The sequence below is a fragment of the Streptomyces sp. A5-4 genome (assembly GCF_051131715.1).
Classification (GTDB): Bacteria; Actinomycetota; Actinomycetes; order Streptomycetales; family Streptomycetaceae; genus Streptomyces.
Genome location: NZ_CP178591.1, coordinates 1 through 56,795, shown reverse-complemented (window position 1 = coordinate 56,795; position 56,795 = coordinate 1). Strand labels below are relative to the sequence as shown.

At 68.9% G+C, this 56,795-nt stretch carries 47 protein-coding genes and 6 pseudogenes; 34 read left to right on the top strand and 19 right to left on the bottom strand.

Going from position 1 to position 56,795, the window contains the following annotated elements; translation table 11 throughout:
* The first annotated feature begins 16 nt into the window (after positions 1–16).
* From ACLLJJ_RS00265 to ACLLJJ_RS00225, 9 genes are all read left to right on the top strand, one after another.
* The gene (locus tag ACLLJJ_RS00265; RefSeq protein ID WP_434587166.1) at positions 17–1,096 is read left to right on the top strand and encodes a ParB/RepB/Spo0J family partition protein; all 1,080 of its coding nucleotides are present in this window, start codon (positions 17–19) and stop codon (positions 1,094–1,096) included.
* 439 nt (positions 1,097–1,535) lie between these two features.
* Entirely contained in the window at positions 1,536–2,564 is a 1,029-nt protein-coding gene (locus tag ACLLJJ_RS00260; protein WP_434587164.1) for an NAD(P)/FAD-dependent oxidoreductase, read from the top strand.
* Positions 2,561–2,860, top strand: a complete 300-nt coding sequence (locus ACLLJJ_RS00255) for a 2Fe-2S iron-sulfur cluster-binding protein (RefSeq protein WP_434587162.1) — start codon at positions 2,561–2,563, stop codon at positions 2,858–2,860. Before ACLLJJ_RS00260 ends, ACLLJJ_RS00255 begins: the two co-directional genes overlap by 4 nt.
* A 46-nt stretch (positions 2,861–2,906) precedes the next feature.
* Complete coding sequence (locus tag ACLLJJ_RS00250) at positions 2,907–3,677, top strand: hypothetical protein (protein WP_434587160.1); 771 nt, start codon at positions 2,907–2,909, stop codon at positions 3,675–3,677.
* Positions 3,678–3,742: 65 nt separating this feature from the next.
* Positions 3,743–5,167: an ATP-grasp domain-containing protein gene (locus ACLLJJ_RS00245; RefSeq protein WP_434587158.1), complete on the top strand. Its 1,425-nt coding sequence runs from the start codon at positions 3,743–3,745 to the stop codon at positions 5,165–5,167.
* On the top strand, positions 5,164–6,489 hold the full coding sequence (locus ACLLJJ_RS00240; RefSeq protein ID WP_434587156.1) for an ATP-grasp domain-containing protein: 1,326 nt from the start codon (positions 5,164–5,166) through the stop codon (positions 6,487–6,489). The genes ACLLJJ_RS00245 and ACLLJJ_RS00240 overlap by 4 nt, the downstream gene beginning before the upstream one ends.
* Complete coding sequence (locus ACLLJJ_RS00235) at positions 6,486–7,748, top strand: ATP-grasp domain-containing protein (RefSeq protein ID WP_434587154.1); 1,263 nt, start codon at positions 6,486–6,488, stop codon at positions 7,746–7,748. Before ACLLJJ_RS00240 ends, ACLLJJ_RS00235 begins: the two co-directional genes overlap by 4 nt.
* On the top strand, positions 7,745–8,644 hold the full coding sequence (locus ACLLJJ_RS00230; RefSeq protein ID WP_434587152.1) for an EamA family transporter: 900 nt from the start codon (positions 7,745–7,747) through the stop codon (positions 8,642–8,644). Before ACLLJJ_RS00235 ends, ACLLJJ_RS00230 begins: the two co-directional genes overlap by 4 nt.
* Positions 8,644–10,296, top strand: a complete 1,653-nt coding sequence (locus ACLLJJ_RS00225; protein WP_434587150.1) for a DUF885 domain-containing protein — start codon at positions 8,644–8,646, stop codon at positions 10,294–10,296. Before ACLLJJ_RS00230 ends, ACLLJJ_RS00225 begins: the two co-directional genes overlap by 1 nt.
* Positions 10,297–10,376: 80 nt before the next feature.
* On the opposite strand, the gene ACLLJJ_RS00220 is transcribed toward ACLLJJ_RS00225, so the two are convergent.
* A complete protein-coding gene (locus ACLLJJ_RS00220) occupies positions 10,377–10,835 on the bottom strand; it encodes a winged helix-turn-helix transcriptional regulator (protein WP_434587148.1) in 459 nt (152 codons plus the stop codon).
* An 87-nt stretch (positions 10,836–10,922) separates the two neighbouring features.
* On the opposite strand from ACLLJJ_RS00220, the gene ACLLJJ_RS00215 reads away from it, so the two are divergent.
* From ACLLJJ_RS00215 to ACLLJJ_RS00190, 6 genes and pseudogenes are all read left to right on the top strand, one after another.
* Positions 10,923–12,182 (top strand): MFS transporter, encoded by a 1,260-nt coding sequence (locus ACLLJJ_RS00215; RefSeq protein WP_434587146.1) that lies wholly within the window; start codon positions 10,923–10,925, stop codon positions 12,180–12,182.
* Between the two features lie 509 nt (positions 12,183–12,691).
* Positions 12,692–13,399, top strand: a pseudogene (locus ACLLJJ_RS00210) (DUF5753 domain-containing protein).
* A 97-nt stretch (positions 13,400–13,496) separates the two neighbouring features.
* Positions 13,497–13,679 (top strand): hypothetical protein, encoded by a 183-nt coding sequence (locus ACLLJJ_RS00205; protein WP_434587144.1) that lies wholly within the window; start codon positions 13,497–13,499, stop codon positions 13,677–13,679.
* 44 nt (positions 13,680–13,723) lie between these two features.
* Positions 13,724–14,119, top strand: coding sequence for a DUF6415 family natural product biosynthesis protein (locus tag ACLLJJ_RS00200; RefSeq protein ID WP_434587142.1), 396 nt, complete (start codon positions 13,724–13,726; stop codon positions 14,117–14,119).
* 367 nt (positions 14,120–14,486) lie between these two features.
* Positions 14,487–15,098, top strand: a complete 612-nt coding sequence (locus tag ACLLJJ_RS00195) for a hypothetical protein (protein WP_434587140.1) — start codon at positions 14,487–14,489, stop codon at positions 15,096–15,098.
* Between the two features lie 789 nt (positions 15,099–15,887).
* The gene (locus tag ACLLJJ_RS00190) at positions 15,888–16,814 is read left to right on the top strand and encodes a hypothetical protein (RefSeq protein WP_434587138.1); all 927 of its coding nucleotides are present in this window, start codon (positions 15,888–15,890) and stop codon (positions 16,812–16,814) included.
* Positions 16,815–17,099: 285 nt separating this feature from the next.
* Here ACLLJJ_RS00190 and ACLLJJ_RS00185 read toward each other — a convergent pair whose 3' ends face one another.
* Positions 17,100–17,465, bottom strand: coding sequence for a hypothetical protein (locus ACLLJJ_RS00185; RefSeq protein WP_434587136.1), 366 nt, complete (start codon positions 17,463–17,465; stop codon positions 17,100–17,102).
* A 570-nt stretch (positions 17,466–18,035) separates the two neighbouring features.
* Between ACLLJJ_RS00185 and ACLLJJ_RS00180 the strand changes: the two genes are divergently transcribed.
* Positions 18,036–18,659: a hypothetical protein gene (locus tag ACLLJJ_RS00180; protein WP_434587134.1), complete on the top strand. Its 624-nt coding sequence runs from the start codon at positions 18,036–18,038 to the stop codon at positions 18,657–18,659.
* A gap of 294 nt (positions 18,660–18,953) precedes the next feature.
* Here the strand turns inward: ACLLJJ_RS00180 and ACLLJJ_RS00175 are convergent, their stop codons facing one another.
* Complete coding sequence (locus tag ACLLJJ_RS00175) at positions 18,954–19,436, bottom strand: hypothetical protein (RefSeq protein WP_434587132.1); 483 nt, start codon at positions 19,434–19,436, stop codon at positions 18,954–18,956.
* A gap of 210 nt (positions 19,437–19,646) precedes the next feature.
* Between ACLLJJ_RS00175 and ACLLJJ_RS00170 the strand changes: the two genes are divergently transcribed.
* Both ACLLJJ_RS00170 and ACLLJJ_RS00165 read left to right on the top strand, forming a co-directional pair.
* Positions 19,647–21,107 (top strand): NF041680 family putative transposase, encoded by a 1,461-nt coding sequence (locus ACLLJJ_RS00170; protein ID WP_434587130.1) that lies wholly within the window; start codon positions 19,647–19,649, stop codon positions 21,105–21,107.
* Between the two features lie 145 nt (positions 21,108–21,252).
* Positions 21,253–22,005, top strand: coding sequence for an SDR family NAD(P)-dependent oxidoreductase (locus ACLLJJ_RS00165; protein WP_434587128.1), 753 nt, complete (start codon positions 21,253–21,255; stop codon positions 22,003–22,005).
* Between the two features lie 53 nt (positions 22,006–22,058).
* Here the strand turns inward: ACLLJJ_RS00165 and ACLLJJ_RS00160 are convergent.
* Positions 22,059–22,637: pseudogene (locus ACLLJJ_RS00160) on the bottom strand (transposase); the annotation flags it as partial.
* A 260-nt stretch (positions 22,638–22,897) separates the two neighbouring features.
* Here ACLLJJ_RS00160 and ACLLJJ_RS00155 point away from each other — a divergent pair.
* From ACLLJJ_RS00155 to ACLLJJ_RS00135, 5 genes and pseudogenes are all read left to right on the top strand, one after another.
* Positions 22,898–23,551, top strand: a complete 654-nt coding sequence (locus ACLLJJ_RS00155; protein ID WP_434587126.1) for a class I SAM-dependent methyltransferase — start codon at positions 22,898–22,900, stop codon at positions 23,549–23,551.
* Positions 23,552–23,951: 400 nt separating this feature from the next.
* Positions 23,952–24,517 (top strand): annotated as a pseudogene (locus ACLLJJ_RS00150) (telomere-associated protein Tap); the annotation flags it as partial.
* The gene (locus tag ACLLJJ_RS00145; protein WP_434587124.1) at positions 24,486–24,851 is read left to right on the top strand and encodes a group II intron maturase-specific domain-containing protein; all 366 of its coding nucleotides are present in this window, start codon (positions 24,486–24,488) and stop codon (positions 24,849–24,851) included. The pseudogene ACLLJJ_RS00150 and the gene ACLLJJ_RS00145, both read left to right, overlap by 32 nt.
* Positions 24,852–25,126: 275 nt before the next feature.
* Positions 25,127–25,432, top strand: a complete 306-nt coding sequence (locus ACLLJJ_RS00140) for a DUF6247 family protein (protein WP_434600250.1) — start codon at positions 25,127–25,129, stop codon at positions 25,430–25,432.
* Positions 25,429–25,689, top strand: a complete 261-nt coding sequence (locus ACLLJJ_RS00135) for a hypothetical protein (protein ID WP_434587122.1) — start codon at positions 25,429–25,431, stop codon at positions 25,687–25,689. The genes ACLLJJ_RS00140 and ACLLJJ_RS00135 overlap by 4 nt, the downstream gene beginning before the upstream one ends.
* On the opposite strand, the gene ACLLJJ_RS00130 is transcribed toward ACLLJJ_RS00135, so the two are convergent.
* Positions 25,629–26,024, bottom strand: coding sequence for a hypothetical protein (locus ACLLJJ_RS00130; protein ID WP_434587120.1), 396 nt, complete (start codon positions 26,022–26,024; stop codon positions 25,629–25,631). The two genes, ACLLJJ_RS00135 and ACLLJJ_RS00130, sit on opposite strands and share 61 nt — an antisense overlap.
* Before the next feature lie 1,303 nt (positions 26,025–27,327).
* Between ACLLJJ_RS00130 and ACLLJJ_RS00125 the strand changes: the two genes are divergently transcribed.
* Positions 27,328–28,391, top strand: a protein-coding gene (locus ACLLJJ_RS00125) for an IS630 family transposase (RefSeq protein WP_434587118.1) whose coding sequence is annotated in 2 segments (ribosomal slippage) — positions 27,328–27,775 and positions 27,775–28,391 — 1,065 coding nt in all. Because the reading frame shifts where the segments join, the coding sequence is not laid out codon by codon here.
* 696 nt (positions 28,392–29,087) lie between these two features.
* On the opposite strand, the gene ACLLJJ_RS00120 is transcribed toward ACLLJJ_RS00125, so the two are convergent.
* Both ACLLJJ_RS00120 and ACLLJJ_RS00115 read right to left on the bottom strand, forming a co-directional pair.
* On the bottom strand, positions 29,088–29,363 hold the full coding sequence (locus ACLLJJ_RS00120) for a chaplin (protein ID WP_434587116.1): 276 nt from the start codon (positions 29,361–29,363) through the stop codon (positions 29,088–29,090).
* Positions 29,364–29,525: 162 nt separating this feature from the next.
* Positions 29,526–29,942, bottom strand: a complete 417-nt coding sequence (locus ACLLJJ_RS00115) for an ATP-binding protein (protein ID WP_434587114.1) — start codon at positions 29,940–29,942, stop codon at positions 29,526–29,528.
* Positions 29,943–31,118: 1,176 nt separating this feature from the next.
* Here ACLLJJ_RS00115 and ACLLJJ_RS00110 point away from each other — a divergent pair.
* The 3 genes and pseudogenes from ACLLJJ_RS00110 to ACLLJJ_RS00100 all read left to right on the top strand — a co-directional run bounded on the left by ACLLJJ_RS00110 (position 31,119) and on the right by ACLLJJ_RS00100 (position 33,073).
* Entirely contained in the window at positions 31,119–31,457 is a 339-nt protein-coding gene (locus ACLLJJ_RS00110; protein ID WP_434587112.1) for a MerR family transcriptional regulator, read from the top strand.
* A gap of 539 nt (positions 31,458–31,996) precedes the next feature.
* A complete protein-coding gene (locus tag ACLLJJ_RS00105; protein ID WP_434587110.1) occupies positions 31,997–32,473 on the top strand; it encodes a hypothetical protein in 477 nt (158 codons plus the stop codon).
* A gap of 188 nt (positions 32,474–32,661) precedes the next feature.
* Positions 32,662–33,073: pseudogene (locus ACLLJJ_RS00100) on the top strand (DUF6415 family natural product biosynthesis protein).
* Between the two features lie 195 nt (positions 33,074–33,268).
* Here ACLLJJ_RS00100 and ACLLJJ_RS00095 read toward each other — a convergent pair.
* Positions 33,269–34,813: a M12 family metallo-peptidase gene (locus ACLLJJ_RS00095; RefSeq protein ID WP_434587108.1), complete on the bottom strand. Its 1,545-nt coding sequence runs from the start codon at positions 34,811–34,813 to the stop codon at positions 33,269–33,271.
* Positions 34,814–35,331: 518 nt separating this feature from the next.
* On the opposite strand from ACLLJJ_RS00095, the gene ACLLJJ_RS00090 reads away from it, so the two are divergent.
* Positions 35,332–36,090, top strand: a complete 759-nt coding sequence (locus ACLLJJ_RS00090; protein ID WP_434587107.1) for a hypothetical protein — start codon at positions 35,332–35,334, stop codon at positions 36,088–36,090.
* A gap of 187 nt (positions 36,091–36,277) precedes the next feature.
* Here the strand turns inward: ACLLJJ_RS00090 and ACLLJJ_RS00085 are convergent, their stop codons facing one another.
* The 4 genes from ACLLJJ_RS00085 to ACLLJJ_RS00070 form a co-directional block, all read right to left on the bottom strand.
* Complete coding sequence (locus ACLLJJ_RS00085) at positions 36,278–36,691, bottom strand: lasso peptide biosynthesis B2 protein (RefSeq protein ID WP_434587105.1); 414 nt, start codon at positions 36,689–36,691, stop codon at positions 36,278–36,280.
* Positions 36,688–36,945 (bottom strand): lasso peptide biosynthesis PqqD family chaperone, encoded by a 258-nt coding sequence (locus ACLLJJ_RS00080; protein ID WP_434587103.1) that lies wholly within the window; start codon positions 36,943–36,945, stop codon positions 36,688–36,690. Before ACLLJJ_RS00080 ends, ACLLJJ_RS00085 begins: the two co-directional genes overlap by 4 nt.
* A complete protein-coding gene (locus tag ACLLJJ_RS00075) occupies positions 36,926–38,731 on the bottom strand; it encodes an asparagine synthase-related protein (RefSeq protein WP_434587101.1) in 1,806 nt (601 codons plus the stop codon). The genes ACLLJJ_RS00080 and ACLLJJ_RS00075 overlap by 20 nt, the downstream gene beginning before the upstream one ends.
* 199 nt (positions 38,732–38,930) lie before the next feature.
* Entirely contained in the window at positions 38,931–39,071 is a 141-nt protein-coding gene (locus ACLLJJ_RS00070; protein ID WP_434587099.1) for a burhizin family lasso peptide precursor, read from the bottom strand.
* Positions 39,072–39,378: 307 nt separating this feature from the next.
* On the opposite strand from ACLLJJ_RS00070, the gene ACLLJJ_RS00065 reads away from it, so the two are divergent.
* Positions 39,379–40,647, top strand: coding sequence for an IS256 family transposase (locus ACLLJJ_RS00065; RefSeq protein ID WP_434600248.1), 1,269 nt, complete (start codon positions 39,379–39,381; stop codon positions 40,645–40,647).
* A gap of 152 nt (positions 40,648–40,799) precedes the next feature.
* Here ACLLJJ_RS00065 and ACLLJJ_RS00060 read toward each other — a convergent pair whose 3' ends face one another.
* Both ACLLJJ_RS00060 and ACLLJJ_RS00055 read right to left on the bottom strand, forming a co-directional pair.
* On the bottom strand, positions 40,800–41,570 hold the full coding sequence (locus ACLLJJ_RS00060) for a S1 family serine peptidase (RefSeq protein WP_434587097.1): 771 nt from the start codon (positions 41,568–41,570) through the stop codon (positions 40,800–40,802).
* 223 nt (positions 41,571–41,793) lie between these two features.
* Positions 41,794–43,326: pseudogene (locus ACLLJJ_RS00055) on the bottom strand (Helicase associated domain protein); the annotation flags it as partial.
* A 205-nt stretch (positions 43,327–43,531) separates the two neighbouring features.
* Here ACLLJJ_RS00055 and istA point away from each other — a divergent pair.
* Positions 43,532–45,073 carry an IS21 family transposase gene (gene istA / locus ACLLJJ_RS00050; RefSeq protein WP_283472000.1) on the top strand — a complete coding sequence of 514 codons (1,542 nt, stop codon included), beginning with the start codon at positions 43,532–43,534 and terminating at the stop codon, positions 45,071–45,073.
* Between the two features lie 75 nt (positions 45,074–45,148).
* Entirely contained in the window at positions 45,149–45,979 is an 831-nt protein-coding gene (gene istB / locus ACLLJJ_RS00045; RefSeq protein WP_267719259.1) for an IS21-like element helper ATPase IstB, read from the top strand.
* 101 nt (positions 45,980–46,080) lie between these two features.
* Here istB and ACLLJJ_RS00040 read toward each other — a convergent pair.
* Positions 46,081–47,220 (bottom strand): annotated as a pseudogene (locus ACLLJJ_RS00040) (DEAD/DEAH box helicase family protein); the annotation flags it as partial.
* A 322-nt stretch (positions 47,221–47,542) separates the two neighbouring features.
* Here ACLLJJ_RS00040 and ACLLJJ_RS00035 point away from each other — a divergent pair.
* The 3 genes from ACLLJJ_RS00035 (at position 47,543) to ACLLJJ_RS00025 (ending at position 51,238) form a co-directional block, all read left to right on the top strand.
* Positions 47,543–49,105, top strand: a complete 1,563-nt coding sequence (locus tag ACLLJJ_RS00035) for a Mu transposase C-terminal domain-containing protein (RefSeq protein WP_434600249.1) — start codon at positions 47,543–47,545, stop codon at positions 49,103–49,105.
* Complete coding sequence (locus tag ACLLJJ_RS00030; protein ID WP_434587094.1) at positions 49,102–49,917, top strand: AAA family ATPase; 816 nt, start codon at positions 49,102–49,104, stop codon at positions 49,915–49,917. The genes ACLLJJ_RS00035 and ACLLJJ_RS00030 overlap by 4 nt, the downstream gene beginning before the upstream one ends.
* 100 nt (positions 49,918–50,017) lie before the next feature.
* A complete protein-coding gene (locus ACLLJJ_RS00025) occupies positions 50,018–51,238 on the top strand; it encodes a hypothetical protein (RefSeq protein WP_434587092.1) in 1,221 nt (406 codons plus the stop codon).
* Between the two features lie 53 nt (positions 51,239–51,291).
* On the opposite strand, the gene ACLLJJ_RS00020 is transcribed toward ACLLJJ_RS00025, so the two are convergent.
* The 4 genes from ACLLJJ_RS00020 to ACLLJJ_RS00005 form a co-directional block, all read right to left on the bottom strand.
* On the bottom strand, positions 51,292–53,631 hold the full coding sequence (locus tag ACLLJJ_RS00020) for a Helicase associated domain protein (protein WP_434587090.1): 2,340 nt from the start codon (positions 53,629–53,631) through the stop codon (positions 51,292–51,294).
* 554 nt (positions 53,632–54,185) lie between these two features.
* The gene (locus ACLLJJ_RS00015; protein ID WP_434600248.1) at positions 54,186–55,454 is read right to left on the bottom strand and encodes an IS256 family transposase; all 1,269 of its coding nucleotides are present in this window, start codon (positions 55,452–55,454) and stop codon (positions 54,186–54,188) included.
* Positions 55,455–55,845: 391 nt separating this feature from the next.
* Positions 55,846–56,349, bottom strand: a complete 504-nt coding sequence (locus ACLLJJ_RS00010; protein ID WP_434587088.1) for a hypothetical protein — start codon at positions 56,347–56,349, stop codon at positions 55,846–55,848.
* Positions 56,350–56,378: 29 nt separating this feature from the next.
* The coding region (locus ACLLJJ_RS00005) for a hypothetical protein (RefSeq protein ID WP_434587087.1) at positions 56,379–56,795 on the bottom strand (417 nt) is incomplete at its 5' end.

The following is a 56,795-nucleotide window of genomic DNA, read 5'->3' as shown; positions in this document are numbered from 1 at the left end:
TGTTAAGGTGGGCTCCGTGTCCGAAACCGTGCCCTGCCGTGACCTGCGGCAGGGTTGTCATGTGCATGTGCATGCGCATGAAGGAGGAGGGATGGTGGGGGAGTTGAGGGGTGCTTTAGAGGCCGCGGTGCGTCATCTGGAGGCCGTACCTGGCGGCGAGTGCGCCGATGCCGAACTGGTGCCGGTCGCGTCATTGGTGGCGGGTGATTCACCGCGTCTGGGCGGGCTGAGCCGCGAGCACGTCGAGGTGCTGGCGCAGCGGGAGATCGAGCCGGTGCTGGTGCATCGCGACACCCTGCGTGTGGTCGACGGAATGCACCGCCTTCAGGCGGCCGGGCTGCGGGGGGAGGAGCTCATCGCGGTCCGTTATCTGGACGGGCCGCTCAGCGAGGTCTTTATCCACTCCGTGGCGGCCAACGTCTCTCATGGCCTGCCGCTGACACTCAAGGACAGAAAAGCCGCGGCCCGGCGGATCCTGGCCTCGCACCCGGACCTGTCGGACCGTGCGATTGCGCGCATCACCGCGCTGTCGCCCAAGACCGTTAGCGCGGTGCGGGGTGCTTCGACTGAGGAAGTCCCTCAGTCGAATGCCCGGGTCGGGGCGGACGGCCGCTCCCGTCCCCTGGATGCGGCGCGCCGCCGCGAGGCGGTACGCGCGCTGCTCGCCGAGCAACCCGCAGCCACGCTCAGCGAGATCGCTGCCCGTGCGGGAGTCTCGGTCAGTACCGCGTGTGAGATCCGCCAGCGAGTGCGGCGCGAGGAGCGCGGTGCTTCGCCGCCGCGCACAGGTGTTGCACGCGAGGCTGGGGACGTGAGCTGGGCGGGCGGCGCCGGGGCGCCGGCGGGCGCTCCGCGCGAGCAGCGCATCGAGACCCTGGCGAAGGACCCCTCGCTCAGGTTCACCGAATCCGGGCGCGCGCTGTTGCGCTGGCTGAACAAACAGGCACCCGACCTTGAAGCGGGGCAGCAGCTGATGGCCGCAGTGCCGGTGCACTGCGCCCACGCGGTCGCGGACCTGGCCAACACCTACGCGCGGGAATGGCAGCGGTTCGCCAGCGCACTGGACCAGGCCACCGGCGACGCGGTCGCGCAATAGAGCGCGCCGGGGCGCCGAGGGGCACGGCGTGACCTTCGGCGACGGCGCACTGGCCCGCCGCGGCCGCTGCCCCAAGCGGTTGGGGTGCCGACGGCAGCTCCTCGGCCCCCTGAGCGCCGCGGATGCCGGTGCGCCGGTCTATCGCAGGCCGAAAAGGCGGCGGTTTCCCAATTCGGCTCGAATAAGGACTCGGTGGAGTTCCGGATCCCTTTCTTGACGGCGCGACCAGAGCCCTGGATGATGAAATTGCACTCGGCGGTACATTTCCTCGAACGGGGAAAATCGCCGCTCTGTGTCTTTGTATCGGCATGCACATTCCAACGATACGAATAAAAGCTCCCCGGGGCATCGGCCGGGACCGGCCGCGAAATTGAGGTAGCCGAGCTATTTCGAGCGAACGTAGAAGGGCCCGGAGTTCAGGATGAATCAAGAATCCAGGATGAATCGAGCAGAGGCCCTCATGCAGACGACCGGAGACGGCGCCGGGACCAGCGCGGATGTGGCCGTCATCGGAGCGGGTCCGGCCGGGCTGTACGCGGCCTACTGCCTGGGATTTAGAGGGCTCTCCAGCGTGATTGTCGACGCGCTGGAGGAGCCGGGCGGCCAGATCGCGGCCCTGTACCCGGAAAAGAAGATCTATGACGTCGCCGGTCACGTGGCCGTGCGGGGCCGGGAGCTGACCGACCACCTGGTCGCCCAGGCCGCGCTGTTCGAGCCGCACTACCTGCTCGGCCGGAGCGCGGCGTCCCTGACCCGCGATGAGGGGGCGGTCTGGGAGATCGGGCTGGAGGACGGCGGGCGAGTGCGAGCCGGAGCTGTCGTGATCGCGGCCGGACTCGGCCGTTCGGTCCCCCGCACACTGCCCTGCCTCACCCCCTACCAGGGGCGCGGCGTGTCGCACCACGTACCGCGCCTCGAAAAGCACCGGGACATCGACGTGGTGATTCTGGGCGGCGGCGACAGCGCGGTCGACTGGGCCCTGGCCCTCGCGCCGATCGCCAAATCCGTCACCGTCGTCCACCGGCGCTCGGACTTTCGCGCCCATGAATACAGCGTCAAGCAGATGTACGCGGCCGATATTCGTGTACTGACAGATGCCCAGCTGATTTCCTGTACGGGCGAAGAATTCCTGGATGAAGTGCGCGTCCGGGCCGGCGATGAAGAATGTGCGCTGCCCGCGCAGGCCGTTGTTGCGGCCCTGGGATTCATTACCGGACTGGGCCCGATGACCGACTGGGGGCTCCAGGTGGAGAACCACCGGATCGCGGTCGACCGGGCGATGCGGACGAATCTGCCGCGCGTTTACGCGGTCGGCGACATCTGTACCTACACCGGTCGCGTCCCGCTCATCTCGGTGGGTTTCGGCGAGGCGGCGGCCGCGGCGAACCACGCGCTGGTCGAGCTGCGTCCCGGCTCCCGCCTAGCACCGGAGCACTCCACCGACCGCGAGACCGCGCTGCTGTCATGAACCTGAACAAACTGACCTTCCTTCCGACGGGAACCGAGGTCCTGCTGCCCGCGGGATCCCCCCTCACCGAAGTCGAGTACGAGAGCGAGCAGCGGCTCATCCCGTTCGGATGCCGCTCCGGATCGTGCGGCGCCTGCGTCGTCGAGGTTCTGGAGGGCTTCGGCTCCCTGGGTGAACCCGACGACGACGAGCTCGACTTCCTCGAAGACCTCGGCCGGACCGGCGGAAACCACCGTCTGGCCTGCCAGTGCCGGCTGCGGGGCGACGCGACCATCCGCGTCGCCGACGACATCTGAACCGCTCGTACCCCAACGTCCGAGCGTCCACCCGAAAGGTGACACCATGCCCAACCGCGTGACCAACCCGAACCGCGTGAGCAACGTCGGCTATGGGGATCGCACTCCGTTCCTCAATGCGGCCGCCTCGGTGAAGCTGCGTGCCGAGATCGACCTGCAGCTCGACGAGCAGGTCCTCGAGTGGTACGCCAACGTCCCCGAGGCCGCGCACCTCGAGGGCAAGAACGTCGATTCCGACTACTACAAGCGGAACCTGATCGAGACCGCTTGGCGCATCCGGCTGCTGCGTGTGGCAGAGGCCAAGGCGCTGGTGGAGATAGCCAAGACCAGCCCGGAAGCGGCGCAGGTGTGGGCCAACTACGAGCAGGAAGAGATGCTCCACGACGAACTGTTCATCACCGACCTGAAGAAGGTGGGCGTCTCGCGCGAGGAGTTCCTGGCCACCGAGCCCTACCTGTCGACCAAGCTGCTCACCGGCTACTTCTCCTACCTCCTGGATCACGAAGGCCCGCTCGGTGTGGTGGCGTACTCCTACCTCGTCGAATACGTGAACGTGAATCTGGAGCCCAGGAAGCTGGAGGCGCTCAAGGGCTCCGTCGGCGAGAGCAACATCGGTGGCCAGATCAACCACTCGCACACCGACATCAATGACGACCACCCCGGCGAGGTGTGGGCGGCAGTCCGACACTTGCTGCGCAGCGACGAGGACATCGCCTCGTTCAAGCGCTACCTGCGCGAGCACCAGTCGATCCTGGCGCAGTACTTCGCGGAGCTCCACCTGGACACCCTCGCCAAGGCTGAAAGCCAGCCGGCCTAACCCTGTCTGCTACAGGGGCGCGGCGCGATCGCGCCGCGCCCCTGCCCACCGGTGCGGAGGCCGGAATGAGCATGGAAAACGCCAAGGGAGTGCTGCTGCTCAGCCATGTCGGGTTCTCGTTCTTGGAGGACCTTGCCGCTGTGGTCACGGCGCGGGGGCTGAAGGTCTACGTACTGAGCTCGCTGCCGGAGCCTCATCACCAGCAATTGAGACCCGGTGCGCTGGCGGACCTCGCCGACGACGTCCAGGTCAGCGCCGGGCATGTGCTGAGCCCGCGCGACGTCGAGGACTACCTCGACCATCTGCAGGCCGCGGGCGCGCCGGTGCTGTGCTGCCTCACCGTCTGGGAGGGCTACCGGCACCTGATGGCGCTGGCCAACGCCCGTCAGGGGGTACCGGACCTGGAGGAGAAGCAGGTCCTGGAACTGCGCGACAAGCTGACGCTGCGCAACCGCCTGGCCGATGCCGGCCTCAGCCGGGTCCGGGCATCGGCGCTCACCCCCCGCACGCTCGCCGAACACCAACGCGAGGGCGGCCGCTACTTTGTGAAGCCGGTCAGCGGCATGGCTTCATTCGGAACGTTTCCCCTCACCGCCGACACGACCTGGGCGGGCCTGGAGCGCATCGCGGCCGAAGCCCGCGCCGACACGGTCTACGCCAGTGCCTTCATCACCAGTCCGGGCCCCGGCGGCCCTGTGGACCTGGGCGAGGGCCCGGACACGGCCGCGGATAACACCGTGCACCCGCAGACGGGCGCGGGGTCCGGGATGGAATTCCTCGTCGAAAACTACGTGTCCGGGCCGGAGTTCAGCTTCGAGGTGATCGTTGTTGACGGCGAGCCGCATGTGGTGGCCGTCCACGAGAAGTGCGAGATGACCGAGACCGCGGGCACCGTGCTCGAAAACGCCTGTGTCAGCCCGCCCACCGGCCTGTCGCAGGAAGAAGTGGCCGCCGGGATCAGTTGGGTGTCGAGCGTGCTGGACACCCTGGAACTCGGCTGGGGCTGTTTCCACATCGAGGCGCGGCACACCTCGTCCGGCTGGGATCTGATCGAGGTCAACCCGCGCGTCGGCGGCAGCCTGATCTCGCCCAGCGTGGCGGCTCTGACCGGCGGCCCCGGCCTGCTCGACCTCTGGCTGGACTCCCTGCTCAGCCCTGGCCGTCCGGCCGCGTTCCTGAAAAAGCTTACGCGCCTGTCGTTCACGGCGAACGGCACCACACCGAGCAGCAACGCGACGTTCTTCCGCGTCTTCTTCGCCGAACCCGGCACGATCCGCACGGTGGCGCTGAACGACGACCTCCCCCTCCAGCCGACCGTGTCCCAGATCATTCTCAAGCCCGGCGACGTCGTGGAGTCGACCTCACGCGAGGTGTTCCTCGGCCAGGTCCTGTGGCACATGGACCGGGCCGAGCGCGATGCGATCCTGCCCGAACTGCTGCCCGCATCCAAACGCGCGATCGAGATCGTGTACGAGACGGAGCGCCGATGACCGGGCCGATCCTCCTCATCGTCGACTACAACCTGAGCAGGATCGACGAGGTCCGCCACCTGCGCGACCACGCGCGCGAACGGCACGGCGCGACGGTGGCCCTCATCCGCGCCGACCCCACCGCGGCCGACCACTCCATCGCCGAGGAGGTGATCAACCTCGACCCGCTGCGCGACGACTTCAGCGAGATGGGCGAAAAACTGCTCGGCGAGAGGCGCGAGCACATCAGGGCGGGCATCGTCTTCTCCGACAACGCCGTACGCAGTGGGGCCGAACTCCTCGAACGGCTGGGCATGGCGGTCGACTCGCCCCAACTCGCCGAGGGCGCGTTCTCCAAATACCGCTACCGGCTCGACGAGACGCGCGTGGCCGACCTGCTGGCGGCGCAACGGATCATGGTGCCCGCCTTCGTCGAAATCGCCTCGCTCGACCAGCTGAGGCACTTCGCACGCGAGCATCCCGAGGGATTTGTCGTCAAGCCCACGGCGGAGGGCAACAACCGAGGCGTTGTCGTGGTGCGTCCCGGCGACGACCTGACGGCCGTCTTCGCCGAGGTCCTGCCCTATCTGGAGGGCGGGGTCATCTGCGAGGAGCTCATCCCCTACCGCCGGGAGTACTCCTTCGACGGGCTGGGCTCGCTGGCGTTCCTCACCGAGAAAATCAGCGCACGCGGCCGCTACCCCGTCGAGATCGCGCAGGTGCTGCCCGCCAGGGTGGAAGAGCACGAGCGCGCGACTCTGGAGCGGGCAGGACGGCAGGCGAACTGGCTGGTCGGCCAGTGCGACGGGCCGTTTCATAACGAGATCAAACTAAGCGACGACGGACTGCGCGCCGCGATCGTGGAGCCCAACCGGCGACCGGCCGGCATGAAGATCTGGTCGCTGGCCCGATGGGTCTACGGGATCGATCTGCATCACCGCTGGGTCGACACGGCCTTCGGCACGGCCGCCCCGGTGGGACGGCTGGTACCCGGCTGCTCGGCAGCCACGGTGATGCTCGGCGTCGGCAGCGACCGCCCGTTCTCCCCACACGACGTAGCCCCCGGCACCGACCCGTTCGCGGACGCCGTGCAGGCCACCGCCGAACGCTGCGGCCTGGCGCCCGGAGAGCTGACCGTCACGGAGTTCTCCTGGCTGTCGATCGAGCGCCGTGACCTGCACGCCGTCGCCCGCGACAACGCGGACTTCGCCGCGCAGGGCTGCATCGTCCTGCGCGGTGAGCGTGTCCCCATCCGCTCGGTCGTCCACACGCTGCGCGAGGCCTGGTCCGATGCCCTGGACCGTGCCCTGGCCCTTCCCACTCCCGTCAGGAAAGCCCGATGAAGATCCTCATCCTGCACCGCGTGCCCTACTTCAAGATCGAATATCACCGGGGCATCTCCCACGACCTGCACGACGTCACCTATTTCGGCACCGACCCGGCGCTGGCCACCCTGCCACCCGAACTGCGCTGCGAGCGGGTGAGCCGGCCCGGCAAGCGCTCAGCCTTCGAGGAGGCCAGGGACTGGCTGACCCAGCGCCCCCGCGACTTCGACCGGGTCATCTCTGCGTCGGAGTACGAACTGCTCGACGCCGCCCGACTGCGCGAACACCTGGGCGCCCCGGGCGCACCGGTGCACCAGGTCGCACTCGCCCGCGACAAGGTCCTGATGAAGCAGGCGGTCGAGGAGGCCGGCCTTTCGGTGCCGCGCTTCCTTCCACTGCCGCGCTTCCTCGACCTGGACGGCCGGGCGCCCTGGCACGGCCGGACCGTCCTCAAGCCGCACCGCGGCGCGTCCAGCGAGGACGTGCTCGTGTTCGACACCCCGCTCCAGGCGGCCACGGCGATCATTGAGGGCCGTACCGGCGTCGCCCGGCTCGACACCGGCAGCGACCTGCTGGACTTCGAGGTCGAGGAATTCGTCTCCGGGCCGATCCGGCACTTCGACGGTCTGGTGCAGGACGGCACACTCCTGGTCCTCAGCGCGAGCGAGTACGTGGGCACCTGCCTGCAGTACGCCCAGGGCCTGCCGATGGGATCGTTCCAGATCGGGTTCTCCCACGAGACCCGTGCCTGGGTGTCGCGCGCCCTGGCCGCCGTACGGATCGAGGACGGCAGCTTCCACCTGGAGGCGATCGTCCACCAGGGAGAGCTGGTCTTCCTCGAGGTCGGCAACCGGGTCGGCGGAGCCGACGTGGTGGCGACCGTCGAGATGGCCACCGGCGTCCACCTGCCGTCGTACGAACTGCGCGTCCTGCTCGGCGAGCCCGTCGCCGCAGCGCTCCCCGAGCCGCCCACCGGCCGGCACCGCTACGGCTGGTTCGTCCACCCCGGTCACCACCTGGCCGGACAGGAGTTCCAGGGCCTCGACGGCGCCGTGGCCTTCCGGGCCAGCCCGCACGCGGCCACCTGGAACGAACTGCCCATCGGCGCGGCGCTGCCCGACCACATCACCTACCAGGCCGGGGAAACGGTCCTGGCCGGCATCGTGGTGAGCGAGAGCGCTGAGGAAACCCGCGACTGGCTCATCGACCTGTTCGACTCCCTCTCGGTCCGCACCCGCCCGGCCGCCCTCACCACTGCGCAGCAGGTCTCGGCATGAAGAAACAGCACATCCTGCTCGCGGTGCTCGTTACCGCGATCTGGGGCCTCAACTTCTCGGTCATCAAGATCGGGCTGCAGAGCGTCGACCCGCTCATCCTGGCCGGGATCAGGTTCACGCTCTGCGCGCTGCCCGCCGTGTTCTTCCTGAAACGGCCACAGGTGCCGTGGCGCTACACCATCGGTTACGGGCTGGTGTTCGGCGTCGGGCTGTGGGGCGTGGTCAACCTTGGCATCAAGGCCGGAGTGTCATCGGGGATCGCCTCCCTGGTACTGCAGTTCAGCGCGTTCTTGACCATCGTGCTCGGGGCTGTGGTCTTCCGCGAGTCGCTGTCGCGGTTTCAGTACCTGGGGATCGCGGTCGCACTGGCCGGCCTGTTCTCGATCACGTTCATCACCGACGGCACGGTGACGATGGCCGGAGTCGTGCTGGTGCTGCTGGGCGCGGTCTCGTGGAGCGTCGCCAACATAATCCTCAAGAAAGCCGCGCCCAAGGAGATGCTGGCCTTCATGGTGTGGTCGAGCCTGTTCGCGCCGATCCCGCTGTTCCTGCTGGACCTGGTCGTGAACGGCACAACGGGCTATGCCGAGTTGCAGCACCAGATCGGGTGGCCGGCGATCTGGTCCATCCTCTTCCAGGCATACCCGAACACCGTGCTGGGCTACGCCGTGTGGAACTGGCTGCTGCGCGAGTACCCGGTGTCGACCGTCGCGCCGCTGTCCCTGCTCGTTCCGGTCTTCGGCGTGCTGAGCTCGGTACTTATCTTCAACGAGCCGCTGTCACCGCTCAAGCTAGTGGCCGGAGCATCAATCGTCAGCGGACTGGTCATCGGCCTGTACGGCCAACGGCTGGCCAAGTCCCGGACCGCGGTCCCGCTCACGCCGGTGGGTCGCTGATGAGCGCCGTGAATGACTTCGCGAACCGGTACGTGGACGAGCTGGCCGTACTCGATCCGTGCCAGGCCGCGGTGATGGGCATCGCCGGGCAGGAGGAGCGGCTGACTGACCTCGGCCCGCAGGCGGTGCAGGCACGGACACAGCTGGCGCGCCGCACGCTGGCGGCGATCGGCCACACGCCGGTGGCAGGGGACGCGGAGCGCGTCGCGGCGGCGGTGCTGCGCGAGCGGCTCGCCACCGAGGTGGCGCTGGCCGACGCGGGCGCGTACGACACGCTGCTGGACACCCTGGACGGGCCGATCCAGCGGCTGCGGGGCGCGGTGGGGCTGCTGGACCGGGGCGGCGAGACCGTGTGGGAGGCGTTGCTGGGGCGGCTGCGGGCCGTCCCAGCAACGCTGGCGGGGCTGCGCGAGAGCCTGGAGGCCGCGCGGCGCACCTCTCGCGTCGCGCCCTACCGGCAGGTGACCCGCAACGCCCGGGAGTGCCTGAACATGCGCCCGTACCTGGCGGGGCTGCCCGCAGGGCACGGCGACGGTGTACTGCGAGGCGCTCTGGAGGAGGCCGCGGCGGCTGCCAACGAGGCGCTGAGCGCATGCGCGGCGTACCTGTCGCAGGAGCTTGCGGCGGATGCGCCGGAGCTGGACGCGCAGGGCAGCGACCGCTACCAGCTGGGGGTACGAGAGTTTCTCGGCACCGAGCTGGATCTGGAGGAGACCTACGCGTGGGGCTGGGACGAACTGGCCCGAATACGGCGGGAGATGGGCCGGGCGGCGGCGCGGATCGCGCCCGGCGAGCCGGTGGCGGCGGTACTGGCGGCGCTCGACAGCGATCCCCGGCACCAGGTGAGGGGCGCGGTGGCATTCCGCGACTGGATCCAGGAGCTCGCCGACGGCGCCATCGCCGACCTCGACGGGACGCACTTCGCGATCCCCGCGCCGCTGCGGCGGATCGACTGCCGGATTGCCACCACCGAAGGGCCCGCTTCCTATCTGGCTCCCAGCGAAGACCTCTCGCGTCCCGGGACGGTCTGGTGGCCGTTGTCCAACCCCGACGCGCCGATCCCGACATGGACCGTGCCGAGCACGATGTTCCACGAGGGCGTCCCGGGCCATCATCTGCAGCTGGGTGTGACGACACTCAACACCGCCACCCTCAACCGGTTCCAGCGCCTGTCGAGCGAGCTGCACCTGGGGCACTGCGAGGGGTGGGGCCTGTACGCGGAGCGGCTGATGGACGAGTTGGGGTACTTCGCCGATCCGGCGCATCGGCTGGGCATGCTGGCCGGCGGGCAGCAGCTGCGCGCCGCGCGCATCGTGCTGGACATCGGGCTCCACCTGCAGCTCCCGATCCCCGCGGGCACCGGGTTCCACGAGGGAAAGCGGTGGACGCCGCAGCTGGGCCGGGCGTTTCTCACCGAGTACTGCGGGCTGGGCCCGCCGGGATTCGTCGAGTTCGAGATCGACCGGTACCTGGGACGCCCCGGGCAGGCCCTCGCCTACAAGCTGGGGGAGAAGGTGTGGCTGGAGGCGCGGGAGGCGGCACGCCGACGCGACGGCACCGCGTTCGACCTCAAGCAGTTTCACCAGCACGCCCTGGACCTGGGGCCCATGGGCCTGGACCTGCTGCGCACGGAACTGACCCGGAGAAACTGACCGGGGCCTCCCCGGCGCGTCGAGCGCAATAGCGCGCCGGGGGAGGCGGGGCGGTGTGAGGTCCGAAGGCGCCGGGGCGTCTAGCGGGCTTTTTCCACGTGCGTGGTGTCGGTGCCCAGAGGGGTGCCGTCGGCGCCGGTCGGCGCGATTTCCGGCACCGGGGTGCCGTGCTGGTCGACGAGCGTGGAGTGAATCTCGCCGGGGTCGAAGGCATGTCTTTCTCCCCACTGCCGCAAGGTGAGGATGACGGGGAACAGGGCGCGGCCGGCGTCGGTGAGCACGTACTCCTGTCGACGGCCCGAGGGCGCGGTGCGCTGGCTGAGCAGCCCATGGGCAGTCAGCTTGCGCAGGCGGTCGGTGAGGATGTTGCGGGCGATGCCGGTCCGGCGCTGGAACTCGGTGAACGAGCGTGCCCCGTCCATCGCGTCGCGGACGACGAGAAGGCTCCACCTGTCGCCGACGAGGTCGAGGGTGCGGGCGACGGGACACTCGGGATCGGTCCAGTCGAGGTTCGGGGCCTGTGCGGTGGTGCGTGTCATAACACCTCCCAATGAGTTGCGGATTGAAACCATCATGCCGTACGGTCGAATCAGTTGCAATTGGCTACCGATTGGGGTTGGGGCGCAATGAACATATGGCGGCGGTTACTGCTCGCCGTGGTATGCGGTGTCGCTGTGGCGAGCATCTATGCCGCGCAGCCGGTTCTGGAGCCGATGGGGCGTGATCTAGGAGTCCCGGCAGAACTCACCGGGTGGATCGTCGCAACCGGCCAGTTCGGCTACCTGGCCGGTTTGCTCCTGCTGGTGCCGCTCGGCGATGTGGTCGACAGACGTCGACTCATCGCCGCGCATCTGGCGATCACCGCAGTGGCCATGATCCTGACGGCCTCGGCGTCAGTCGCATGGGTGGCGTTCGCCGGGCTCGCGGCGGCCGGGGTGTTCGCGGTAGTGGTGCAGACCACGGTGGCCTACGCCGCCTCGATCTCGCCGCCCGCCGAACGCGGACGCAACATAGGGGTGGTCACCTCGGGCGTGGTGGTCGGCATCCTGGGCGCGCGGGTCGTCACCGGCGCACTCGCCGATGTGTGGGGCTGGCGGAGCGTCTATGTCGTGCTCGCGGTGCTGTCACTGGGGCTCGCGGCCCTGGTCCTGGCGGTACTTCCGTCAGAGGAACGCTCCCGCTCCACCGCGAGCTACAAGCAGGTCGTCGGCTCACTCGGCGGACTGTTCAAACAGCGCTCCTTCCTGACGCGCGGGCTCATCGCGTTCTTCCTGTTCGCCTCGTTCGGAACCCTGTGGAGCGGACTGTCCCTGCCGCTGGCAGGTACACCGTGGCAACTGAGCGAGAGCCAGATCGGACTGTTCGGCGTCGTCGGACTCGCCGGAGCACTCGGCGCGGCGCGCGCCGGACGATGGGCGGACGAAGGACGGGCGGCACCGGTCACCGGTTTCGCGCTCACCCTTCTCATCCTGTCGTGGGCAGCGATCGCGCAGCTGCCGTGGTCGCTGTGGTTCCTCATCATCGGGATCGTGCTTCTCGACTTCGCGGTCCAGGCCGTGCACGTGAGCAACCAGCACGTGCTCACCGCCGTGCATCCGGACCGGGTCAGCAGCGTCCTGGGCGGCTACATGGTCTTCTACTCGCTCGGCTCCGCCCTCGGCGCAGCCGCGACCACCGCCGTCTTCACCACCCACGGCTGGGCGGGCTCCAGTCTCCTCGGGGCCGGTTTCGCGGCCTGTGCGCTGGCCGTCTGGGCGATTGACAGGCGAGTACCCCGCACGAGCGCGGACCTCCCCGCCGGGGAAGCGGGTACGCATCAGCCGCGAGAGGGAACACCAGGCGCAGCGCAGCCCGACCAAGTGATGGACAGCCCCAAGGTCGGCTGAGCACTCCCTGGCCTCTCCAGCGCGGGCCCGGTTCGGCCGACCGTCAGGTGTCACGCCTTTTCTCGGCCGCCCCAACCAAGTGGTACGTACTCAGTGGGCTCCGGCCCGGTCCCCGGTGGAACCCCCGCTGCCGGGGACCGGACCGGAGCCCACTGCGCAACTCCCGGCCTGCGAACAGCGCCGCGGAAGACACTCCTCGTACCCGGCTCGCGGCGACCCCCCGCCGCCCAGCACGGCGGATCCACCCGCATTTGGGAACGGCTCCTCGCCCAAGCCCCCTGCGAATGGTGCCATCCGCCGTCGGCCGCGGCTTCGATGGGGAAGTGCCCGCGGGCGCGGACGGCCTTGCGTATCCGCGCATTGACGGACACGCTGCCCCGCCGCCGGGCCTCCACCCTCGCCCTGCCGGGCAACGATTTCTGACTCATCGACGACCAGGTCGTGCGGTGGAACATCTTCTCCGGTGACGGCGAGCCCGGTGCGGCTGGCACCCCGCGAAGACCACCCGGATCCAAAAGGGCGGGCCCTGCCCTCGGACGCGGACATCCGCACCTGGTGCGCGGCGTGCGGCGCCGACGACCAGGCCGACGACCTTATCGCCACCGCTCGTGCCGTCGACTCGATGTGTATGGAGTGGCGCCGCCTGCACCAGGGTGGCATGCGCCAGGTCCAGCAGGACCGGTACGACCTGCACGAGCAGACCCGCGTCTGCCGCGTCTACCTCTCCAACGTCCCGCCGGGATTCCTCCAGACTCCAGGGTTCGCGACCGCCCTCATGAACCAGATCACCCGCTTCCAGGGCACCCCCGACGACGTCGCCGAAGCGGTCGCCGCCCGGGTCGCACGCTCCCGGTTCCTTTACGAGGGCAGGGCACCGCTACGTCGTCCTCATGGAGGAATCCGTCCTGCGCTTCCGCACCGCCGACCCCGAAGCCATGCGCGGCCAGCTGCGCCCCCTGCTGACTGTGATGCCGCTGGCGTCCCTCTCTCTGGGGATCATCCCGTTCACCGCGCAGCGCACCGTGTGGCCGTTGGAGGCGTTCTATGTCCACGACGACAACACGGCCGTGGTGGAGACGCTGGCGGCGGAGATCAAGGTGACGCAGCCGCGCGAGATCGCCGACTACATGAAGGCGTTCACCGGCCTCGCGGAGATGGCCGTGTACGGCGACGCGGCCCGCGCGCTCATCCGGTCCGCGATCGACGCCCTGGAGTGAACCCTCCGCAATTACCCGCAACCTTGTTGAGGACCGTCCCCAACGCTGCGTAGCGTCGAAGTCACCGACGGACCACCAGCCGGAGAGGCGGGGCTCCATGCGTACACACCCGGACAGCACCGCCCCGGCCCCGGAGGGCCGCGGCCTCCAGTCGCCTGTCTACGGCGTTCCCTCCCCGGCCCTGCTGGCCCGCGCGGACCGGGGCCTTGCCCGGTTCCTCGGTCAGCACGGCGAGGACCAGGACGACGGGGCCGACGGCGGCGAGGACACCCAGCGGTGACCGCCGGCCACCCGCGCGAAGACGCCCCAGCAGTCAGGCCCGCCATGCACACCAGCACGCACACCGTCCTGTACGACCCCGACGGGCTGATCGAGGCGGAGCTCCCGCTCGACCGCGAACCGTACGAGTGCCTCGTCAAGGCCGTCCTCGCCTGGTCCGGCGAGGGCACGGTCACGACCCGCGACTACGAACAGATCGCCCTCCAGCTCACCGGCCACGCCCGCGCCATCGCCGCCGACGTCCGACGCCGTGCGAACCAGCTGCCCAAGGACAGCGGGCCCAAGGCACTCGCCGACGTCGTCCTGCGCGAAGCGGAAGGCCGGCTGTCCAAGGCGATCGAGGGCACCGTGCACTGCGCCCAGAACCGAGCCCGCCTCGTCCGCGCGCTCTACGCACGCCTGGACCGCCTAGGAGCTGCGCCCGCCACCCAGGCCGTCTGACCTCCCGGCGCGGGGGGCGAGCCGCCGCCGGGTCAGCGAGCGGAGCCCTTAGCGGCGCGCGCAGGAACCGGCCCAGCCTCCGACCTCGCTGGAGGCTCACCCCCTTCCCCTTGCTGCTGTCACGTCATGACCGCTGCCACGGTGTTCTTTAACGCGACCGCGCGAAGGTGTGTTCTTCGGCAGCGGGCGGCACACCGCGGAGATGGGGCGTCGGGTGCAGGATTAGGGATTTAAGGCCGTAGTTTGATGATTCAGTCTATTTAAAGACATTTGATCATTCTTTGGGGTGCGTAGGGTGTCGCGCTTCCCTAGCGTGAGGGCTGTCGGTCGGGGAATCTCTCCGTCCGCACAACCGAAGGACAGTCTTATGCGCTCTGTGCGCGCGACAGCCACGGCCCGGACCTTCCTGATTACCGCGGTGGCCGTAGCCGGCCTGACCGTCGCTCCCTTCCTCGCTTCCGCGCAGCCCGGTGCGGGCGGTGCCCGGGCTCTGAGCGCCGCAGGGGCTCCGGGAGCCAACGGCGCCAACGGTGTGGGGACCTCTGGTGGTCTCGGCGGTCTCGGCGGCACCGGTGGTGCCGCGGGTGCCAACGGCAACGGGGGCAACGGAGGCGCTGGTGGCAACGCCACCGGCCTCGGGAGCGTCGGCGGGGGCGGGGGCACGGGCGGTGCGGGCGGTGCCGAGGGCGACGGCGGGGCCGGAGGGCTGGGCGGTGACGCCGCGCTCGGTGGTACCGGCGGCAAGGGCGGTGTGGGTGGTGCGGGTAATGCCGGGGCCGGTATCGCCGGCGGTAAGGGCGGTAACGGCGGCGCCTCCAAGCTCGCGGCCGGCCGCACGGGCGGCGCGGGCGGCGCCGGGGGCGCGGCCAGTCCGGTGTGTCCGGGCAAGCCCGGTGGCAACGGCACTGCCGCCACGAAGACCGCGGACGGCACCACCGGTGCCACCGGAGCCGCCGGCAAGACCACTCTCCCCTGCTGAACCCTTGCGGTGAGCGGTTCCCCGCGGCAGGACAGCAAGCAGGACAACCGCCCGGCCGAGATTCCTTGAATTCCACAGGCCGGGCGCTTGTCCGTACCGGGCCGGACGCCGCAGACACAGAACAGAGGGAGGGCCCCGACAGAACACGGTTCGTGGACTGGTGCTTGTGGGGTGCCGATGATCCGACTCGGTATCTCCATCGCGATTTCGTACGAGATGCAGAGGCCTTTGATTTTCCGCTGACCACGGGTGGCCGAAAATGTCGAAAATCTTGGCATTCGGCCATCTCGGCTCAAGCAAGGAGAAGGCGAGCAATCGGCGCGGTGTGCCGCCGCTGCGCAGCCCGTCTGCCCCGGCGCTGCGCCGGCGCGCTCATCGGGCCTTGTGCGCCGGGTGGCCTGGAGTGACTTCCGGCTGCCGCAATCTGACAGAACCCCCAGCTCGGCGGCTGTAGGTCACAAAATGTGGGACATGGTGGCCGCTCATCGGCGCTTGGCGGTCAAACCAACGACCCTAAGGGAAACATTTTGTTCGGGGGAGTTCTCCTCCCGCAGATGCAGTGCCGCCCCCTCGGGTAAATATTGATGAAGATTGCACTCCTCCTACCATTACAAATATCGGGACATGCGTGTCCCATGTAACTGCGCGGAATTTCACGGACTGCCTTGGCGAACGCCGTGCATGCGGCACGGAAAAGTGTTCGAGGGGAATTATTCTTTTCTCGGTGCCGTGTCAACCTGGTTTCGCGCTTCGGATCGGCCCTCGCTTCACCTGAGCCAGAGGAACCCTGTGAACAGGAAACAGACCACCGCTCTCCTCGCCCTCCCGACCCTCTTCGCCGGGGCCGCACTTTTCCTCGGTGCTCCTGCCGGCGCGTCGGCCCTGGCCTGCACCGCGGGCACCGCGGGCGTCGCGGGTGCCAACGGCACCGCTGCCCACCCTGCCGGGTTTCCCGGGACCGCGGGCGGTCCCGCGACCGGGACTGGGGACTGTGCCGGCGGTGCGGGCGGTCCGGGCGGTAGTGGTGTGCTGGGCGGGGCCGGTGGTGCGGGCGGCAACGGCGGGCTCGGGCTGGGCGGCGGCTCCGGTGGGGCGGGTGCCATCGGCGGCAAGGCCGGCCCCAATGGTGCGGCGGGTGGCAACGGTGGCACGGGTGCCGCTGGCGGCCTCGATGGTGCGGGCGGTGCGGGCGGTGCGGGCGGTGCGGGTACCAAGGGCGGTGCGGGCGGCGCCGGTGGTTCCGGTGGTAACTCCGGCGCCAACGCCGGAGCGGGCGGGGCGGGCGGCCTCGGTGGCGCCGGGGGATCCACCGGCGGCGCGGGCGGTAACGCCGGTAACGGCGGCATCGGCCACGGTGGCGGCGCGGGTGGTAACGGCGGCGCCGGCGGCATCAACAGCTCCGGTAACGGCGGCAAGGGCGGAAAGGCCGGAAACGGCGGCAACGGCAGCACCGGCGGTGCCTTCCCGGGCGGCGCCGCGGGCATCGGCGGGGCCGGGGGCCTGAGCTCCGGAGGCATCCTCAACTCCGGCGGCAACGGTGGCAACGGTGGCAACGGCGGTGCCAAGTCAGGCGCCAGTGCCGATGGTGCCTGCGGTATCGGTGGCGCCGGCGGCAACGCCACCGGGGGCCTGCTCTTCCAGGGCGGCACCGGCGGCATCGGCGGGACCTTCGGCGGGGGCAGCCCCTGCGCGAACGGAGCCGACGGAACACCGTGACCTGCCATAGCCGGGTGCCCCACGACATCGCGCCGCAAGGACACCTGGTCCACTCACACTCAAGGGCGTGACGACCGCACCCTGCTTCCCGCCATGAGAGCCGGTTCACCGGCTCTCATGGCGGGCGTGTACCCGGGCTGGCATCCGCGGCAAAGCAAACCGTTGCCGGCTGCGGGAACGGATGAGTGTGGGGAGCCACCCCGCAGCGCATCCGAGCGCACGCGGCGGGGCCAATCTCATACGGAGCGTCGCGTGATGCGCTGCGGGGTGGCTCCTGGGGGAGCGTCAGCGTGTGGGGAGCGGCGGGACAGGAGCGGGCACTACGCAGCCGGCTGCGGCGGCTGCGGTTTTGAGGGCGGCGGCGGCCGCGTCGTTGGCCGTCTTCTGGGCCTTGAGGGCTTCCGCTGCCGTGGCTTGGGCTGCGGCTGGGTTGGCGGCGATGACCAGGGCGGCGGCCATGCTGGCCGCCGCAGCGACGTTGGCGGCCGCGAGGGCTGCGGCCTTGGTGGCCGCGTCCTGGAGCAGACCCACGCAGGCTGCGGCATCGGGGGGAACGGGGTCGGCGGCGGCCGGCGGCGCGGTCAACAACCCGCCGCTGACTACCAGGACCGAAGCGGCCAGGGACGTAGCGACTGAACGACGAAGCTTCATGCGATGAACTCCTCACACATAAGGGGACGTACCCACACCGGGCAGAACCAGAGCCGGATCGGAGCCTTGTTGGGTGGGCCCACCACCACGCGGCAGGCGATGGCTACTTGCCCTACGGCAGGCCACGGTCGGCCCCACCAGAGCCGACCACACGCGCACCCCTTCCGCACGCTCACGCAGGCCGAATGAGATTCGGCCATATGACGAGGACTCAAAAGACGAACATCCTGCGCACGTTCGGCCGGCCGGCCCCGGCTCTGGGCAAGTTTCCGCTTTCCTGGGTCGCAGATGCGGCCGCACGACGAGGCATCGGTCGAGATCCCCCGGCAGCCCCCCTTGCAGAGCAGGGGCCAGATTCGAGCTGGCTACCGCTTGGCCGTAGCGGAGCGTGCTCAGTCGGCTAGACGGCGAACTTCTCGGAGCGGGCAATTAAAGCCAGAATCTATTGAATCTCTCTATTTCCAGACATTTAATCATCTGGTGCTGCGCGGGTGGGGCCATCGCCGCCTACGTTGATGGGTGTGCCGGCCGGGGAGTATCTCCGGGCGCACAAACCGAAAGGCGTACCTCATGCGCATCCTGCGCACCAACGCTCTTGCCCGGACCTTTCTGATCAGCGCGATCGCCGTGGCCGGCCTCGCCGCCCCCACCCTGGCTTCCGCGGCGGCCCACCCCGACGCGAGCAGTTCCCGGACCTCCATCAGCTTGGGCGCCCTTGGCGTCCCCGGTGGTAACGGCGCCAACGGTGTGGGGAGCAACGGCGGCCTCGGCGGCCTGGGCGGTACCGGTGGAGCGGCCGGTGCGAACGGCAACGGTGGTATCGGTGGCGGCGGTGGCAACGGCGACGGCATCGGAAGCACCGGCGGAGCCGGTGGTGCGGGCGGCGCGGGCGGGGCCAACGGCGACGGCGGCGCGGGCGGCGCGGGGGGTGCTGCCAACCAGGGCGGCACCGGCGGCAAGGGCGGTGTGGGCGGCGTAGGTGACGCCGGTACCGGCATCACCGGCGGCCAGGGTGGCCAGGGCGGTGCCTCCACGGCCGGCGGCACCCACAAGGGCGGCACCGGTGGCGCTGGCGGCGCGGCAAGCCCGGTGTGTCCCGGCCAGCCCGGCGGCGACGGCACCGCCGCCACGCTGACCGCGGACGGCATCACCGGTTCCACCGGCGCTGCCGGACACGCCACCCTCCCCTGCTGAACAGTGCACGGGGCGTAGCAGGCCTCAGCTTGAGATTTAACCCAGCGAATTCGAACACCTCTGACCGGCGGTTTCAGGCGTGATCAACGCACCCGAGACAGGTTCGAATCGGGCGAAAATGCCCGTCTGACCCGGCGGCAGGTTCTGTTCGATCGGCGAGGTTAAATCTCAAGCTCAGCTTGTTCTTTATCTTCCGCGCCCCGTCGCAACGGTCGTTGCCTCTTCTCTCGGGACTTGTGGAGTTCGCTGCCAGACTAGGTGTCGTCGCTCGCGGTGAGCATGGGACGGACTGCATCAACCGGCGTTGTCGTCTATCGGCTTCCGTGCTCCGGCAATCCGGGCCAGGTGCCGGTAGAGGGGCGACGCTGTCCCAGCGACGAAGAGCGCGAACAGGGTGAACGGCAGCAACCCGAGGGGCCGGAGCAGGTAGTCCGGGTGTTGTGAGATCTGCGGCCAGTTGACGTAGTAGTTGGCGGACACGTCCACGGTCATGACCGCGCACGCCACAATCACGGCGAATGGCCGAAGTCGTGCCAGCAGAACGGCCGCCAGAGGGTCGAGCAGGACCAGAGCGACGAAGTAGACCCGGATGGGAGCTGGTGCAGGAGAGGCATAGCTGTTGTGACCACCACTTGCCAGATCCACGAGGTGCATGGCGGTTCCCCAGAGGAAACAGATGAGGTACACCGTCACAACGAACAGCACCCGTCGCGGCAGGCGACTCGGTCGCCCTTCCCCGTCCTGGGCAAGCGGACCTGTCGATGCCTGCTGCTTCATGCCGCCCCCAGTTGGTTGGCGGCACCCTACTTCACCTGTCTCAGCGCCCTTCGGGAAAACCTGCCAGCCCGGCATGTCCACCACACATCGGACGAGACGGGCCGTTCCAGCTTCGAACGGCATCTCGAACTGGACCGCTCACCTGGGTATTCGCCGGACGTGGGGGCGGCCTTCGTCTGATCATGTGATCCGACCAAGGTGCACGTGACCATGACGAAGGCCGTGAGGGTGAGTCTGCTGGCTGATGCTGTCCGGAGGGAAGCGTTCGCAGAAGCGTCACGCTTCCGGGGTGAGTTCTACGAGTGTCTGACCGCCCGGCGCGACGCGTTGTTCGAGCTGGTGGACGCGGTGCTGTGTGCGGACGGTGCGGTGAAGTCCCCGGTGGACTTGACGTTGTTGCCCGAGCACCGTCGTGGGCACGGAGCGATGTACGGCGGCCTGAACCACGGCCGGATCGACACCGAACGGCTGCGGGCCGCGCTGGCCGGACTGCCGCTGCCGCGCTTCGACGGCGGGCGCCTGGTCCTAGCGGTCGATGTGTCACCGTGGCTCCGCTCGGACGCGCCGTGCTCGGCGGACCGTCTGTTCTGCCACGTCTACGGCCGCGCGAAGACGGCCTCGCAGTTCATTCCGGGCTGGCCCTACTCCTTCGTCGCCGTGCTGGAGCCGGGCGCCACGTCATGGACCGCGATCCTGGACGCAGTCCGGCTCGGACCAGCGGACGACGCGACAGCAATCACCGCCGCCCAGCTCCGAGGAGTGGTCGAGCAGCTCATCACCGCAGGCCAGTGGCGGGCCGGGGACCCGGCCATCGTGATCGTGAGTGATGCCGGCTACGACGTCACACGCCTGGCCTGGGCCCTGCGCGATCTGCCGGTCGAGCTGGTCGGCCGAGTCCGCTCCGACCGCGTGATGCGCCTGCCGAAACCACCGAGAATGCACGGCGTCAACGGTCGGCCGCCCAAGCACGGCCCGGAATTCCGCTTCACCAAGCCGGAGACCTGGCCCGAGCCCGCGATCACCACAGTCACGCACACCACCAACTACGGCAAGGCCGAAACCCAGGCCTGGGACCGGGTCCATCCCAGGCTCACCCACCGTTCCTCCTGGCTCGACCATGATGGCGAACTACCTTTGGTAGAGGGAACGTTGATGCGCTTGAAGGTCGAGCATCTATCGAAGGAACGGGATGCTCCGCCGGTGTGGTTATGGTCCTCCAAGACCGACGCCACCCCCGACGACGTGGACCGCTTCTGGCAGGTGTTTCTCCGCCGCTTCGACTTGGAGCACACCTTCCGCTTCGCGAAACAAACCCTCGGCTGGACCACGCCGAAACTCCGCACTCCCGAGGCCGCTGACCGCTGGACCTGGCTCCTGATCGTCGCTCACACCCAGCTCCGGCTCGCTCGCCCCCTCGCCGCGGACCTCCGCCGGCCCTGGGAGAAACCCGCCATCTCCGACCGGCTCACCCCGGCCCGGGTCCGCCGGGGGTTCAGGAACATCCGCGCTCACCTCGCCTGCCCGGCCCGTGTTCCCAAACCCCGAGGCGTCGGCCCCGGTCGGCCACCCGGCGCGAAGAACAAACACCGGGCACCCCGCTACGACGTCGGCAAGACCGTCAAACGCCCCGAGACCCTCAAGGCCATCGGCAAGCCTGGAAGATCTTGGTAGATAAAGACCAAGCTCAGTGCCTGTTTCAGAACCCCAAACGCCGCAAATCGCCTGGATGGGACGTCCCGACGTTGAGACCAGTCTCTGGTGGCAACGGGTATGCGAGGATCCGGTGGTGGACAACTTCGCTAACCCTCTCGCTGGCATGAACACCTTGGTGATCGGGGGAGGAGGCCAAGGTATCGGGCACGCGATCTCGCGGGCATTCGCTGTGGCTGGTGCTGCTGTAGCCATCGCGGACATCGATCCGGAGCGAGCGCGTGATGCGGTTCATGAGTTGACAAAGGCCGGTGCACGCGCCATTCCGCTGGTCGGTGATGTCCGTTCCCGGCAGGATGTCGATGGGTTCGTTGCCCACGCCGCCGCCGAGTTCGGCACGCTCGACACCCTCGTGACCGTTGTCGGAGGGCAGGTTGCATTTGTGCCTGCCGTGCGGCTGCACGAGATGAGTGACGACGACTGGGACCTGGTCTACGAGATGAACCTGCGGTATGTGGCGCGCGCAGCCCGTGCTGCCATCCGTACGTTCCTGGCCCAGGGGAACGGGGGATCCATAGTCAGCGTCGGCTCGATCACCGGAGCGATGGGCGCACCCATGCAGGCAGGCTACGGTGCCGCCAAAGCCGGACTCGGGAGCCTCGCTAAGACCGTCGCCGCAGAATATGCTGGCGACGGCATTCGTATGAACGTCGTTGCGTGCGGAGCGATCGCGACGTCGGTGGCGAACTCCGCGGAGGACGCCGAGGGAGCGGCTGAGATTCCGATGGGCCGGTTCGGCGTCCCCGGCGACGCAGCTGCTGCGGCCGTCTACCTGGCCTCGCCACTCTCGTCTTATGTGACGGGCCAAAGTCTCGTAGTCGATGGAGGCGTCACGATACGGGGCCCGTTCCCGAATTAGGTGTGCGCCGAGTTGAGATCACCGGTTTGGCTGTCCCGGTCGGGCCGAAACGAACGCGTTGAAAACGTCTGCCAGCAGCGGTCCACATCGTCGGAGGCGACGCCGGTCTTCGAGGACCATAACCACACGGGCGGAGCATCACGTTCCTTGGAGAGGTGCTCGACTTTGAGGCGGACCAAGGTGCCTTCGACGATGGGGAGTTCACCGTCGTGCTCCAGCCAGGCCGAGCGGTGGGTAAGCCGCGGGTGGACCCGGTCCCAGGCCTGAGCCTGCGCCTTGCCGTAGTTCATCGTGTCGGTGGCCGTGGTGAGTGCCGGTTCGGGCCAGGTCTCGGGTTGGGCGAAGCGGAACTCCGGCCCGTGCTTGGGCGGATGTCCGCCCTTGGGGCTGTAGAGGGGTGGCGGCTTCGGCAGCCGCATCACGCGGTCGCCGCGGATCCGGCCGACCAGCTCGACCGGGAGATCGCGCAGGACCCAGGCAAGGCGGGTGACGTCGTAGCCGGCGTCCATGACGATCGTGATGTCCGGGTCTCCGGCCGTCCACTGGCCGGCCGTGATCAGCCGCTCCGCCACGGCGCGGAGCTGGGCGGCGGTGACCGCGGTCGCATCGTCGGTGGGCCCGAGCCGGACCATGTGGCTTTGTAGGTGTTCGTTGACTCCGCCTGTAGGCGGGTTCTGACTCCACGCGGCGGCCGGAGGGCCTCGTTTGGTAGGTGAGAAGTGACTCCACTTCGGGCGGCACCGCCCGAAGGCGGAGGCCCCGTTCGTGGGTTCTGCGGAGCCCGGTCTTGGGGACCAACGGGAGAGTGGAAATCGATCATGGATAGCTGAGGGTCCGGTTGCAGGTGGCATGGCAGGGGGGTGTTGTCAGTGGCGCCTGAAAGGATCAGGGGATGACGAACATCGCTGCCATTGCCGGGTACTGGGACGCCGCTGCTGAGCGCTTCGACGAGGAGCCGGACCACGGACTGCGGGACCTGGAGACCCGCGACGCGTGGGCGAACCTCCTGAATTCCTGGCTGCCGTCCCGGCTGGCGGATGTGCTGGACGTCGGCTGCGGGACCGGGTCGCTGTCCCTGCTGGCGGCTGGGGCCGGACACTGCGTCACCGGCGTGGACCTCTCCCCGCGGATGGTCGAGCGCGCCCGGGCGAAGCTGACGGCCGCCGGACTGGCGGGGCGTTTCCTCGTGGGCGACGCCGCCGCCCCGCCCACCGGCGATCAGCGGTTCGACGTCCTCATCTCCCGCCATCTGATGTGGACCCTGCCCGATCCGCACACCGCACTCGCCGACTGGATCAGCCGCGTCCGCCCCGGCGGCACTCTGATCCTGGTTGAGGGCCGGTGGGGCGAGGCCACACAGAGCGCAACGCCGTACGTCGCGGGTGCCGGAACACTGCCCTGGGCAGGCGGCATCGGCGCCACCGATCTCGCCGTCGCGGTGCGCCCTCTCGTCACCGACCTGCGCGTCGAACCCCTCGACGCCCAGACGGCCCTGTGGGGCCGTACGGTGAACGACGAGCGCTACGCCGTGATCGCCACGGTCTGACCGTCGGCGGTCGTCACCGCAGCTGACGACCCGGCGACCAGTATCGATCTCATCGATTCTGGCTGTTCCGTTGGTTCCCAGGGCTGGGGCCGGGGCCGTAGAGAGTGGTTGGTCTGCGGTCGGGGATCAACTGACGGTCTTCTGTGCTGCGGCCTGTTGCGCGGCGCGTCCAGGTCGTCCCGCAGGATCTGGTCGATCGTCGCCTTGAACGGATCCAGGCGCGAGGCCCGGGCCGGAAGCTGCTTCCACGGCGCCGGCCACACCGACTCCAACGCCATCGAAACCGTCCGGCGACCCACCCCGTACTTCGCCGATAAAGCCCTGCTGGACAGCCCTTCGACCCGAGCGTCATGGCGTATCGACGCGTACAACTCGACCTTCGAAACGGGCACTTGGGCCCGGCAAGGACGCCGACCCGCTGATCGTGCTCACCGCGTCGGCCGCCGTGAAGCTGGGGCTCCCCGAGCGCCTGGAGGACCGCAGGGGCCTGCGCCTGGAAGAGGACCACCCGGTCGTCAAGCAGGTCCTCAAGGCGAAATGGCAGCTCACCCAGCGCGGTTTCGGCCCGTGGGCCCGCATCTACCGCAAGGCCACCGGCGCCCAGCGCCAGTGCGTGCAGCTCGCGATCCTGCCCTGGGACGCCCTCGACACCCGCTCCTGGCCCGGCGTGGCCGACATGGACCCGGCCGACATCGCCCAGGTCCTCGGCACCTACGCCCAGCGAGTCAGCACCCCACGCGGCAGCACCGCCGTGTCCGGCCTGGAGCTGATGACCGCGCTGCGACCGCCGACCCGCCCGGTGCGCGATGAGGAGACCGGCAACTGGGTGAGCGGCCACAACCCCGGCTCACGGTCGGCCTGTCGGCCCCGGATCACTTCGTCACCCCGAAGTTCAACCCGAAGATCCCCGGCTCGTGGCTGGTCGACCTCTCCCATGTGGAGATCGACCCGCGCCTGCCTTCGCCGTTACGTCTACACCTATCCGTCGAAGAAGGCGTTGGCCTCGATCACGGACAAGGTGCGGGCGGCTACCAACAAGAGAGGTCAGCGAACCCTCGCCGACCTGCTTCGTCAGCTCAACTCGATGATGCTGGGATGGTGTAACTACTTCCGGTTCGGGTCGTCCACAGCCACGTTCCACTACCTTGACGCCTTCACCTGGCGTCGGGTCACCTTGTGGCTGAGGAAACAGCATCCCGGGATCGACTGGAGGACTCTGCGACGCCGCTATCTGACCGGCGAGCCCGGTTGGCGGCCCGAAGAGGACGGGGGATCACGCTGTTCGTCCCCCAGCGGGTGAAGGTCACCCGGTATCGATGGCGGGGCTACAGCATTCCGACACCGTGGACGAGAACCGCGACGGTCTGAGCCGCGCGGTCCCAAGGGAGTCTGTGGAGCGCCGGATGCGCTGAGAGGTGCATGTCCGGTGCGGAGGGCGGGCTGGGGAAACGGGCTGGTCACAAGGCCAGTACCGCGCCCCGGTCCGACCCCTACTTCTCCGCCGGTCACCGCATGTCCGCTTCCACGGCCACCCGGCGCGCGTACCGTGAGGTGACGACCCGCCGGGAGGACCAGATGAGCGCGCAGCCCGACCACGCACCCCTCACGCCGAACGCCCCCGCACCCGGGGCGCCGGCCGAACTCCTCGCCCAGCTGCGCGCCGACCAGCGCGCCGCACAGTGGGTGCCGGCCTTCGAGCAGCAGTGGGCGACCGCCCTCGAGGAATCCCGCCGCACCTTCTCCCTCGGCGGGCTGTACGAGGTCGTCCAGGAGTGGCAGGGCCTCATCGCCTCCGCCCCGGCGGTCGACGCGTTCGTCGCCTCCGGCTACGACGACAGCGACTTCATCGACATGGCGGAGCTCCGGGGCAGGCGCCGGTGACCGGACAGCCGTACGCGGTCCGCTTCTCCGCCCCGGCCGCCAAGGTCCTCGACGCCCTGCCCGAGCACGCGGAAGACACCGTGTGGGACGTCCTGGACGCCGCCGCGGCCGACCCCTGGGGGCTCCGGCAGTTCAACACCGACGACCCCGAGGGCGAGGACATCCGCCACGCCTCCGTCGGCCAGCTCTCCCTCACCTACTGGGTGAACCGGCCCCTGCGCCGCTTGTCCGTCCTCACCATCACCTGGCTCGGATAGCCACCCAGTGACAACGGCCCGGCCCCGGCATCGCACCTGTCGGGGCGCAGCCGGCTGGCGGCGATGGCCGGCGAGGCCAGTGGTGTGGAGAGAATCCCGAGGAGTGCGTTCAGGCCCTTGACCTTGTTGTAGCCGTATCCGGCGCCCTGTTTCGCATAGCCGTAGGTCCGCCGAATCGTGTCGTCCAGGTCGACGTAGGCGACCGTCTCCACCCTCAGGAGCAGCGGGGTGTGCGCGGCCAGCGCGGGCAGGAAACGGCGGGCGACGGCGGCCAGTTGCCTCACGTGCCCGTGGGTGAACGTGCGCAGGAAGCTGCCCAGCGGCATCGAGGACATGGACCGGCTGCGGCACGGCGCGATGGACCGCCCCTTCGGCGGGATGCGGGCACCCTCCACCAGTTATCACGCACCAATTCGCAAGTCAGATCTGATGGATTTGAGATTTGAGGTATCTTTGAGCTTCGGAATCGGGGTGGTGAAGCATTGCCCGAAATTGTTCAGAACGTCGTGAATATTCCCTGCGATTATTTGGCTGCCGTTGTAGCGCCGGAGTTCCGGTCAAGGTATCTTTTTCTTGTCGGCGAGCTCAGCTGCTCACGCGAGGTGATTCGAGGGTCGCCTCGAGCGATCGTGCACAGCCATTCATGGATCAAAAATCCTGCAGGGAGATTAAGTTTCCCGTCGAACAGCTGTGGACGTTACGACCTTCAAAAGTAGAAATTTGCGGAGCGACGCTCCGCAACAGCTGTAAGAGTTTGCCATGCGGATACATTCGCCATTGAATCAACTCGGGGGTTTTCTATGTCCAAGAAATGGATTGCCAGAGCGGCAGCGGTCCTGACCGTTCCCGCCTTTGTGGTAGGCGCCAGTAGTCCAGCTTTTGCCACGGACCAGTCTGTCACAGTGACCGTTTTCGGAAATCTCTCCGGCGGGTTGCACTTCTACGACGACGGAGATGACTGGCGTCTTAGCGATTACCGTGCCGACGGCAAGGGCGTGCGGGCGTTTATACAGGTAAGAGCCACTGATAAGTGGTACGACTGGGACGGAGGCTCCTGGTACAACGGCAAGGGTGCAGGCACCAGTGTCTACAAAACGGATGGAGATCTTCTCAGTATCAATAATTACAGGGCGCGGGTATGCACGATGGGTAGCGCGGCAGATACAGTACCGGATACGTGCTCTGCCTGGATGTACGTTTCGGAGTAATAGCCGAATCCAAGGTACGGTGCCCTGCCTCGATACTGGGTAGAATTCCAGGAGTCGGTGCAACACTGCGGTTGGTTGATCAGACCGCAAGCAGATTGGACAGGCGCTCGGCTGGGGTTTCCCGGCCGAGCGTCTTGTGTTGGCTGCTGATGAGTTAGGCGGCGACCGCGTCGAGGTCAGCGCGGGGTATGACCGGCGAGGTCGGTCGACTGCGCGGGGGCGCCCAACGCGCACACCTCTTTCGGACCTTGGGCCTGCCATGATCCTTACGTTGTTCGGTTCGATGCAGTCCAGGGACTGGAGTTCGCGGATCGTCGATGTCGACTGCGATCTCGAATCCTGAGGTCGAACTAAAGGTATCTGAACTTGATTGGGTGATGTCGGGGCCATTCGCCTGACAGCGACCCGGCGGCTTCGGTAGTCCTGGGTTGTGAGGTACGCGCAGGGCGGCGGGTTGACCGACGCTGAGAGGGCCGTGCGGGAGCGGATCCGGCTGTTGGCCGTGGAACGCTTCGAGGGCGGGGAGAAGAACCGGGAGATCGCGGGCGCGCTACGGGTGTCCGAGCGGTCGGTGGAACGCTGGCGCCGGCTGTGGCGTGAGGGCGGTGGGTCCGGGGTCCTGTCGAAGGGCTCGCCGGGACGGCCGAGGCTGAGTGACAGGCAAATCGCCAGGCTGGAGGGCGAGTTGGAGCGCGGGCCGCTGGCGCATGGCTGGGATGACCAGCGATGGACACTGGCTCGGGTGAAAACGCTGATCGGCCGCCTGTTCCACGTCACCTACACCGTGGAGGGGACATGGCGGCTGCTCAAACGCCACGGCTGGTCCTGGCAGCAGCCGGCCCGCCGGGCGATCGAGCGTGACGACGCGGCCGTCGAGTTGTGGAAGAAGGAGGTCTGGCCGCGGGTAAAAGCGCCGCGGCGGCTCGCGGGGCCTGGATCGTCTTCGAGGACGAGGCCGGGCAATCGATGAGACCGCCGCGCGCCAGGACATGGGGCCGGGTGGGCCAGACCCCCGAGGTCCGCGTCCGTGGCCGGGGCTCCGGCCGAGTCTCCATGGCCGGTATGACCTGCTACAGGCAGGGCAAGCGGTCCCGGATGTTCTACAGCTTCCACGTCTACCGCGGCCGCAAGAACGAGAAGAAGGGCTTCGCCTGGGAGGACTTCCGCGACCTGATAGTCCGGGCACACATCCAGCTCGGCGGGCCGATCGTCCTGGTCTGGGACAACCTGCGCGCTCACCTCATGCCGCAGATGAGGGCGTTCATCGAAGCGAACGAGGACTGGCTGACCGTCTTCCAGCTCCCCTCATACGCTCCCGACCTCAACCCCCAGGAGGGCGTCTGGTCGCTGGTCAAACGGACCATCGGCAACCTCGCCGCCGCGAACCTCGACCAACTGGCCCGAGCCGTGAAGCGAAGCCTCAAGCAGATCCAGTACCGACCGCACCTGGTCGACGGATGCCTCGCCGGCACCGGCCTGATCATGGAAAACTGATGCCGATCAGGCCGACATCACGAGTTCAAGTTCAGTCGTTACTGAAGGACGGCTTGCGCTGGGAATGGCAGTCCAGGGCCGTGGCGTAGCAGGCCTCAGTGCCTGGCACTGACCCGCGCCACCTTCCGCCCGGGCCGCGAACCCTGAGCGAGCTGTACAACACGCCCCGCACCGGGCGCGGTGCGGGGCCCCGCGCACCTGCGGATCCCTGCCGCTGACTGCGATGTGTCGGCCGGCCCTGCACCGCCGCTGGCGGGCCGGGCCCGTGGGGGGAAGGGGCGCGGAGCCGCCCTTTTTGAGTCGCGTCTTGGCGGTTGTGACCTGCGCGATGACCGGTGGGCCGGGGTGGCTGGGCGGATCGCCGGTCGGGTCACGCTCGCGACGCCGTATTCACCCGGTGGGCGGTTCCGGTGTTCAGAGCCGGGTGCCTTGAAGGGCGCGGCGGTCGCCGGTGAGGGTGTAGCGGCGTACGGCAAAGATGGTTTCTACGTCGCAGCCGACGTCGTCCGCGTACCTGGCGAGGATTCTATGGAAGAGCCCCCGCACAACTGCTCGACCACACGAAGCGCTACCGCTGTGTCTGACGCTGCGTCTGGCGGGCCAGGATCGGGCCCCGCCAAGGATTCGTTCGCCCGTGGACGCGACTGCGGCCTCCCCCGGGCGTGAGGGGGAGGCCGCAGGGTTCGGGGGTGAGGATCAGCCGCCGTAGCCGCCGTGGTGGTTCTCGTGGCTCGAGCTGTTCACGCAGGTGTTGCCGAACGCGGGGTTGAGCAGGCCGATCACGTTCACGGTGTTGCCGCAGATGTTGACCGGGATGTGGATGGGCACCTGGACGAGGTTGCCTGAAAGGACACCGGGAGAGTGTGCGGCGACACCCTGGGCTCCGGCGTCAGCGGCTGCCATGCCGGCTCCGCCGGCCATGATGGCAGCAGTGCCGGCGATGGCGGTGGCTGCCTTGGCGATACGCGACATCAGTTCTCCTTGCGAGATGAAAGGTCGGTCGCAGGACGTGCGGCCTGCGCGTCCCTTCAACGCGGGAACAAGCAAGGGGTAACGGATCGACGCCGAAGTCATCGCGCCGCGGGTTTCCGGGACTGGGCTGCCTGCGGTTGCGCGAGGTGGGTCCGGTTGCTGTCAGCGGGGGAGTTGGGCGTGGATGGTTTTGCCGTAGCCGGGGCCGGGGGTGATGGTCAGGCGCTCTGTTAGGCGGCGGATCATGTGCCAGCCGAATCCGCCGCTGCCGCCGCCCAGGTCGGGGGTGCGCTCGCGGGGGTGTGCCGGGCTGGGGTCGCTGACTGCGGCGGTCATTGTGCCGGGGTCGGTGGAGAGTTTCAGGGTGTAGTGGCCGCCGCCGTGGCGCAGGGCGTTGGTGACGAGTTCGGAGACGACTAGGACGAGAGTGTCCGCCGTGTCCGGGCCGGGCGCCGGGGTGAGGCGGTCGGTGAAGGCGCGGGCGGCCTGGCGGGCCCGACTGATGCCGGCCGGACTGTCGCCCCGGACCACGGTCGGTACGGGGGGCGTCGAGGTAAGGCTGATCGTCGTGCTGTTCATACGCGTACACCCCACCTGTGATCGGTTGCGCCGCTTGTGCCGTGACACCCCACCTGCCCGATCCGACGCCCCCTCACACCTCCGGATGGGGGGTGCGCCGTTGCAGTTTTCACGCGTCGCGGACCGCAGGACTTCACTGTCAGTCCTCACAGGAAACCTGTCACGGCGGAAGTAGACATCCGCGCGTCGCTGTGGTTATTGTTTTCCCCGTAGCCAAGAGAGACCGCAGGGCCTGGCAGGGAGAACTGCCGGGCAAGCAGTACCGCAGTACACGTAGTTGCAGTGCGCAGGACGGTGCGGTGGTGGAGTTTCGAAGCCAGAGCGGTTGCAGGACGGTGACGGGACTGGCGACCGGACCGGGTGGCCCGCAGTGATCAGGGGCCTCCGTGAGCAGTACGGCAGTACCCAGGTGCAGTCGGCAGTACCAGTGGTCCCTCGGTAAATGGCGTCAGGCTGCGGCGCGCGTACCGGGAAGTTCGGCAGTGGGGTTCCAAGCCAGAGCAGATGCAGGACGGGCGACGGGGCTGGCTGCCGGAGAGTGGCGCTCGAACAGGTCACGAGCAGTTCGCATTACCAGCAGTACAGAGTGCGCAGTACCTCGGTGAAAGTTGCCGGGAGGTTCGGCAGTGGGGTTCCAAGCCAGAGCAGATGCAGGACGGGCGACGGGGCTGGCTGCCGGAGAGTGGCGCTCGAACAGGTCACGAGCAGTTCGCATTACCAGCAGTACAGAGTGCGCAGTACCTCGGTGAAAGTTGCCGGGAGGTTCGGCAGTGGGGTTCCAAGCCAGAGCAGACGCAGGACGGGCGACGGGGCTGGCTGCCGAAGAGCGGTGCTGTGACAGGCCGCGGAGCAGTTCGCAGGATCGTAGTACCAGCAAGAGCAGTACCAGTAGTTGTATGTGAGTTGATCCCTGAGGGAAGAACGGAGGGATTGAGCGCCATCGTGATCGCCCGGGTGAAAGTTTTGGGCCCGGGTACCGCAGGACATCGTTCGTGAGGTGGTCTCCGGTCAAGCAACCGCGATCCCCGCAACCACCGGACCTCTTCCTGGTAGGTATGCGGAAACACAGAGTCGGCGTAGTCAGTGAAGGCCGGCTGATGGTGTAGCAGTTCCTTCGGGGCCCGGGTGCCATTGGCACCCGGGCCCCTCCAACGCGTGTTCCACAGGAAGGTACAGATGACAGCAGACGACTCCTTCGGCCGTCTCGATGACGACGACTATCCCGCTTACACCATGGGACGGGCCGCCGACATGCTCGGCACCACGCCCGCCTTCCTGCGTGCTATCGGCGAAGCCCGTGTCATCACGCCATTGCGCTCCCCGGGCGGACACCGCCGTTACTCCCGCTATCAGCTGAAGATCGCGGGTCGTGTCCGTGAGCTCGTCGACCGGGGGGCCACGGTGGAAGCGGCCTGCCGCATCGTCATTCTTGAGGACCAGCTCGGTGAAGCCATGCGTATCAACGGAGAACTCCGCGGCTCGCCCTCCACGTCACGGCCCCGGGCTGACGCCTGACAGGCCAGTCCCCGGCCCATCGGACCCCCACAGGTCCGGGTTTTCGGTCCCGCTCGCACGTGCGAGGCCGCCTTGACCGTTTCCGCCCCCCCCGAGGTGAATGGATCACTCGACCGACATCGGTGGGTGGATCAGCACCCCGCCCACGGTGGGGACACAGCGCGTGCCCCGGGCAGGCCCTCGACCGCCCCGTGGCGGGCCGCGTCGGTCATGGCACGGCAGCAGCGAACGGCTCGGTGTACTACCAGGCCGGGGTGGACCTGGCCGGGGAAGCGCCGGCCGGACCGATCGGCCGTAGACCGGGCCGCCAAGGGGGCTCGGATTCCGCTGCCCATGGATCCCGCTCCCAAGGTCCGTGGCTGGGCCCGCGTTCTGCAGCCCGAAGCCGTGCATACCTAGAAGTTTGGCGAGCTTCGCGTCGCTGGTGGCACTCGCAGCCTCGCTGATCAGGTGTGCGTAGGCCCTGCGATTTCCTATTCATCGTTTCGCAACTCCCTTAACCTGGGCACCACTTGACGTGTCTCACCCAAGGAGGAGCTTTGAAGCGACTGAGCGGGTACCCCACCTCGACTACCCCGTTCAACGGCATCATGCCGAACAAGGACTCCCGGGTCACTGCCACGAGTCGCTCAGGGCCCGGTTGGAGCTGGATGGCGGTGTTCAGCCCATGGTCGGGCTCGGGTCCTTCCGCCAGGTTCCGGTGGGAGGTGTTTCCCGAGCCCCAGGGCGCCCGCACTGATCTTCAGCAGCTCCTTGATGAAGGCGATGTCGCCCCGCGAAACGGCAATGCTGCCAAGGCCCTGCGGAATAGCGGTGTTAGCGACGGCCAACAGCTGATTCTGGTCTGCGACGACTGGGCGTTCGTGGTGTACAGCGTCGGGCCGGGCGAGAGCGGGGCACTGGCGGGCACCCGGTTCTACAACGAGTGGGTGGCCATGATGCAGGAGAACCCAAGCACGAGGCTGAACATTCAAGGCGAGGTCATGGATGGCCAGCCGATGCTCATGTGGCCGTGACTGGGCCGTGGTGAGCCAGGTTTCGGGGCGCCTTCGGGACGCGTGGCTGACGAGGAGTCTGTGTCCTGTGGCAGAACCTCGGCGCCTTGCTGGCGTCGGCAGTTCGGGCAGGCCGCCGACGGCGGCGAGGACACCCAGCGGTGACCGCCGGCCACCCGCGCGATGACGCCCCAGCAGTCAGGCCCGCCATGCACACCAGCACCCACACCGTCCTGTACGACCCCGACGGGCTGATCGAGGCGGAGCTCCCGCTCGATCGCGAACCGTACGAGTGCCTCGTCAAGGCCGTCCTCGCCTGGTCCGGCGAGGGCACGGTCACGACCCGCGACTACGAGCAGATCGCCCTCCAGCTCACCGGCCACGCCCGCGCCATCGCCGCCGACGTCCGACGCCGTGCGAACCAGCTGCCCAAGGACAGCGGGCCCAAGGCACTCGCCGACGTCGTCCTGCGCGAAGCGGAAGGCCGGCTGTCCAAGGCGATCGAGGGCACCGTGCACTGCGTCCAGAACCGCGCCCGCCTGGGTCCGTGCCCTCTACGAGCGGCTGGACCGGCTGGAGGCCGCGCCCGCCCTGGAGAGTGGAGCACCGACCGTCGGCTGACCCGCGCTCCGTATCTGCGGGTGCCGTGAAGCCCCTAGTCAGGCATCGGTGCACGGAGTTGTGCTGTTGCCACGTCAACTCCCGCCGGGCACGGACGATCTACGCGATCCCGGAACTTGCAACCGCCCTGCTTCCGGGACGGGCGGAGGTGGTGCGGGGGCTCGGTCGCCAGGCTCCCCGCACCATGGTGTGAGGCTAGTTGCGGGTGAAGACGGCCTTGAGGGTGTGGGCGCGGTCCATGGTCACAGTGACCTGAGTGCCGGTGATGTTGTAGCGGTTGCCGTCGAATTCCCACGCGGCGACGCGTTGGCCGGGCGCGGTGATGGCGTTGACGGCGACGGTGGTGCCGGCCCGGTAGGGGCCGTAGGTCGCGGGCCGGATCTCTCCGCCGGAGCTCTGGGAGAGTGTCAGAGCATGCCGGACGATGCTGGCTTTGAGGTTGCGGTAGCCGCTAACGACGGGGGTGGTGAGGCGGGCGACGGCGGCGTTGTTGTTGTACTGGTTACCGAGGGGCTCGCCGTTGACGAGGTTCTCGGTGTTGGAGTACTGGTTGACGGCGGTGCATGGTCCTCCGCAGGCCGTGGAGTAGGCCATGAGGGTGTGGAAGTCACGGTTGGGTGTGACGAACCCGGTGCTGTAAGGCGTGGTCAGCAGGTGTTCGTACCCTTGGCCTCCGCTCTGGTCGTCGAGGGTGGTCCGGTCGTGGAACATGGCCAGGTTGTGGCCGACCTCGTGGCCGAAGTTGTACCAGGCGGTGATCGACTGGACGTCGACGACGGAGAAGGCCTCGTTGTCGCTGTGCTCACTGATCGGCATCGGAAGGCTGGCACGCCCGGAGGAGCCGTCGGGGATGTCGGTGATCACGGAGACGAGATCGACTCCGTACTGCTCACGCAGCTGCCCGGCGCGTGTCCCGAGCTGGGGCTCGCGGGGGTTGGAGATCATCGGGAGGACGGTCGCGGCCTGCTGGTCGCCGTAGTAGGCGGTGTTGTAGGTGCCGACGATGTCGACGCTTGCCTGGACGTTGCTGTCGGCGAAAGCCTGGTTGATGTAGGACTGGGCCAGCTTGATGCGGGCGTCCATGGCCTGCTCTCCGCCGATCCGGCGGGCCGCGGCCGGCGTGTACCCGACGATCATGTCGATGATGACCGGGCCGGGGGCTGCCGCACGCTTCTTGAGGCGTTCGAGAGCGTCGCGCATGGTCTTCGGATCCGGCGCGCTGCGCCCGAGGTGGTTGTCGTCGGGGGCGCTCGGCTCGTGCTTGCTGGGGTCTTCCTCGGTGATCTGCAGCCGGCCGGGCTCGTTGCGCATCCCCGCGATTCGGAACACCCTCTCGCTGAGGTCGAAATGTGCGTCGATGCCGACCCCGGCCGGGTCGATACCGGGCTCGCACACTTTGGTGGTGGACAGCACCACGTTGTGTCGCGGGTCGCTCTTCAGGTGCCCGGTCCAGGTCACCTTCTGACCGTCACGGACGAGCCCGTCTTCCACCGCTGTCAGCCGCACGTCGTCGAAGAGGTCGAAGGTGTGCTCGCGTGGCATGCCGAACGGTGCGGCCGTACAGAGCCATCGGTAGTCGGTCACGTTCACGGGGACCGTGCGGGAGCGCACGATCTCTTCTCCTTCGGGAGCCGCGGCGGGCCGGGCAGCCGCGGTGGCCGTGAGGGCGAGGGAGAGAGTCAGGGCACCGGTGCACAGGGCGGCGAGGCCGGCCCGGCGTGCACGCTGAGAGTTCGTCACTCGCACACATTTACGGCCGCCAGCCACCCTGCAGGCGGCCGACATCGGGGTGGAGCTGAATGTCACCCGGATGCAGTGGGCTCGGTACCCTAACGGCTGTCACCGCGAGGAGGCAGTTTAGGCGCGTCTGGGCTGTTTGAATGGAATTGCAGGTGGGGCTAGTACTCCAGCCGGACTTCGGTGTATGTCCTGGTCAACGGCTTGAGCGTGGGGGGCGTCGTGGGGCCCGGTAGCACGGGCGCCGCACACGTCGACGCCGTCTGTCGGGCAGAGAGGAATCGTCCATGTCCCCAGGTTGGCAGCGTCACGCCATCACCGGGGCGAGCTGGCGGCCGTAGCCGCACCCTCTGGTCCCGGGGCTTCATCGGGTGACGCCCCTCATCCAGACGGAGCGGAGTAGAACCCATGCGCCGTGTTGACCGCAGCCGGGCCGGGCTGGCGGGCGGAGGGTGTCTTGTCTGCTGCCGGGTTGGGGCGGAAAGATCGGTTGCGACCATCCACTACCGAGGGGGAAGAACATGGTGAGCAACAAGCTGCTGGTACCGGGCGGCTGGCTCGTGCTGGGACTGCCCTGGCCGGAGCAGACCCAAGACGGGTGGGGTGAGTGCGCGGTGGCCGTCGCTCCGGCGATGATCCCCCGCCACCTCGTCAGCAAGGGCGCCGGCATCGCGCTCGATCTCGCGACGGGCCTGGCCCGCGACCCGAACGACGGGCCGGGCAAGGCGGTCTTCTTCTCCGACGTCACCCTGTGGCTCGACAAGCAGGGCAAGGACTGGGCGGACTTCGGCGCCGACTACGAAGCCGTCATCGATGAACTGGTCAAGGCACCGGTCCCGCAGCTCTACATGACGCTCGTGCAGAAGGCCCACGCCATCTTGTGCGACGCCAACCGTACCCGAGCCCGTCGACGCTGCTGGGCGGCCGGGGCCGCCGGGCCGGGGGCCCAACCACGGTGCCGGCCCGGCAACCTGGAGCGAGCGCGCCGCGCTCAGCCGTTCGGCCAGGGACGGGTGCGGGCCAGGAAGACCCACTCCTCATCCACATGGCCGGGAACGAGACGGCCGGTGCCCTCCCACTGCTGCGCGAGCGCGGCAAAGATCGGCTCCAGCTCCGGGTGGGGAACCGTTTCTGTGCCGCTGCGCCGACCGCCGACGACAGGGGAGGGCCGCGTCACCGTCTTGACCATGCCGGGTTCAACGCGGATGCGCCGGTCGGGTTACTCCCGTCCCACCTCTGGCTGCGTGGATGACAACTGGGATCTGGCACACATTTCGTGAGGACGATCACCAGGGTTCTACTGTCGTGACGAAGTGTCATCTGAGACCGTGGTGAGGTGTGATGAACTCCTGGAAGTGTTGTTTCCGCACCTCACAACGGTGCTGGTGGAGCGCGTGTTCGCCGAGAGCGGCGTGGTGCACATCGTGGCGAGAACCCGGGACGGCCCTCTGCTGGGTAAATATCCTCTCAGTGTGGTGGGACGGTGAGCATGGTGTGGTAGGTGGCGGTGTCGGCTGGTTCGCCGACGGGTTGGCCTTCGGCTTCGACCCAGGCGTGGGCGGCGAAGGGGGAGGTGCGTACTCCGGTGCACCAGGTGGGCCAGGTTCCGCCGATGCGGCACAGCAGCGCGGTGGCCAGGGAGCGTTGAAGGCAGTAGCGGCCCGAGCACAGGACGCTGACAGCGGTGACGTCCCCTCGGGCGGTCAGCGCCGTGTCGTAGGAGGCGCTCCTCGCTCCCCGGCGGGCGGTCCGCAGTACCGCCTGGAGACGTACGGGAGGCAGGTGTGCAAGGCCCCGGGCGGCGGCGACAGCGGTGTGGGCAGCCAGCCGGCGTAGTGCCGGGGGGCGGTTCTTGCTGGTGTCGAGTGTCTGTCGGCTCACGGAGCGCTCACCAACCCGGCACGGGTGCAATGGTCGATCAGGGCGTTGACATCGGCTTCGGCGTGCTCACGGCTTACGGGACGTGCCCGGACCAGGGCGTCCGTGATCTGCTGGGGCGTGGAGCCGTCCAGGAACGCCTGCAGGACGGTCGCGCCGGTGGTGTTGAGCTGCCAATATCGGCCGGTGCGGTGATCGAGCAGGACCATGCCGTCTTGGGTGGCGGTGCAGGTGACATCAGCGCGCAGTCGGCTCAACGGGGTGCTCCTCGGGTTCGGTAGTGGTGAGGTAGGCCGGGAGGGGGTGGGCGGCGAGGTCGCGCAGCCACAGTTCGGCTGCCAGGAGTTGCTCCAGCCCGTGCGTATGGCTGGTGAGGAGTTCGGGGCTGTGCAGCACGCGCCGCAGCCCGTTCTCGTCAGCGATGCCGGCGGCGACCAGGTGGGAGTCGCAGGCGAGGTCGGCGAGGTCGCGGCGGTGCTGTCGCAGGCTGTGGTGCCATTCCTGGGTGACGTGGTCCTTGGTGACTCTCTCCAGCAGGTAGCTGGGGACGATGCCGTCCATCGCTGCCGCCAGGAGCGGTTTGTAGCTCCAGGGGCTGGTGGTGTCCTGTGCGCGTACCGCCAGGCACGCGGCGATGACCGTGTCGTCGCAGAACGGGCTTTCCGCGGGCAGGGCGTCGGCCGTCGAGTCGTGCAGGAAGATGGAGGCGATCCTGCCCGCTTCCCTTGCCTGGTGGACCCTTGCGTGCAGGCCGCGGTCCAAGGCCAGGGGGTGTGATTCGCGCGCCGCACAGTCCAAGAGGCCGGCCAGGAGGTCCACAGCATTGTCGGTGGCCCACGCGGGAAGACGCGGCCCCATGCCCCAGCTGTCGGGGCTGGGGCGGTCGGCGGCGGGTCCGCGCAGTCGGCTGCCGGTGGCAGCCAGCCAGCGGCTGTAGGAGCGGCCGTCGAACAGCAGCTTCGCCGTGGTCGCCAGCGGCCACCGCGACCGCGCTCGCCACCCGGCCGCGTGCCGCAGCGCCGTGACCGGATGGCGGCGCACCAGCGGATGGAGATACGACCACCGGGGAGGCAGGAGGACATCGTCGCCGCCGTATCCGGTCAGGCGCAGTTGCGCGCCCTGGTGGCGCAATGCGTGGGCCAGGTGTTCCTGCAGGGCCCGCCCCCGTGTCACGGCGGTGGGCTCGTCGGCCGGATCGTGCCGTTCGCCCAGCCCGGCGAAGTAGCCCGGCAGCTCGGCGAACGTGAACGCCAGAGACCGGGAGCCAGGGAGGCGCTGTGCGGCATACGGGGCGTAGTGCCGGTCCTCGTTGCCTGGGGTGGTGCTGTGCAGCGAGGCGGTGACCAGGCGGGCTCCGGCCTCGGCCGCCAGGAAGCACAGCGAGGTGGAGTCCATGCCACCGGAAAGGTCCGCTCCCAGGACCTGCTCCGGCCGCGCTCGCAGCGACACCGCCTCTCGCAGCGCATCGCGCAGGGCGGGTGCGCCCTGCGCGAGGGGGAGGTGCGTTGAGGGCGGCTGCCACCACACCTTCGTGTGGTGGCTCCCGTCCCGTTCCAGGACGAGTGCCCGGCCCGGCGCTACGGCATGGACTTGGCCCCACATCGAGCCACCGGCCACAGGATGGGGCAGCGGGTCGACGGTCGAGATGCGGGCGGCGAGCTGGGCGGTGTCCACCACCGCCTGCGTGAGCCAGGCCAGTGTGCGGGCGCGGTCCGCGCACACCGTCACCCCCTCAACCGTCGTCCAGTACAGCCGGCGCGTCCCGAAAGCGCTCCCCCGCACATAGCTGCGCCCGTCGACGGACGCGAGCACATGGAAGCTGCCGGCAGCGCCGGCCACCGCCGTCTCGACATCTGGCAGAGCGCGCACGCCCTTCAATCGGACACTCAGATCCTGTGCGGTGAGCGAACACTGCCCGGCCACGGCCAGCAGGGACGTGCCGGCCGAGGCGAACGCCCACTGCTCCTTCTGCCAGCGGCCGAACAGCCACGGTCGTCCCGAGGTGTGCGGCACGCTCTGCGGAGCGTGGCTTCGCAATCGCATAAGAACATCGGATGCCATCGCCCGATCCGGAACCACGACGAACCAAGCCGCCGACACCTCGCTCAAGGACCTTCCCCTCAAAGGGGGCGGGCGCGGACTCGCCGCGCCCGCCCAATGGGCCGGACATGCTCCGGCAGCGGCTCAGTCCGACGCCGGTCCCGCCCATGGCCCTAAACTCATCGGCCATCGCACCCGCCTGTTAGTCGTCGTCGTACTTGCCGAAGCCCGCCTCGTTCTTCTCGCCGACAGCCCCCTGGGTGTGTTCGGCGAAGTCTCCGACCTCGACCATCAGCGGGCTCTGATAGATGTCAGCCGGCTCGATACGCAACGTCGCGTCCACAGCGTCTCCCTTACACATGAGCAGGCGGAAACCTGCCTCCCCCAGGTATTAACACCCCAACCTGGAGAGAAGAAGCTGAACGCCCCTCAAACCCCTCTGCCGTGTGATTGATCGACCCACCGCGTCCCGCGTGCACTGGTACGCGGCCCCGGGCCGCCAGATGCCAGGGGAGTGTCATGAATCAGGTGTGGGTCTCCCCGAAGGAGTGAGCCTGATGAGTACGACGACTGATCACCTGATCGAGGGCGTCGACGGCGTGTCACTTGCCGAGGTCGGCGATGGCGCTCAGGGTGCCGACGTGAAGTCGATGCCGGTATCGCACAACGGTCTGTCCAGCGAGCTGCTGGAGGAGCTGGCCGCGCTCGCGGCCGAGAAGGTCCGCGGCGGGGGACTGCGGCTGATGGGCGAGGGCGGCCTGTTGCCGGAGCTGGCCCAGCACCTGATGCAGTCCGCTCTGGAAGCCGAGATGGACGAGCATCTGGCCGTGGAGGCCGGCCGGGTCGGTGGACGCGGGTCGCGCTCGGGTGGCAACACCCGTAACGGGTACCGGGCCAAGAAGGTGATGACGGAGGTCGGTGCTGTCACGGTGCAGGTCCCCAGAGACCGGCTGGGTACCTTCCAGCCCCGGATGCTGCCCAAGTACGCCCGCCGCACCGGCGCGTTGGACGACCTGGTGCTCTCGCTGACCGCGAAGGGACTGACCTCCGGTGAAATCGTCTCCCATCTCGCCCAGACGTACGGGATGACGACGACAAAGGAGACCATCTCCACGATCACCGACAAGGCCCTGGAATCGATGGCAGAGTGGCGCACGAGGCCGCTGGACTCGGTCTACCCGGTCATCTTCATCGACGCCGTGCACGTGAAGATCCGGGACGGCTCTGTCGCCAACCGGCCCATCTACGTGGCCGTCGCGGTCACCGCCGACGGCTATCGCGAGATCCTCGGGCTGTGGGCCGGGGACGGCGGCGAGGGCGCCAAATACTGGCAGACGGTGCTGACCGAGATCAAGAACAGAGGCGTCCGTGACGTGCTGATGCTGGTCTGCGACGGGCTCAGCGCCCTGCCTGACGCAGTGAACGCAGTCTGGCCCCAGACCGTGGTCCAGACCTGCGTGGTGCACCTCCTGCGTGCCAGCCTGCGTTATGCCTCGCGCCGCGACTGGGCCGAAGTCGCCCGCGACCTCAAGCCCGTCTACACCGCCGTCAACGAGGACGAGGCCCGGACACGGCTGACGGACTTCGACGACAAGTGGGGCAAGCGCTACCCCTCGATCGCCGGGACCTGGGAGCGGGCCTGGAGCGAGTTCGTGCCCTTCCTCGGCCTTCCCGACGCCATCCGGCAGGTCGTCTACACCACCAACGCGATCGAGTCCCTCAACGCCCGCTACCGGCGCGCGGCCCAGGCCTGCGGACACTTCCCCAACGAGACCGCCGCCCTCAAGCGCCTCTACCTCGCCACCCTCGCCCTGGACCCCACCGGCCGCGGCCGCCAGCGCTGGAACAACCGCTGGAAGTCGGCGTTGAACGAGTTCGACGTCCTCTTCGACGGCCGCCTCACCGCCGGACGGGTGTAGACCGAACAGCCCACCGAAAAACCTGTAGGCCAAACAGACGAACCACACCTGAATCCTGATAGACCCGATGCCAGTCGCGGCTGCGCCCCTCTTTCGAGGGGTGCAGCCGCGTCTGTGCTTGATGTCTGTGTCTGGATCCGGCGGTCGGATCGTTATCCCTGGAGCCAGGAGTGGTAGTGCGCGATGCTGGAGTAGACGCCGGGTGAGTTGGGTTCGGCGCAGCCGCGGGCCCAGGAGACGATGCCTACGACGGTGCCGTTGACCACGAGCGGGTCGCCGGAGTCGCCCTTGCAGATGCCCTGGCCGCCGGCTGCGGGGCCGGCGCAGAGCATGCTTCCGGTGTCGAGCACGGTGCCGCCGTCGTTCGGGTTCGGGTAGGCGGCCTGGCAGGCGGCTGCCGTGGTGATCGGCACCTGGACGGTGTGCTGGGCGGTGGGAAGGTCTGTGTCGAGTTCCCTGAGGCGGCCCCAGCCGGTGACCGTGGCCATCGTCCCGGGAGCGGGGTTGCTGGTGGCGAGCTTGGCGAACTGGACGCCGTTGCCCACGGAGACCATGGTCCCGAGCTTCAGGATCGCGACGTCGCCGGCCTTCGTCACCGAGTTGTATCCGGCGTACCTCTTGACCGTGCTGACCTGGTGCGTCTGGGGCAGAGCGGTGCGGTCGAGGCCGCCGAACTTGACCGAGAGGCTGGATGGCGTCTGGCCATCGACGCAGTGCGCGGTGGTGATCACGGTGCTGGCATCGCGCAGGAATCCCCCACAGACGTGTTCCGAGCCGAACCAGCTCGTCGCGTTGACGCTGACGAGATAGGGCGCGACATCGGTGGTGGCGGCGGGGTTTCCGCCCACGACTGCGGCGGTCGGCGACGAAGCCACGAACGCCAGTCCGAGGGCGATTCCGGCGGATCCAACTAGCTTGCGCAACAACACAGAACTCCCTGAACAGAGGGCGGGCAGTACGCCGCGCCACAGACGGCAACGGATGGGCAAGAGCGTCAAGCACCTCTCGGCTCGTCCCTTGGTGAGACAGCGGACTCCCTCGCCCGCGTGGCGGGACAGCGCGAGACCCCGGGAATCAGCCATGACATCCCGGGGTCTGTGTGCACTTCACTTGACCGCCAGGTTCAACGACCAACCGCATCCTGTGTCACGCCCAGTCGATGCCCAGCTCCCGCAGCGCCTCCAGCTGCTCCCGGGCGAGCTTGTCCCGCCGGGTCTTGGTGTTCGAGATCCACACACCGAGTTTCACGGTCACCGGCTCCGTCTCGCCGTCGACCACGGTCTCTTCGCTGTGCCCGCGCGGCACCGCCCGCTGCCCTTCCCGCTTCACCCACTGCGAGAGGGCCGCCAGACCCCGCTGGAACGCCTGCTGCGCCTTTGCGGACCCCTTCGCCGCACCGACCGGCGCCGGGGCGGGAGTCGGGGCCGCGGGGGCTTTGATGCCCAGCGCGGTCAGCCGCTCCCGCTGCTCGGGGAGGAGCTGCGCCCAGGTGCCCGGCTCTTGGTGCCGCCACCGCCACTTGCCCACGTCGTCGCCCTCGAAGACGACGCCGGGCGCGACGTAGGGCAGGACGCCGACGCCGACGCCGACGCCGACGCCGACGCCGACGCCGACGCCGACGCCGTCGGCGTCGGCGTCGGCGTCGGCGTCGACCAGGTCGGCGAGCACCCGGCAGTGGCGCTGCCAGTCCAGCGGCCACGGGCAGTCCCAGTCCGGGTCGATCGCGGTCAGCTGCTGCGCGCGCTGCTCCGCCCGCTTCGGGTCCTTCCCGAGGCCGCCCTTTCGCCGGAGGTTGGCGAGGTGCTGCCCGACGGGCACCATCGCCTCGCCTTCGCCCCACACCGCGTCCTGACGCGGCGCAAGGTGCCCGGTCGCCCGCCGGTAGGACCGGAGCGCGGCGAGCTTGTTCTCCCACGCTTCCTCGCCCGGCTCCCAGACCATCCCGGCCTCCGGCGCGTCCAGGAGGGTCTTGCGCCGCTCCTCCAGCTCACCCGCCCGCAGCGCCTTCCGCTGCTGGTGCACCCACCTGCCAAGCGGAAAATCCTTCGTCACCCCCACCTGGACCTCGACGTCATAGGGAACGGCGTGGACGCCTGTGATCTCGTTCTCCGCCCGCCACCGGATGAGGGCCTGGTAGCCCTCCAGCCACACCAGCGACTCCGGCCGGTAGACCCGCGTACGGAGGAACGCCGCGATCGTCGACGCGTCGCGGGGGCTGGAGAAGTGCAGCAGGGCCGCTTCGGCGGCGGCCTGGGTGTCGTCGGCCTCCTGGTCCTCGCCGTCACCCTCGCCGCCGGCCCCGACGATCCGCCCGTCGTTGTCCCGCTTGACGTGGACCTTGCGCTTGCCGCTGGTGAGCGCCCGGGAAGCGAGCTGCTCGACCAGACGTTCGTCATGCGAACGCAAGCCCTGGAGGACCGCTACAAGAGGGCGGAAGCTGGCGCTGGCGACCATGTCGTTCGGGTCCTCGGTGGGCTCCAGGAAGACCGGCACGATGATGCGCGCGATCTTCGTGCTGCCGTCCTTGTTGAGTCGGAGCGCACGGCCGATGTTCTGCACGATCTCGACCTGGGAGCCGCGGGTGTCCGCGAAGCAGATGGCTTCGACTCCGCGCTCGCCGGTGATGTCGACGCCTTCGCCGAGGACGCGAACGCTGGCGAGGAACGCGCGGTGGACCCGGTGAGAGCGGACAGCGCAAGATCCTTGTAGGCGGACATTTTGGATCCCGCTTGGCGGACAGCTGATCTCCCTGTCGGTACGGCCGTTCGTGTGTTTTCGAACCCAGGTACCGAACTGGTGATCCCTCCGGGGGTTTGCTCGCTGGTGTGAGGACAACGAGCTGGACCGCGCCGGAGGGACCGTGAAGAAGTCTTGCAGGGAGATCATGGAAATCTACGAGGCCCTGGACGCCACCGGGTGTGCGCATTCGGCTGCCCAACTGGCCGGGGTCGACCCGAAGACCGTCCGCAGGTACGCACGGATGAGGGACACCGGTCAGCCATCTGACGCACCGGTGATGCGGCCGAAGCTGATCGACCCGTTCCTTCCCAAGATCGAGGAATGGGTGGAACGTTCGCAAGGCAAGGCCCGCGCGGACAAGCTCCACGAGCGCCTGGTGCTGCTGGGGTTCACCGGCGATGAACGCACCACGCGCCGGGCGGTGGCGGTCGCCAAGGGCCGCTGGGACGCAGGGCACCGCAGAACGTATCGCCCATGGATCACCGAGCCGGGGCTGTGGGTCCAATTCGACTGGGGATGGGGCCCGAAAGTCCCTGGTCCCGGCGGCGGTGCGCCCCGCGTGACACTGCTGTTCTGCGCATGGCTGGCCTGGTCCAGGTTCCGGGTGGTGATCCCGGTCTGGGACCGGACCCTGCCCACGCTGATCTCCTGCGTCGACTCGATGCTGCGGGCGATCGGCGGAGTGCCGACCTATGCGCTGACCGACAACGAGAAGACGGTGACCATCGACAGGGTCGCCGGTGTCGCGGTCCGCCACCCCCAAATCGTGGCCGCGGGACGGCACTACGGCCTTCAAGTACATACGTGTGTGCCGTTCGACCCCGAATCGAAGGGCGGCAGCGAGGCCACGGTCCGCGTCGCGAAGGCCGACCTGGTGCCCACCGACGCCAACCTGCGGCCCGCCTACGACTCGTTCGCCGAACTGCGCGGGGCCTGCGCGATCTTCTGCCAACAGGTCAACAACCGGGTCCACCGTGAGACCGGCCGGGCCCCTTCCACCATGCTCGACATCGAGCGCACCCGCCTGCACGCGCTGCCCGCCGGCCCGCACACCCTCGCACTGGGCGAGTCGAGGCAGGTGCTGCGGGACCAGACGGTGCGCTTCGGGTCGGTGCGCTACTCGACCCCGCCCGGACTGGTCGGCCAGGAAGCGTGGGTGCGCGTCGACGGCGACGAGCTCGTCGTGGTCTGCGACCTGTCCCAGCTCGCCCACCGCCCCGAGTGGATGCAGGGCCCGGCCGGCCTGGCCGAGGTCGCCCGGCACCAGATCGCCCTGCCCGGGCGTCCGGTCATCGACACCGCCCACTACCCCGACCACCCCCAGGAGATGGACGGGTCCCCGCGCCCGCCCAAGGTCAAGCCCGGCAACGACGCCGAGGAAGCCTTCCTGGCACTGGGCCCCGGGGCGAAGTCCTGGCTGATCGAGGCCGCCGCGGCCGGAACCACCCGGATCCGGGTCAAGATGGCGGGCGCCGTCGAGCTCGCCGCCCTGGTCGGCACCGCCGAAGTCGACCTCTCACTCGGACTGGCGGCCATCAACCGGCGCTTCGCCGAGGGCGACCTGATGTCCATCGTCCAGCACCGCAAAGAGGCCGCCCGCCCCGCCGACCTGGTCGTCGCCGACGAGGCACACTCCGCGCAGCCCGGCACCGGCGCCTGGTCCGACTTCGGCCGCCCCGCCACCTGATCCCCCGTTCCCGGGCCGCGAAGCGGCCCGGGAACGGACAGTCCCGAACCATCCAGCAAGGAAAGGCAGTTGCCCATGGCCACCACAGCCGTCATCGATCCGCCCGAGCTGATCCCCGCCCCGTCCCCGGTCCCGCCCGCGCCTCTCGCGCCGCCGATCCCGGCCGAGCTGGACGCGGTGCTGCGAAGGATGCGGTTCCCCTACCTCCGCGCGGCGGCCCCCGACGTACTGGCCACCGCCCGGGCCCAACGCTGGGACCCCGCCGAGGTCGTGCGGATCCTGCTGGAGGCCGAGGCCCACGGCCGCAACGAGGCCACCCGCCGCAACCACCACCGCCAGGCCGGCCTGCCCTCCGGCAAGACCTTCGAGTCCTGGAAGGAAGCCGACTCCTCGATCCCGCTGCCCACCCAGCACGCACTGATGACCCTGGAATGGATCGGCCGCGCGGAGAATTTGGCTGTCACCGGGCCGTCGGGGACGGGCAAGAGCCACCTGGCGGAGGCCCTGGCCCACAAGGCCATCGACGCCGGGATGCAGGTCGCCTGGTTCACCCTGGAATCGCTGACCACCCACCTGGGGCGGGCCACCGTCGACAACACCGTCACCAAGGCCATCGCGAAGATCACCCGGTGCGATTTGATCGTCGTCGACGACATCGGCATGCTCCCGTCCGGACAGGCCGCCGCCGAAGCGTTTTACCGTGTCATCGACGCCGCATACGAGCGCCGCTCGGTGATCGTGACCTCGAACCTGCACCCCTCGGGATTCGATTCGATCATGCCCAAAACCCTGGCGACCGCGGCCGTCGACCGGCTCCTGCACCACGCCCACATCATCCTCACCGAGGGCTCCTCGCTTCGGCTCACCCAAGCCACCACAGGCCAGGGTGTCACCCCGTTGGCCTGAGCCCGACCGAGGGACAAATAGTCATACCGGACAGGGAGATCAGCTGTCCGCACACGAGGACCTGAACTGTCCGCTCACCCGGATGTCCCACTGTCCGTGGACACCCGGTGCCCGGTGGCGTTGATCCCGTTGGCGAACTGGCGCAGTGCCTCGCGCCGCTCGGAGACGAGGTGGTCGCCGCACAGCCACGCCGACCACACGCGGTCCGGGGGTACGTGGCGGCCGGCCTCCAGCTCGTAGAACTCCGCGTCGATCGACGACGCCGGGAGCTTGTCCGCGGCGGCCAGGTCGGCGCCCGTGGCGTCGTTGACGTACAGCGCGGCAGCGGTCTCGGGGAGCTTGTCCGCGAACGCGCGGGCCTCCTCCACCTTCTGGTGGAACGTCATGACCGTGCGGAGGTTGTACGCGGCGGCGTGCTCCAGGAGCGCGGTCTGCAACAGGGCCAGGCGCCGGCCGCGCCGGGCCTCCTCCGACTCCCCGAGGACGGGGGAGGGGTCGCGGATCTCCAGGACGTCGATCTCGAATCCGGCGAGAATTTCGCGCTCGATCGCCTCGCTCAGACCGAGCTCTGCGAGCCACGCGCCGTAGGTGCCGTCCGGGTCGTCGGCCATGGTCGCGATCTCCGCCTCCTGGCCGTTCGCGCCCTTCTGCGGCCGGGCCGCGGCGAGGATGCGCGGCGTGGCCGTGAGGTAGAGCCGGAAGTCGGAGGGGATCCGGGCGTTGTCATGGATCGCGGCCCACGGCCGACCAAGATCACCGGCGGTTCCGTGTGCCTCATCCACGATGGCGAGGTCGAAGCCCGCCATGCGCTGTCCGTACAGCCGCTCTCCGCCCGCCAGAGCGGCCTCCAGCGGCCCCCGAACCTTCCGCTGGCCCACGGGTGCGTCGATGTCCTCGCGGTCCACGAGCGATGCGTACGTGGCGAACACGATGACCGGCCCGTGCCCGGCCCACAGGGCGAGCTGGATCGGGTTGGTGGTGGTGCGCACCCCGAGTTCGTTCAGAACCGCGTCGTTCTCCAGCGAGCACACCGCGACCATCGGCGCCCGGTGACCCACCGCCCGCCACGCCTGAGCGGTCTGCGCGAGCAGGTCCAGGGTCGGCACAGTCACGAGGATCCGGCCGTCCGCGAACGACTCCAGCGCGCACGCGGCGGCCGTGATCGTCTTGCCCGAGCCGGTCGCTGACACGATGGTGCCCCGGGCACCCTGCGGGGGCACTGATGACCGTGCAGGGAATCCCGCTGGGAGTCTTCGCTTCGGTGTCCGGGGTGGTTCTCGGTTCGGTGTCCGGCCTTGGGTGCTGTGGGCCGGGACGATTTGGTTTTCTTTTTGGGGTGTTGAGTGGTGATGGCCGGGCGCTGGTGTGGGACAGGCAGTGAGGATTGGTTGGCCAGGGGGTGAGGATTACCTGGTCAGGGGGGTGGGGGCTCCAAGAGGGTAGGGTCTTTCTTGATCGTTTTCTGTTCGGGGTGGTGCGGTCCCCCCGTTGGACATGGGGGAGTGCTGGGTGGGGTCGGTCGGGGCTGGGGTGGCGGTTGCTGGTGGGTTGCGGCCGGTGGCGGTGCGGCGGTTGCTGGCGTTGGAGGGCCGGGGTGAGTTGTCGCCGGGCCATGTGCGGATGGTGGCCCAGACGTTGGGGGTGTCGGAGCGGACGGTGCGCCGGTGGCTTGCCGCTGCCCGGGAGGAGGGGCGTTTCGGTCCGGCCGGGCGGGAGCGGTTCACGGTCACGCCGGAGGTGTTGAAGCAGCTTGCTTTTCATCGGGGGAACGCGGCCGCGTTGCACCGGGAGCTGGTGGCCGCGCAGGTCACGGGTGGTGTGGTGGCGCCGTCGCTTGCGACGTTGTACCGGGCATTGGCCCGGGATGTCTCGCCGGGGCAGTGGGCGGGGATGCGGGGTGGGGAGCTGGCACGCCGGGCCCATGATGTGTTCCTTCAACGCCCGGTGGGGCACCGCAACGAGGTGTGGGAGACCGATCACGTCCAGGTGAAGGTGGACGTCGATATCGACGGCCGGCCGGGCCGGCCGTGGGTGACCTGGTTCGTGGACTGCGCTACGCGGGTCATCTGCGGGTTCGCGGTCACCGCGCAGGTCCCCAGCCGGGAGAGCATCCTTCTCGCGCTGCGGGACGCGATATCGCGTGAGGGGGAACACGGTCCGTTCGGTGGCCTGCCGGGGGCGGTGAGGGTGGACCGCGGCAAGGACTTCCTCTCCCGGGCGGTGGGGGAGGCGCTGGGGGCGTTCGCGGTGCCGGTGGTCGATCTCCCCGCCTACAGCCCGCATTTGAAGGGCACCGTGGAGGCGTTGAACAAGGCCGTGAAGCAGATGTTCTTCGCCCAGCTTCCTGGCTATACCGCCGCCCCGCGCCTGCCCGGCGGCAAGACCGCCGACCCCGCGCAGCCCCTGCTGCCGCTGGAAGCGTTCATAGCGCTGCTGGGCCAGTGGGTGAGCTGGTGGAACAACGAACACTGGCTGCGCACGCTCGATTCACGTACTCCGGCCCGTGCGTGGGAGGACGACCTGACCCCGGTCGAGGATGCTGAGCCCGGAGCTTTGCACATGTTCACCCTTGAGGACGACGGCAGGGTACGCACCCTGTCGGGGCGGGGTGTGCGCTGGCGTAACCGGCACTACGTCGCCGCGTGGATGACCGGGCACGCCACGGCAAGGGTCCGTCTGCGTTACATGCCCCACCATGACCACGAGATCGAGGTGTATGACGCGGCTACCTGGCGCCACTTGGGGACGGCGTACCTGTCGAACCGGGCCAGCCCGCAGCAGATCCGCGAGCTGGGGCGTGCCCGGGCGCGGGAGGCCGACCGCCTCAAGCGGCTGCTGCGCGCCGCCGAGAAGGACCGCACGACCCGGTTCGCCGCGGCGACCCGCGGCACGCCTCCCGAGGTGCTGGGCACGGTGACCGACGTCGAAGCCGAAGCCGGCCTGCGCGCCCTCGGCGCGACAGACCTCGGCCAGGCCGCGCTCCCCGGTTACCTGCCACCGCCTGCCGGCATGCCGGCTTCCTGGACACAGCCGGCCGAAGACGCCGTGCCGGACCGTACGCAGGCACCAGGCCCGCCAGCCCGGGACGACGAACGGCACGAGGAAAGCGCGGGGGCGCTGCGATGAACGCCATACCAGGTCCCGCTGCCGCTGCCGTTTCCCGTCCGCGCCGCGGACCGCTGCCGCCGCCCCGCAAGGACCATTACCTGTCGCTGCCGGACGCGAACGTGATGGGCACGGCAGCGATGAAGGAAACGCTGGCCAACCTCGGTGAGGTCATCGACGCCCGGGGCATGATGTGCCTGTACGGGCCGGCGGGGCTGGGCAAGACGATGTCGGTCAACGCCTCTTTGCGGGAGCTCGCCCCGCGCGCTACGCGCCGTATCGAGTTCCGCGGCCGCCCCACGGTGCTGGACATCCGCCGCAACTTGTTCAACGTGCTCGGCCTGCCCGGTTCGCCGCCCCGGCAGCCCACCGCGTTCGACACACTGCTCAAGGACGTTCTCGCTGAGGAGTTCCGGGTGCTGGTCTGTGATGAGGCCCAGTGGCTGCGGGAGGAGTCGTTCGAGTATTTCCGGCACCTGTTCGACGACCTCTACACCGACATCGCGGTGGTGTTCGTCGGCGGCGGCAACACCTACCAGGTCCTCAGCCGCAAGGACATGCTCGCTTCCAGGGTCCACATCTGGCAGGAGTTCACGCCTCTGACCCGCGTGGAGGTCCTGACGACCATCCCCGCCTACCACCCGGTGTGGCAGGCAGTGGATCCGGACGACCTTCTGTACGCAGACGACGTCGCCGCCCATGGCGTCTTCCGTACCTGGGCGAAGATCACCTACCACGTGAAGCGGGCCCTGGAGAACAACCCCGACCTCGAGGTCGACCGCAACCTCCTGCGCTGGGTGTTCAGCAAACTGGGCCGGCACAACCAGCCCTGAAACGCCGCGCCGCACGCACTGCCCCGACCGCGGTACGAGCCTTCCCAGGTCCTGCCGACCTGTGCCGGGAACCGCGCGCAACGCCAGAATGAAAGCACCCATGAGCCACGATTCACCCGCCGTCACCGTTGTCCTCGACCCCCACGACGAGGCGGCGTGCACCCGCGCGGCCCTCGCCGCGCACCACCCGGCCGCCGGCCATGTCACGGTCCATCCCGCCCCGGGCACGACCGGTGACCTGTACTTCGCCCACGACCTCCTGGCAGCCCTCGGGAAACCGCCGCTGTTCCCCGGCTTCCCCGCGAGTACCGCGCCCGTGTGGGAAGCGGTGACGGCCTGGATTACCGCCTGGCCCGTCACCCGTCTGACGGTCCTGCGCGCCCACCTGCTGACGCCCCGCCGCCTCCAGCGTCTGATCGACCTGCGCGACCTCACGGGCCTGCACCTGGTCCTGGTGTGCCACCGTCCCCGGCTGCCGGCCGCGCTGCACAAGGCCCTCGAGCCCGTGGCGCACAGCGTCGTCGCAGCCGACGACTTCTACGGGACCGCCGCAGACGGCGGCCGGCTTCCGCCTCCCCTGCCGGCTGGGCGTACCGCGGTGCGCTGGATCACGCTGCCCACCCTGGACCGTCTGGAGTCATCGGAGGGTTCCGATCACTGCATCGGCTGCATCCCGCCCGTGATCGACTGGAAGTACCGGCACAGACCCCGGCCACGAACGCCCCAGACCATCGTGGAAGTCGCCCGCCGGATCCACGCCGTCACCGCGCACCCTCGTCTTGCTGCCGCCCTGGCCGTTGCCGTCTTCACCGGCGCCGCCGGACAGCAACTCGACACTGCCCATCTCCAGGACTTCCGCGAGGGTGAGGGCGCCTGCGCCCTGGCGCTGCACGATCCCCTCGGGCAGGTCGACGGCTGCGCCACCCACCCGGTGCCCGCATGGGCGACCGTCTTCCTCCGGGCCGCCGCCCGCTTCGCCAAGCTCGCGCCCACCCCCGGCAGGGCCTTGCTCACCCAGCCGCAGGAGCACACCCATCTGCTTCAGCTCGCCGAGAACGCCAGACTGCGCCCACCGCCCCAGCCCCGTGCCGACAAGCGGCGAAACACCGCCAGAGGCCTTGAACGGTTCTACCGCGAGCTGCAAGAGGCAGGCATGGACGGCGAACCCCGTGAACAGCCACTGACCCTGCGGCCCCGACCACGGCGTACCCGCGCCGCGAACCAGCCGGACGGGAAACCACGGGCGATCAGCGCAAGTTCACCAAGAACGCGGCAGCCCGGCACGGCCGCCCCGAGCAGCTCTCAGCTCACCACGCGATAACCCTGACCATGTCCCTGAACTCCGGATGATCACACTTCCGTGCCTTCGCTTCCTCAGCTCCACCGCATGCCGAGCTGGTTGAGGGCCTCGATTCGCTCCGGTGGCAGTTTCGCTCTGCGGGAGCGGAGGTTGGAGATCCAGATCCCGAGCTTGATCTCCACGCCGTCGACGGCTTCCACATGTGTGCGGGGGACGTTCAGGTGCCCCTCGCGCTGGGCGTAAGCCCTCGCCGCGGCGAGGTTGGTTGTGAACTTGCCGTCGTGGGTGACGCGCGCCACGCCCTGGGCACCGCGGTCAGCAGGTGTGACGCCGAGTTCGGCCAGCAGCCGCCTCTGCTGCGCGTGGAGGATGTCCCAGCCGACACGCTGGCGGCCCAGCCAGGCGCCGATGTCCTCCCCGGCCATCACGTGACCGGACGTGACATCCCCTGATCCTCCCGCGGCCACGTGCCGCTGCAGCAGGACGTAGCAACGCTGCCACACGAGCGGCCACTGAGGGCACCAGTACGGGTCCACGCCGGCCAGCGCCGCCTTGCGCCCATCGCTCAGCGCCCCTCGTACGCCGGCGGCAAGCCGTGCCTCCCGACGCCGGTTGGCCAGCCACTCCCCGACGGGGTAGCCGTCCACGGCCGCGTCCCGCTCGGCCGCGAGGTGGCCATGGGCCGCGTGGTAGGCGCGGGCCGCCGACAGCCCGGTGTTGAACGCGTGGTCGGGGTGGCTCCACACCATGCCGAGACGTTCCAGCGCGGCGATGCGCGCCACGGCCAGGCGGCCGGTCTTGTTGGCCTTGCGCTGCTCGGCGATCCACTGCCCCAGCGGGAAGCGGCCGTCCTTGGTGTGGAAGGGGACGTTCAGGTGGCCGCGGGCCGCGTGGAAGCGGCGGGCGGCCGTCCAGCCGCGAAGCCATCCGCCGCGCTCGACGTTGATCACCCGCAAACGGACGAACTCCGCTATGTCGGCGGGATCCCGGTCGGTGGCGAACAGCAGCGGCCCCTCCCGCCCGGCCGCCCCAGTCCGCTCTCCACCGGGCCAGGCGGCGAGCCGGTCCACCACGTCGGTGTCGTGGGCGGCCAGCGCGGCCAGCACCCTGATTAGCGGCAGATACGAACCGGAGCCGAGCCAGTCCTCAGCGCGCTCGTCGGGGGCCAGGAAAACCGGCACCAGCAGCGAGGCGACCTTGTCCCCGCGCGGGCCCTGCCGCAGCGCGCGTCCGACCGTCTGGACAGTGTCGACGATCGACTCCCGCGGATCGCTGAAAACCACCGCGTCCACCTCCGGGATGTCCACCCCCTCGGCCAGCACCCGGGCGCTGGAGAGCACACAGCGCTCCACCACCACCCCGTCCGCGTCCCACCCGCGGGCGAACTGCGCCAGCACCTCGCGCCGGTGGGCCATCCCATGGCCGCCGTGCAGCCAGCCGGACCACACCCGCCGCGGGTAGACCGCCGGATCCGCAGTCCACAGGTGCCCGCAGGCATCCGGCACCGCCTCGGCGAAGGCACTTGCGTCCGCGACGCGGTGATGGAACGTCATCACACGGTCGAGCTGATGGGTGGCCGCTGCCTTGAGCACGGCCGCCTGCAACGCCTCCAGCCGCGCCGCAGCCACCGCCGTCTGCGAACCCTCCTCGTCCGGCGTCCCCGTCGCCATGGCCTGGTCGCGGATCTCCAGCACGACGATCTGGTAGCGGGCCAGCAGCCCGCGGGCTATGGCCTCGGCCAGCGACAACCGGTACACCACCGGGCCGAAGACCGTCTCATCGTCCATCGAGGCCACCAGCGCCGGCTCGTCTTCCGCCCTGCCATCTCCGTCGGCAGCCCAAGGTTCAGTCACCCTCGGCGTCGCCGTCAGGTACAACCGGCGATCCGCCGGCAGCACGGCATCGTCATGGACCGCCGCCCACGGCTTGCCCCACGGACCCGACGTCCGGTGCGCCTCATCGACGACCATCAGATCCCACCGCCCCAGCCCCCCGGCATGAGCCTCGGCGAGGACCGGCAGCGACGCGTACGTGGCGAACACCGTCACCCGCCCCCTCCCGCCGGCCCACGCCAGCAGCCGCCGAGCATCGGTCGTGCAGCGCACCCCGGCCGCATCCAGCTCCGCATCCGCCCGCAGCGAGCAGACCGCCACCACCGCACCGGCACGCCCCGCCTCCCGCCAAGCGGCCACCGTCTGGACCAGCAGATCCAGCGTCGGCACCAGCACCAGCACCCGACCGGTGCGCGCCACCCGCAAGGCGGTGTGCGCACCCATCAAGGTCTTGCCCGTCCCGCACGCCGAGACGATCGTCGCCCGCAGCCCCACGCCCCCGGAAGGGACGTTCCCCAGGGCGCACACCACCGCGTCCACCGCCTCGACCTGATGCGCCCGCAGCGTTGACCTCTCCGTCACCAACAACTCCCGCCACTCCTCACCGAACATGGTCGTTACCGCCCGCGGGCATCCCTCACGACGAGCCCCCGCCGGCCCGCACCACCCTCTCCAGGGCCCCATGGACCGGATGCGCGGATCGTGGCTTTCCACCCGTTCGGCGGGCGGCAGCAGAATCCGGCGGGAAGCACACACTCTCGATCAAGCGGCTCGCGCCCACTCATACCCGAATTCGGCGAGCGCCCTCAACTGCTGCTCGCTCAACCGGTCGCGCCGGTTCTTCAGTGCAGCGATGTGTTACGCGCTCGAAGGTGCTGTAGGCGGCTGGCCGCCGACCAGATCCAGCGGATCGCCTCACCGCACCCGACCTACCGGGCAACCCGGCGCAGCCGACACCCTCCGAGCGAAAGACCGTCCGCACCACCTCGAACACCGGTGCACTCTGCGATATGCGCAAGCACAGGCTCGCGGAGAACGGCGGCACCACCAGGACCGGGAGACCCTGCGGAGGGTCTATCAGGATTCAGGTGTGGTTCGTCTGTTTGGCCTACAGGTTTTTCGGTGGGCTGTTCGGTCTACACCCGTCCGGCGGTGAGGCGGCCGTCGAAGAGGACGTCGAACTCGTTCAACGCCGACTTCCAGCGGTTGTTCCAGCGCTGGCGGCCGCGGCCGGTGGGGTCCAGGGCGAGGGTGGCGAGGTAGAGGCGCTTGAGGGCGGCGGTCTCGTTGGGGAAGTGTCCGCAGGCCTGGGCCGCGCGCCGGTAGCGGGCGTTGAGGGACTCGATCGCGTTGGTGGTGTAGACGACCTGCCGGATGGCGTCGGGAAGGCCGAGGAAGGGCACGAACTCGCTCCAGGCCCGCTCCCAGGTCCCGGCGATCGAGGGGTAGCGCTTGCCCCACTTGTCGTCGAAGTCCGTCAGCCGTGTCCGGGCCTCGTCCTCGTTGACGGCGGTGTAGACGGGCTTGAGGTCGCGGGCGACTTCGGCCCAGTCGCGGCGCGAGGCATAACGCAGGCTGGCACGCAGGAGGTGCACCACGCAGGTCTGGACCACGGTCTGGGGCCAGACTGCGTTCACTGCGTCAGGCAGGGCGCTGAGCCCGTCGCAGACCAGCATCAGCACGTCACGGACGCCTCTGTTCTTGATCTCGGTCAGCACCGTCTGCCAGTATTTGGCGCCCTCGCCGCCGTCCCCGGCCCACAGCCCGAGGATCTCGCGATAGCCGTCGGCGGTGACCGCGACGGCCACGTAGATGGGCCGGTTGGCGACAGAGCCGTCCCGGATCTTCACGTGCACGGCGTCGATGAAGATGACCGGGTAGACCGAGTCCAGCGGCCTCGTGCGCCACTCTGCCATCGATTCCAGGGCCTTGTCGGTGATCGTGGAGATGGTCTCCTTTGTCGTCGTCATCCCGTACGTCTGGGCGAGATGGGAGACGATTTCACCGGAGGTCAGTCCCTTCGCGGTCAGCGAGAGCACCAGGTCGTCCAACGCGCCGGTGCGGCGGGCGTACTTGGGCAGCATCCGGGGCTGGAAGGTACCCAGCCGGTCTCTGGGGACCTGCACCGTGACAGCACCGACCTCCGTCATCACCTTCTTGGCCCGGTACCCGTTACGGGTGTTGCCACCCGAGCGCGACCCGCGTCCACCGACCCGGCCGGCCTCCACGGCCAGATGCTCGTCCATCTCGGCTTCCAGAGCGGACTGCATCAGGTGCTGGGCCAGCTCCGGCAACAGGCCGCCCTCGCCCATCAGCCGCAGTCCCCCGCCGCGGACCTTCTCGGCCGCGAGCGCGGCCAGCTCCTCCAGCAGCTCGCTGGACAGACCGTTGTGCGATACCGGCATCGACTTCACGTCGGCACCCTGAGCGCCATCGCCGACCTCGGCAAGTGACACGCCGTCGACGCCCTCGATCAGGTGATCAGTCGTCGTACTCATCAGGCTCACTCCTTCGGGGAGACCCACACCTGATTCATGACACTCCCCCTGCGGAACCTGACAGGCAAGGGCCTGGGAGCTGCCCCTGCGAACTGCGGCGCCCACTGTCGGAGATGGGCTCCACTGCCCGCGGTGCGGGCTTCAGCGCGACTTCCCGCCCCATGGCCCGTCAGCGAGGCCATCATCGCGATGCTGCGCCCGGAGCCGGAACTGTTCCCTGCTCGCCGGGGGAGTGCTCTGGGGGAGGAGGCCGGGGCTGGGCGGCCGGGTGTGGTTGACGGTGGTGTCGGGGCTGGACTCAAGTTGCTGCGGTGGTGAGGTTTTCCTCTGCGGCGTGCAACGAGAGGGTGGCCGCTTTGAGAGAGGCGTTGACTGCTGCCCGGTTGGCTCCGGTGCGTCGTAGGCGTTCGGCATCGATGAGCCCTGCGGCGGCCAGGGCGGCGTCGCCTGCGGCATGGGCCAAGTCGCTGGAGTCGTGGTCGAGGGTGGCTTCGACGGCGCTGCGGACCAGACGCATGCTGAGCAGCCGCAGCCGTGTCTCGTCGGCTGTTGAGGTGATGGTGGAGCGGTAGCCGGTGAGCAGGTCGGTCAGGCCGCGTGGGGGTTCCTGGGCCGGGTCTGCGCGTACGGCGGCATCGAGTTCGGTCTTGGCGAGCAGCACCCCGAGCAGCAGGGCGGTGTCGGCGCGGCGGGGACCGTCTGGCCGCAGTCGAGGGTCGGGGGTGGGGGCGGCGCCGAGCTCGTCCAGCGCACGGTAGAGAGTGCGTGCGCTGGACGGGCGCCGTGCGGATACGCGGACCATGACGGCTGCACCGGCCTGTCGTGGCCGTGTCAGCTGCGGGCAGGCGCGCGCCGGCGCCGCTTGGGCTTGGTCGTCCGGACAGGTTTGGGCATGGTCGCGGTGGCCTTGCTCATCCGGTCGTAGGTGCGGGTCATGTGGGCGATCTCGTCCTGGAACATGGCCAGCACCTCGTAGTCGGCGACCTGTTCGCCGAGCGGGTTGATGGCCCCGGACAGCACCCGGCGCAGCTCGGTGTTGATGCGCCGCATCCGCAGGGCGGAGTTCTCGGCGATCTTCGCGGGGTCGGTGGTGATCAGGTAGCCGCCGCGGTAAGCGAGGAACGCCTTCCCCTTCTCCATCGTCAGGTGGTCGCGGATGTAGCCCTTGGCGCGTTCGAACTGCCCGTCGGTGGCGTGGATGCGTTCGGTGATGTGCTCGCGAGGGAGCAGGATGTCGTCGCCGGCTTC

Bases quoted from the DNA above. Each gene is read 5' to 3' on its own strand.
- ACLLJJ_RS00260 (WP_434587164.1), top strand. From the start codon at position 1,536: ATGAATCGAGCAGAGGCCCTCATGCAGACGACCGGAGACGGCGCCGGG.
- ACLLJJ_RS00255 (WP_434587162.1), top strand. From the start codon at position 2,561: ATGAACCTGAACAAACTGACCTTCCTTCCGACGGGAACCGAGGTCCTG.
- ACLLJJ_RS00250 (WP_434587160.1), top strand. From the start codon at position 2,907: ATGCCCAACCGCGTGACCAACCCGAACCGCGTGAGCAACGTCGGCTAT.
- ACLLJJ_RS00245 (WP_434587158.1), top strand. From the start codon at position 3,743: ATGAGCATGGAAAACGCCAAGGGAGTGCTGCTGCTCAGCCATGTCGGG.
- ACLLJJ_RS00240 (WP_434587156.1), top strand. From the start codon at position 5,164: ATGACCGGGCCGATCCTCCTCATCGTCGACTACAACCTGAGCAGGATC.
- ACLLJJ_RS00235 (WP_434587154.1), top strand. From the start codon at position 6,486: ATGAAGATCCTCATCCTGCACCGCGTGCCCTACTTCAAGATCGAATAT.
- ACLLJJ_RS00230 (WP_434587152.1), top strand. From the start codon at position 7,745: ATGAAGAAACAGCACATCCTGCTCGCGGTGCTCGTTACCGCGATCTGG.
- ACLLJJ_RS00225 (WP_434587150.1), top strand. From the start codon at position 8,644: ATGAGCGCCGTGAATGACTTCGCGAACCGGTACGTGGACGAGCTGGCC.
- ACLLJJ_RS00220 (WP_434587148.1), bottom strand. From the start codon at position 10,835: ATGACACGCACCACCGCACAGGCCCCGAACCTCGACTGGACCGATCCC.
- ACLLJJ_RS00215 (WP_434587146.1), top strand. From the start codon at position 10,923: ATGAACATATGGCGGCGGTTACTGCTCGCCGTGGTATGCGGTGTCGCT.
- ACLLJJ_RS00205 (WP_434587144.1), top strand. From the start codon at position 13,497: ATGCGTACACACCCGGACAGCACCGCCCCGGCCCCGGAGGGCCGCGGC.
- ACLLJJ_RS00200 (WP_434587142.1), top strand. From the start codon at position 13,724: ATGCACACCAGCACGCACACCGTCCTGTACGACCCCGACGGGCTGATC.
- ACLLJJ_RS00195 (WP_434587140.1), top strand. From the start codon at position 14,487: ATGCGCTCTGTGCGCGCGACAGCCACGGCCCGGACCTTCCTGATTACC.
- ACLLJJ_RS00185 (WP_434587136.1), bottom strand. From the start codon at position 17,465: ATGAAGCTTCGTCGTTCAGTCGCTACGTCCCTGGCCGCTTCGGTCCTG.
- ACLLJJ_RS00180 (WP_434587134.1), top strand. From the start codon at position 18,036: ATGCGCATCCTGCGCACCAACGCTCTTGCCCGGACCTTTCTGATCAGC.
- ACLLJJ_RS00175 (WP_434587132.1), bottom strand. From the start codon at position 19,436: ATGAAGCAGCAGGCATCGACAGGTCCGCTTGCCCAGGACGGGGAAGGG.
- ACLLJJ_RS00170 (WP_434587130.1), top strand. From the start codon at position 19,647: ATGACGAAGGCCGTGAGGGTGAGTCTGCTGGCTGATGCTGTCCGGAGG.
- ACLLJJ_RS00165 (WP_434587128.1), top strand. From the start codon at position 21,253: ATGAACACCTTGGTGATCGGGGGAGGAGGCCAAGGTATCGGGCACGCG.
- ACLLJJ_RS00155 (WP_434587126.1), top strand. From the start codon at position 22,898: ATGACGAACATCGCTGCCATTGCCGGGTACTGGGACGCCGCTGCTGAG.
- ACLLJJ_RS00145 (WP_434587124.1), top strand. From the start codon at position 24,486: ATGTGGAGATCGACCCGCGCCTGCCTTCGCCGTTACGTCTACACCTAT.
- ACLLJJ_RS00140 (WP_434600250.1), top strand. From the start codon at position 25,127: ATGAGCGCGCAGCCCGACCACGCACCCCTCACGCCGAACGCCCCCGCA.
- ACLLJJ_RS00130 (WP_434587120.1), bottom strand. From the start codon at position 26,024: ATGTCCTCGATGCCGCTGGGCAGCTTCCTGCGCACGTTCACCCACGGG.
- ACLLJJ_RS00120 (WP_434587116.1), bottom strand. From the start codon at position 29,363: ATGTCGCGTATCGCCAAGGCAGCCACCGCCATCGCCGGCACTGCTGCC.
- ACLLJJ_RS00115 (WP_434587114.1), bottom strand. From the start codon at position 29,942: ATGAACAGCACGACGATCAGCCTTACCTCGACGCCCCCCGTACCGACC.
- ACLLJJ_RS00110 (WP_434587112.1), top strand. From the start codon at position 31,119: ATGACAGCAGACGACTCCTTCGGCCGTCTCGATGACGACGACTATCCC.
- ACLLJJ_RS00090 (WP_434587107.1), top strand. From the start codon at position 35,332: ATGGTGAGCAACAAGCTGCTGGTACCGGGCGGCTGGCTCGTGCTGGGA.
- ACLLJJ_RS00075 (WP_434587101.1), bottom strand. From the start codon at position 38,731: ATGCGATTGCGAAGCCACGCTCCGCAGAGCGTGCCGCACACCTCGGGA.
- ACLLJJ_RS00065 (WP_434600248.1), top strand. From the start codon at position 39,379: ATGCCGGTATCGCACAACGGTCTGTCCAGCGAGCTGCTGGAGGAGCTG.
- istA (WP_283472000.1), top strand. From the start codon at position 43,532: ATGGAAATCTACGAGGCCCTGGACGCCACCGGGTGTGCGCATTCGGCT.
- istB (WP_267719259.1), top strand. From the start codon at position 45,149: ATGGCCACCACAGCCGTCATCGATCCGCCCGAGCTGATCCCCGCCCCG.
- ACLLJJ_RS00030 (WP_434587094.1), top strand. From the start codon at position 49,102: ATGAACGCCATACCAGGTCCCGCTGCCGCTGCCGTTTCCCGTCCGCGC.
- ACLLJJ_RS00025 (WP_434587092.1), top strand. From the start codon at position 50,018: ATGAGCCACGATTCACCCGCCGTCACCGTTGTCCTCGACCCCCACGAC.
- ACLLJJ_RS00015 (WP_434600248.1), bottom strand. From the start codon at position 55,454: ATGCCGGTATCGCACAACGGTCTGTCCAGCGAGCTGCTGGAGGAGCTG.
- ACLLJJ_RS00010 (WP_434587088.1), bottom strand. From the start codon at position 56,349: ATGGTCCGCGTATCCGCACGGCGCCCGTCCAGCGCACGCACTCTCTAC.